Here is a 57,671-nt window from a genome sequence, read left to right as displayed (position 1 = left end):
TCATAATGATTTAATTTCAGAAAAATTACAATACATAACAAAAGAACTTCCTGAAATAGAAGTACAAATTCGAAAAGCAAAGTCTGAGATTGCTATACTTCGTAAAGAAGAAGACTCGCTAACGCTAATATTAAATAAATCTGCTTTAGTAGAAGATTTTGAAGTAACTATATTAGAATTAAATAAACAGTTTGAGAAAAAAGGTAATTTAGAAGAGCAAAAAAGATTATGGTTATATTCTCAAGAAAAATTAAGTCAAATAGATGAAGATTTAGATAAGATAAATCTTGGCATTTCATCAAAGGATAGTCAAATTCAAAATAGAGTTACGGAGTTTAATAAATATTTTTCGGTAATGTCTGACAGACTATATGGAGAGCCTTATTTATTAAGCGCACCGAAGAATGAAAAAGGATACGAACTTGTAGTAACTAATCTTGAAGGAAATCCAAGTACAGGAAAGAAAAAAGGTCAAATTGCTGCGTTTGATTTCGCTTATATCGAATTTGCAGACAAGATGGATATCGAATGCTTACATTTTATTATGCACGACCAGCTTGAAACTATTCATGATAATCAATTAAATACAATTGTCGAAGTTGCTAATAGTATTAATGGACAATATATAGTTCCAATCTTAAGAGATAAAATACCTGCAAATATAAATATAAGTGAATTTGAAGTAGTTTCTTTATCACAAGAAGACAAGCTTTTCAAAATTTAATATTTGAGATACGTGCTCCGATAGGAGTTCGAATAAGAAACTGAAAAAGAGGCTATTTCACAATTTGTGCGACAGCCTCTTTTTTATTAATATTGATAGCACTAATTATAATTATAGATGATTATGACCAAACTTTAAACTCAATCATATGGCTAAAAAAAGAATTGAAGAAGAGATTCGAAAAAAACTTGTACAAAATTTAGATTTTATTGAAGCTGGGTTAACTCTTATTGATGATGAATATCATGTAAAAAATCCAAATGGAGCTGGAGGTTTTATAGATATTTATGCAAAAGATTTAAAAGGCAATTTGGTTATAATAGAATTAAAAAGGTCGAATGCTGCTTCAAGAGAAGCTATTACTGAGCTATCAAAATATATTTCATTAATAAGAAGGATTAAAAATGTTAAAAATAGTGAAGTCAGATTAATCATAATTTCAACTGAGTGGAATGAGCTACTTGTCCCTTTTTCTGAGTATTATAATGCGACAAATTATCAACTTGAAGGTTATATTCTAGATGTTGATAACGCAAATAATCCCATAAAAATTAGTAAAGTAACGCCTTTGCCATTGATAGAAGGGCGAAATGTTTGTAGAAGACATTTTGCCAGGTATTATAAAAGTGAAGATGATCTAAAAAAAGCACAAGAAAGTATTGTTTCTCAAGCAATAAACTTAAAGATGCATGACTTCATCATTGCAAATTTTGATCTTAATTTTAAAGATAAATTTTATGGAGCTACAAAAGTTTTGTATTGGGCACAGCAATTAAAATCAAAAGAATTTTATATTGGAGAACTTAAAAAAAATATTGATATTGACTTGTTTGAGGAATTATTGGAAAATATTTCAGACTGCGAAGATGATGATCAATTAAACGAGTTAGCTGAGAAGTTAGAAGATTTAATTGATGTAAAATGCGAAACTTGTGAAATTGGCTATCCTGAAAAACTAGTACAAAAACTGGAGAATAAAACTTGGTTACTATCAAGTATTTCTAAATATGGAGTTTTTGAAGCTGATGAAAGGTTAACTGATGAGCTATTATTGATGGATCTTAAAGGTGATACCGGTTCTTCTTTGATTCATTACTTTGCATCGACAAAATCAGAAAATCGCTCAAAAATTAAAGAAATTTCGAAAAAAATGGAAGTTTGTCTTTTTCATAATGAAGAATGGAGACATAAAATTTCAGATATTTTAAATTATGCTTCAAATAAAAATGATTGCAACATTACTTTGTACATTTATAATACTGATGACTTATTAGAAACTTTGTGGCTAGCAGGTAATGATGATCCTTTACGTTGGGTACCTAGCTTCGTTATGATTCTTGATCCTGAAAGTAATGATGAAAATGCTGAGATTTTTTTGGGGAATATAAGATGTAATAAAAATGATATAGACATTGAAGAAGCAATAAGTTATTCTTTTGAAACTTTTGATAGTTATCTTTTGTCTAAAAGTTTTGGTGATTATAAAGCTGAAAATTCAATTTTAATGAATCATTTAGGGTTTGAATATCAAACAGATGTGCTAATAATTAGTGAAGAAAATGAAATTTATAAAAAGAACATATCTATAAAAGGGAAAAATATAGTAGAAAAAAAAATATCTTCAAATGAAACTATTTATGATTTTATAAATAGCAGAACAGATATTATTGAAAAAATAACTAAGTTGTTTACTGAACGACATTTTGGTAATAATTTTTTCCGGCTTTAAATTGTGATGAAGTTTAATAAAAATCTAGTAAACTAGTAGATTAGATTTTTTTTATCTTTTACTTTGCGCTTACGTTCTTATATTGAGATTTTCGCAAGGGGCTATTTTATATAAAAAAGGTTTGCAGAACCTTATAAGTATAAGTTCAATGGACAAGAGCGTCAAGACGAGTTGGGGCTTAACTGGGACAGCTTTAAATATCGTAATTATGACTACGCTATAGGTCGTTTTATGAGTATTGACCCATTAGCAGAAAAATATCAACATCAGTCACCCTATGCATTTTGTGAGAACAGTCCAATTGCGTATAGAGAGCTGGAAGGATTGGAAGGAGTATTAGCTATCTTCTACCATGGAGGGCCAACTGGAGGTGGTCAACCAACTACAGTTAAGGAAGCAGGTACTACGGGAGATTATTTTGTAAGCACTCAAACAACTGCTGGTCAAAATGGTCAAGATTTTGCAGGAACTATTATAGCACCTGGATGGACTTCATCTTCAGGTGTTCAAACAGGAATGGATTTTTTCAATGCAAATTACCAAGATGGAGACTCTGTAATAATTTATGGTTATAGTTATGGAGTTGATGTTGCAGTTGATTTAACGGAAGCACTCAAAGCTCAAAACTGTAATGTAGAGCTACTGGTTACTGTTGATGGTTCTGACGGTCCTTTGATGAATTCTACAGTTAATACGACCATTCCGAGTAACGTAGAGAAGAATGTAAATGTGTATCAAACTGAAAATTCTGGTGCCTCAAGTTCATCTCGTTCAACAGGTTCATCTTCTGGTGCTACAAGTAGCAGTAGTGGGAGTAATAGCAGTGGAAGCAGTAATAAAAGTAAAAGTGGAACAAGTAATTCTCCGGGGTCTAATGGTGGCCCTAATCGAGCGGCAAACTCTAAGAAAACAACAGTTGTTAACAAGAATGTTACCGCTCCAGGAACTAATCATGGAAACATCCAACAGAAAGCAAAAGATATAATCGAACCTGCATTAAATAGAGCAGCTGCAAATTAAAAAACTATGAAACACAGTAAATACTATTTTATCCTATTAGCATTTTTTTTAATGTCATGTTATCAAGATATCGATGATGTAAATATTACAGGTATAATAACAGACAGTATTACACAGAGACCACTCGAAGATGTAAAAGTGTCAATAATTTGTTGGAGATACGGCAATACGCCAGACGGAAGTTATACTGGGCAAGACTCAATAACCGTAAATACCGACAGAGAGGGAAAGTACAGTCATAATTTTAACAAGGGAGCTTTCATTGAAATTAAAACGGCAATTTCTGGTTATCAAAGCAGACATGAATCAACTGATGTTACAACGAAAAGTAACATTATGGATTTAAAATTAAAAAGGAACGACAAATAAATATGATACCAACAGTTGAAGATTTAAAAGAATCATGAATACTTCACAAGCGTAAACCTAAAGATTAATTATATGTAGAAGTTTAAGAGACAGCCTTAGTGCTGTCTTTTTTGGCGATAAACCTAATAATCTGAAATTATTTAATCGTTTTACGGAAAACCGTAAATAAGCGAATTGGTAAAGCATTAGATTTGTTTTGGTGCTGAATAAAGAGAGACTTTATTTCTTCATCATTAACCAATTAATACAAGTTTTATGGAAACAATTGAAGCAATTAAACCAGGTCCGAAACCAGACAAAAAAGATGGAACTCCCGATGAAAGAAGGCGAGTTACTCCTCCTAACAAGGAAAAGCATCCTGATTTAAAACCTCACAAACATAAGCCTAAAGATTAAGTTAGATGTAGTAGTTTAAGAGACAGCCTTGGTGCTGTCTTTTTTAATATTTCAATTAAAAAAATCATTGAAAATATACAGAATTAACAGAGATAATCTTGTTGATAATCCAGATGTGTAGTTGCGCCATTATTTCACAAGATAAACGTCCTATTTATGGATGTTTTTCATTTGGAGTTGCTACATTTACTGGGACATAAATTTTAAGACTGTTTAAATAAAAATAAATATCTTAGAATTATGAAAAAACGAGTTTACAGTGCTGAGTTTAAATCCTCAGCAGTACGATTAAGTTACGAGCGGGAAAACATCAAAGAATTAGCAGATGAACTAGGTATCCAGGTAGCGCGTATTTATAAATGGAGATCCTCTGAAAAAACATTTATTAATCCAAAACCAATTATTTCTAAAAAAATAGAAACAGATTCTTTAGAAGTCAAACAACTTCGAAAAGCTCTTAAGGAAAAAGAATTAGAGCTTGAGATATTAAAAAAGGCCGTTCACATCTTTTCCAAGAGCGATGGGAAATCTACCAATTCATAGTGAGCTATAAACATTTATATCCTATTGAAAAGATGTGCAGCGTTTTAAAAGTAAGCCGAAGCAGTTATTATAGATGGTTTAGCGGCGGGCCTTCTAATAGATCTATAGAAAATAGTCTGTTTACAGATTTAATAAAAGAAGTTTTTGATCTAAGCAGTCAAACTTACGGAAGTCCCAGAATAGCGGAACAGCTAAAAAGAAAAGGATATAAAATATCCAAAAGGAAAGTTGCTAAATTGATGCTTCTGAATGGCTGGAGAAGTAAACTTAAAAGACGTTTTAAAGTGACCACGGATTCTAATCATCGATATCCGGTGTGCAGTAATCATCTCAATAGAAATTTTACACCAAAATCACTTAATGAGGTCTGGGTGTCTGATATAACTTATATAAGAACAGCTGCCGGCTGGTTATATCTTACTACTATTATTGATTTATATGACAGGCAGGTTATAGGATGGTCATTAAGCACACGAATGTATACCGATCAAACGATTATTCCAGCTTGGAAGATGGCAGTATCAAAAAGAGAAATAACAGAACCTTTACTTTTTCATTCAGATAGAGGAATACAATATGCTTCGATAGAATTCAGAAAATTGATTAATAAAAATACTTTAATCATCCAAAGTATGAGTAGAAAAGCTAATTGCTGGGATAATGCTGTAGCTGAAAGTTTTTTCAAGACCCTTAAAGCAGAACTTATCTATCAGCATAAATTCACAACCATTGAAGAAGCTAAATTAGCAGTCTTTGAATATATAGAAGTATGGTATAATAGAAAACGTCTGCATTCTTCTTTAGGATATAAAACGCCTAAAGAAATGGAACTGGAATTTTATAAAATTAAAAGTGTAGCATAGGTCTTAGAAAATTTGTCCCACTTTTTGTTGCAAGTCCAAACCCTTACTTCTCCTTTTTGAGGCACAGGAATTACAGTTTCCTCCATTACTAAATCATCTAAACTTTTTGCATTCTTTTTAAGGATCCATCTTCGCATATCAATCTTATTTAAATTATTTATTTTCTACCAACATTATATTACTTAAACATATCGTTTATTAATTCCTCACAGCGCATTAAACTACTAACGGTATATTCCCAATCGGGAATAACGAGATGGTCATTTAACGGCTTATGCTCTACACAAGCTCCTATCAGTTGAATTTGATTGGCTAAATCCGGTAAAGATTTCATCCCGCCTATATAAAAATTCGAAACTCGTTCTAGTCCATCATTAAAAATTATTCCTTTTGCTTTTCTATTTTCTAATTGACTAAGCGTGGGAATTGTATCAAAAACACCGTCGTAAAATTCAATTATTGGCGCCACATTTGGGCTATAAAGACTGTGTATATAGGCCGCATAGAATTTATCTTTTATTTGAATGGAAATCACATCTTTTGCTCTATAAAATGTAATACTCTCTGGCGAAGAAGGCTTGCGTTTTAAAGGTTCTGGAGTAGAAAGAAGTAACTTTTTTATTTCATCAGATTTTCTGAAAAAATCATCACTCAATGCTACACTTTTATTCAACGAATCAATTGCTTTTAGCGCTTTATCTGTTATGGCTTTATCTGCAAAACCATATTTATGCAACAACACTGCCAACGCCAAAACTGTTTTCTGCTTGTAATTACTCGATACTTCTTTTCCTGCATTTAAAACACAATTCCAACGTACTAATAATTTTGGAAGAACATAGGACAATGGGTTAATCCCTTCATTCTTTTCTCTAATCATCGCTGTGATTGTCAATTCTGCTAAATCATCATCAATGGACGCTACCAAATGCTTGGCGGCAAGTTTATCTACTATTTGCTGGTGTGTCATATTTAATATACTTGGGATTTTTTAAGGAATCTAAGATAAAAATAATCTTGTGAATTCTTGACTCACATTTTCCAAAAAGCACAAAAGCCTTCATATCCTAAGACTGGAGGCTTTTATAACAACTATTATTAAAATTATTAAACTGTGCTTAGAGCATCTTGTAAAATAGTAAATGATTTCAGCTTGGTTTCACGATCAAATATATAGCTCGCCACCATTAATTCGTCAATACCCGTTTCCTCTATAAACTCAGAAAGATTTGTTCGTAATGTTTCTTTACTCCCCGTAAAAGTACACGACAACATTCCATTCACTGCCGATTTTACTTCGGGTATATTATATGTAGACGGTAATTCTCCTGGTGGTTGTAGTGGACTACGTGTATTTGTTATAATTCCTAGAAATAAACGAAGTAAACTAGTCAATAACAAACTCGCTTCTTGATCTGTATCGGCTGCAATAACATTAACACAAGCCATGACATAGGGTTGCTGTAACTGTTGAGAGGGCTGAAAATTTTTACGATAAATATCAATCGCTGTGCGAAATTGTGCAGGAGCAAAATGAGCCGCAAAAGCATACGGCAATCCCATTTGCGCAGCCAAGTAAGCACTATCAGTGCTTGATCCTAGTATCCATAGTGGAATATCTAGTCCTTCTCCCGGAAATGCACGAACCTTGGAATTGCAGTTATCACTACTAAAATAGGTTTGTAATTGTTTCACATCCGTTGGGAAATTATACGATGAATCCATACTATTACGTCGTAATGCCATCGCCGTAAGTTGATCGGTTCCTGGGGCTCTGCCTAAACCTAAATCAATGCGATTAGGATATAGATTTTCAAGTGTTCCAAATTGTTCTGCAATTACTAATGGACTGTGATTAGGAAGCATAATTCCTCCCGATCCTACACGGATCGTATTTGTTTTTCCAGCTACATGTCCTATTAATACTGACGTTGCAGAACTGGCTATATGTTCCATATTATGGTGTTCTGCCATCCAAATGCGTTTGTAGCCCAAAGATTCGGCATGCTGAGCAACTTCAACAGTATTTTGCATTGCGGTCGCGTGATTTCCTCCTTGAGTAACTGTCGCTAATTCTAATACAGATAAGGGTATTTTGGTCATTTTAATTATAGATTAAATCCTTTTATAAGGAAAAGGGAATAGTCATATAAAAGTAAAACAAATGGAAGTCTAATAAAAGCTATTTGGCTTTTAAAGGCAGTAACATAGAGGTTACTATCTATTGTATACTACAAAACACTTCGTCTAGTTAGGGTGCCAGAATACTCTATCATTTTAGCCAAACCTGCAATAAAATCTTTATATTCGAATGTATTTATTATCCCTACGATTTTATGACTTTTGAGAAATTTATAATTCCCAGTATAGTACTATTTTGCATCGCAATAATATACTTTGCATTTTCTTCCTATACAGTCTTTGAAAAATGATAAAATGCTGTGTATTGGGCTATTCAATATTCTGAAAAATAAATTAATTTAATCTAATGAAACAAACAGCCTACATCCTATTATTACTTTGTTGCATCTCTTGTTCTTCTACAAAAAAGCTGAACGTTGGTTTGAAAAATAAACTCGATGCCATTTCCTATAAAGATCAGACTTTACGGGCTCTTTTTAATAATCCTACAGCAGAACGAAAAGCTGCAATACTGAATGAATTTGGAATTTCTCAACAAGAATTTGAAACAAAAAGTTGGAATATTGTATCCGAACAAGACAGTATAAATATCGGTGAGATTGAGAAAATAATCCGTCAATATGGTTATCCAGGAAAAACATTAGTAGGAGAACCGGCTAATAAAAGTGCTTGGTATGTTATCCAACATTCTACAAAGATTGAAACTTATTTTCCCTTAATAAAAGCCGCCGGAGCAAAAAAGGAAATCCCAAATACTTTGGTTGCTATGATGGAAGATCGATTACTTATGTATAGAGGTGTTGAACAAATTTATGGAACTCAAGTCATGGGTAGTAATTATAAAAATCCAACTACTGGAAAAACAGAATGGATCAATTATGTATGGCCCATTAAGGATATTAATACTGTAAATGAACGTCGAAAAAAGATTGGTTTTACTGATACAGTAGAACAAAGTGCAGAAGGAATGGGTGTAACTTATAAAATCTATACTTTGGCAGAAGCAAAAGAGATGAAAAAAAATAAATAATTATTTGTCCCGATATCAATCATTCATTTGTCATTATCCTATAAACCAATAAAAAATACATCATGAAAGAATTTCTAATGCTTATTCGAGAAAATACTGACTACGGGACAATGACTCCGGAAGAAATGCAAGTTGACATTGAAAAACATATGGAATGGGTTGAGCAGCTTGTCAACAATGGAAATTTCAAAAATGGAAATCCATTAGACGCTATGGGAACTCATATTACAGGAAAAAACAAAATTGTTACCGATGGACCTTATATAGAAAGTAAGGAATGTGTGAGTGGCTATTATATTCTATTAGCTCAATCTCTACAGGAAGCCACAGCACTGGCTAAAGGATGTCCATCCTTAAACTCAGGTGGATCTGTAGAAATCCGTGAAATCATTGATCCCGAAGATGAATTCAGCGCATAACGAACATACCATTAATCAACTAGCAGCTCATCTTTTCCGTGAAAATTCGGGAAAGATGATTGCTGTATTATCCCATAAATTTGGCATTAATCAAATAGATGCGATATTAGATGTTGTTCAAGATACTTTTGAAACTGCCTTAACGCAATGGCGATTCTCCAGTATTCCGGATAATCCTTCTGCATGGTTAATGGCCGTTGCAAAGAACAAGGCAATTAATACCTTCACTCGAAATAATAAAACACAGGAATTCTCTCCTTCCTTACACAAACTCACTACTGATTATACTGCTTTAAATCAACAACCTGAAGTACTATTGTCCGATCAGGAAGTTCAAGACAGTCAGCTTCGCCTATTATTTACTTGTTGTCAACCGGATTTTTCTACAAAGAACCAGGTTATACTCACACTCCATATTCTATGTGGTTTTGGTATTCCAGAAATAGCAAATGCATTGTTCATGCAAAAGGAATCTGTAAAAAAAGCTTTAACTCGGTCCAAAGCCATACTTCGTAATCTTGCCCCTTTTTTTCAATCCCAACAGTCTGATAAAAGTATAGAACTAACGAATACCATTCTTTATTTAATGTTCAATGAAGGATATAAAACTACGCGTAATAAGGAAGGAATTAATAATGATTTATGTTATGAATCGATTCGGCTTGCTAAACTTTTAGTCCGCATAAATGAATCTGCTATCTATGAAACAAAAGCATTATTAGCACTTCAATTTTTCAATTTATCCCGATTTCCAGCCCGAATAACTGAACATGGTGAATGGCTCACGCTAGAAGAACAAGACAGAACTCTTTGGAATAAAAGTTATATTGAAGAAGGATTTTATTACTTAACGCTTGCCACACAATCCAATGTTTTAAGTCGTTATCATCTTGAAGCTATTATATCTTCTTTACATTGTATTGCTTTAAATTTTGCAGATACAAATTGGACAAAAATCATTTATCTGTACCAACAATTGGAAATACTTGAACCTGATTCTCCATTTATCATCTTAAACCGAATAATTGCTGAAAGCTACATTCGTAATCCTCTTGAATCAATTGCTAAAATTAACCTCTTAGAAGCAGAATATAAACTACAAGAAAACTTTTTAATAGTAGTAACAAAAGCTTCTTTATACCAAAAAATTGGTGAAATTGACCATGCAAAAGAGACCTATATGCTTGCATGGAATCTGACTAATTCGCCTATTGACAAAAAATTTATCGACCGAAAAATTCTGGAATGTCAACACTAATTTTTAAAGAGTAATTTACTTTAACTGAACAGATGCTGAAATTTCTCTAATAGAAAAATCATCAAAATCATAATCGGATTAATCGGTAATGACCACTTTTCAGTCCAATTGAAATAAAGTATTATTAATACATCAACGTCATGTATGAAAACAATAAATTTATTTTAATTAGTGCATCAGACGAATCAACATTCATTCGATTTTATTAACGAATACCGAAATAATTCTTTGTAAAACAAAAAGTTATACCATTTAATCTAAGATTAGTTTAACTTTACTTCACAAGAAAAAATAGAAACTGAAATGGATCAAAATGATAAAGCTATTCGCGTAATTATTACAGGCACTACTGGAATGGTAGGTGAAGGAGTATTACACGAATGTTTAAAGCATCCTCTGGTTGAAAAAGTATTAATTATCAATCGAAAACCTTTAGGCGTAACCCATCCGAAGCTAACCGAAATTATTCATACCGATTTCTATAACCTTACTGCAATCGAATCACAGCTCAGCGGTTATAATGCCTGTTTCTTTTGCTTGGGAATTACCTCCATCGGGATTAGTGCAGAAGACTATTACAAAATCACCTATACACTCACAATGAATGTAGCTACAGTACTGAGCAAACTAAATTCAGATATGACATTTTGTTATGTATCAGGAGGAGGAACAGATAGTAGTGAGAAAGGCCGAAGTCAATGGGCTAGAGTAAAAGGAAAAACAGAAAATGATTTAATGAAATTACCTTTTCGTCAGGTTTATGCCTATCGTCCAGGATTCATAAAAGCAATCAAAGGATTATCCAATACTCATAAATTCTACAATTATGTAGGCTGGTTATACCCTATTGGTCGTGCTCTTTACCCTAATGGATTCAATACCTTACAAGAAGTTGCTTTATCGATGATTAACATTGTAAATCATGGCTATGAAAAACAAATAATACACGGAAAAGACATTATCAAATTAGCGCAATTAAAATAACCTTATCTAGACCCGAAAAGATGAAACTACATTACCTTTTGCTCCCATTATTATTTGTTCTAAAAACGAATGGACAAATCATAACCATTAAAAAAGCAACCTTAACCATTAAGGATACCAATTCATATAACAACCGTAAAGAAGGATGGATTGAAATCAGTTATGAAGTAACGAATAATACCAAGGAGATATTCTATTTTATGCCGAGTCCTAACTCAGATGTTTTAGCTTCCTATCCTGTAAAAATCATCCAAAAACAAGATGACAATGGAAATTGTAAAACCAAATTTGAGGTATTGCCTACATTAGAAAATGGAACAGAATTTAGTGAACGACATCTTATTGCTATAAAACCGAATGCTACTATGCCATTTCAAATTCGAGAACAACCTGATATGTATTTATGTGCCGATCGAACACTAAAAACAACAGCACAATTAAAATACGTCTTGAATATAAAAGACATTGCTAAATTTCAAAAAGAAAACGAAGAAATAGCACAACGTATCAAAACAACAAAAGAAGCTGACCCCAATAGTGACGTCAAAAATCTTGAATACGATATTTTTTATAATAATAGGATTATAAAAGGTCTTCAAATATTCGAAAAGTTTAAAATCACTCCGTTAGAAATAAAAAGTAATACCGTTACTTTACAAGTAAAATAAGGTCTTTTTGTAAAAAAATAATTCAAAATCTTTTGTGAAAGAAATTTTATAATATCTTTGTTCCCGAAATTATCTAGAAATTATGATTGTATTAGCTGCTTTCAACTAAGAAAAGCAAAAACTTCGCTATAAACATTTATAAGGCAGTGTACTCAAAAACACTGCAAGTTTTTATATACAAATATTTTATTTATGACACAATCACAACCAAACCTAGGTGGGCTTTCTGGTATATTTTCAATTATCAAACAATCATTACGCGGCGGAGAAGTCGACTATACACAAGGAAGCATTCGCCTGAGTGTAATGTTGCTTGCGATTCCCATGATGCTAGAAATGGCTATGGAATCTATATTCGCATTAGTCGATCTTTACTTTGTAGGACATCTAGAGCATAGTAGTTATGCTATACAAACTGTAGGACTTACGGAATCTGTTCTAGCTATTATATATTCCTTAGCCATCGGGATTAGTATGGCAACCACAGCAATAGTAGCACGACGTATTGGGGAAAAAGATCCTGTTGCTGCAGCAAAAGCAGGTATGCAAGCCATACTTATTGCAATATCGATTACTGTAGTCATTAGTATCTTCGGATTCACCTATGCTACAGAAATTCTGGAAATGATGGGTGCTACGCACGATGCCGCATTACACGGAACGTCATTCATGCGTATTATGATGGGAGGAAGTACAATCATCATGTTATTATTCTTAATCAATGGTATTTTTCGAGGAGCTGGAAGTGCTGCAATAGCCATGAAAAGTTTATGGATTGCAAATATTTGCAACATTATTCTATGCCCTATTCTAATTAATGGTTTAGGCCCTATTCCAGCCTTTGGCCTTCCGGGTGCAGCTATTGCAACAACAATAGGAAGAGGGATTGGAGTGAGCTACCAATTGTATTGTTTGTTCAATGGCAAAGGTATTCTAAAGATGTCCCTTGCTTATATCACACCCGATTTCAAGCAAATAAGAGCAATTATCAAAGTCGCTTCACCGGCAGTATTACAATTCATGATTGCCTCATGCAGTTGGATTTTTCTAGCGCAATTAGTAGCTACAACTGGTGGAGACCACGGTTCTGCAGGATACCAAACCGCTTTACGATTAATGATCTTTTTCATGCTACCAGCTTGGGGATTAAGTGGAGCAGCAGCAACTTTAGTCGGTCAAAATTTAGGTGCAAAACAAGTACAACGTGCTGAAGAATCCGTTTTAAAAACAGCCAAATACAATGTATTGTACATGTTTACAGTAAGCTTAATTTCATTTTTTGGAGCCGAATTACTAGCCTCCTTTTTCACAAATGATCCAGAAGTAATGGTCGTTGCTATTCGTGCGGTACGTATTATGGCCTGTGGCTATGTATTCTACGGTATTGGAATGGTAGTAATCAATGCATTTAATGGAGCTGGAGATACCTTAACACCAACATGGGTTAACTTCTTTGGGTTTTGGTTATTCCAAATCCCACTAGCCTATCTATTAGCAAAATATTTCCAAATGGGACCAGATGGCGTTTTCTTTGCCATTCCAATCTCCGAAATTGCTATTACAATTGCTGGGGTTATTCTCTTCAAGAAAGGCCGTTGGAAAACAATCAAAGTATAAATCAATTCAGTATATCTGTTCCTATCCAATAAATAGGAACAGGTTTATCTGCCATACTATTTCAAACTAAAAATGAAAAACAAATACAAATTTCTTTCTTTATTAAAGGAAGAAAATAAGATTGATTCAGATAACCAACATGAATTGTTTTTTTAAATGTTTTCTCTTGTTCAAAAGGGTGTGGTAAAATTCTCTACCACATCCATTGATAAGCTTGACGAGAATCTTCCAGAAGGTATATATTATATTGCTCATAAACTTGTGACAAACAAAGGGAAATTACTTATCCTAAAAGGCGATATCGTTATTTCAAGAAAGGAAAACATCATCCTATTTTTAAAAGAATCTATAGCCTATGAGGACTTGAGAAATTTCTTGATATACCCTACCCACGATAATCAACAACCATTTGTTATCGACGTGAGTGAAGATGCTTTATTCAATATTTACAGGTAAAATCAAGTTATACCCGCACTAATATTCAATAACCTGTTCATCGTTTTGAACAGGTTATTTGTTTTTTAGAAGCTTATCCCGCTATTGGCTTTATCTCTTCACTATCGTTACGAGGATACCGCCGCTATCGGGGCTAAAATTAAATTCGTTTAGAAAACATAATTCCTTATTTTTACTTTTTATTAAACGCCTTTCCCATGAATGATGTATTGCCTATTTTACTTGTTTTTATTGTAGCCCTTGCTATTGGTGCTTATATTGGTAAATTAATTTTTACCGGACGTTCCGTTGCCGAAAAGAAAGTGATTGAAGAACGCCTGATTAGTGCCACTACTCAAATTGATCAACTGAAACATCAATCTTTATCAGACAAAACTATTGCCGAAAAACAATCGTTACAGATTCAAGCCGAACGGGAAGAAATTCGTCGCGAAAAAGATGCACTAGCCTTACAGCTTACCAAAAAAGAAGTCGATTTTGAAAACCTATGGGAACGCAATCTGGAGCAAAAACAAGAAGTAGAAAAACTTCAGGAGAAATTCACCAAAGAATTTGAAAATTTAGCCAACAAAATACTGGAAGAAAAATCCAATAAATTCACGGAACAAAATCGTGAAAACATGAAAAACATTCTGTTACCCTTACAGGATAAAATTCATTTGTTTGAGAAAAAAGTAGAAGATACGCATAAAGAAAGTATTGACTACCATGCTGCATTACGTCAGCAAATTCTAGGCTTACGTGAAATGAATGAGCAAATGTCTAAGGAAACTGTTAACTTAACCAAAGCCTTAAAGGGAGATTCTAAAATGCAAGGGAACTGGGGCGAATTAGTCCTAGAACGAGTATTAGAAAAATCAGGATTGGAAAAAGGCCGTGAATATGATGTACAACAAAGCCATGTTACAGAAGAAGGTAATCGTGTATTACCCGATGTAGTCATTAATTTACCCGATGGTAAAAAGATGATTATTGACTCCAAAGTATCCTTAGTTGCTTATGAGAAATATGTCAATGAAGAAGAAGAAGGTTTGAAAAATGCTTTCCTACGAGATCATATCAACTCTATTAAACGTCACGTAGAACAATTGGGTGAAAAAAACTATCAAGACTTATACAAAATGGAAAGTCCCGATTTTGTATTATTATTCATCCCCATCGAACCCGCTTTTGCATTAGCATTAAATTTTGATAGCACTTTATACAATAAGGCTTTTGAGAAAAACATTGTAATTGTTACTCCATCCACGTTATTAGCGACCTTACGTACTATTGACAGCATGTGGGCGAATCAAAAACAACAACAAAATGCCTATGAAATTGCCCGTCAGGCAGGTGCATTATATGACAAATTTGAAGGTTTTGTGATGGACTTAGTCAAAATTGGCAAGAAAATGGATGAAGCCAAAGGCGAATACAGTAATGCCATGAATAAGCTAGTCGATGGAAAAGGGAACTTAATTACTAGTGTTGAAAAATTGAAAAAAATGGGAGCTAAAGCTAAAAAAGCACTTCCAGAAAACATTCTAAAAAGAGCCGAAAACGATCTGGAAGATCTCGCTATTGAAGAAGAAAATAACAGCTGATTAAAATCTTAAATTTATGAAACGATTCCTAACCATTGCCCTATTTTCATGCGTAGCTTTTTTTATTATTTTCTACGCCATTGTTTATTATGCCACTTATAGTGAAGGAATTCGTTCCGGTGAATTAATTAAAATCAGTACCAAAGGTGTTCTTTTCAAAACTTGGGAAGGGGAACTCAGTCAAGGAATTTCTGGCGCTCAGATATTTCAATTTTCGGTGACGGATAGAGCTGTCATTGAAGACTTACAACGTTTGCAAGGAGACTATGTGAAATTGACCTATGTAGAACGTTATATGAGTTTCTTCTGGTTAGGCGACAGTCATTACTTTGTAACCAAAGTGGAACCCGAAAACTCACCACATTACAATAATTCCAAACAATAAATTAATGGATAAATCATTCAAATCAGTACGCGCATCCCGCATCACCATTTCGGAATTAATGCTTCCTTCTCATTCGAATTTCAGTGGAAAAATTCATGGTGGATATATTTTATCTTTAATGGATCAAATTGCTTTTGCTTGTGCTTCAAAATACTCCGGAACCTATTGTGTTACGGCTTCAGTGGATACTGTAGATTTTCTAAATCCTATTGAAATAGGAGAATTGGTAACATTAAAAGCATCCATCAATTATGTCGGGAATACCTCTATGGTAGTAGGAATACGAGTAGAATCGGAAAATATTCAAACAGGAAAAGTAAAGCATTGTAACTCTTCTTATTTCACTATGGTTGCCAAAGACAATGATGGAAAGAATGTTACAGTACCATTATTGGTATTGTCCAATTTTGAAGATATCCGTCGTTTTTACAATTGTATCAAACGTATTACACTCAAAAAAGAGAAAAACCACCACGAAGAAACCTTCGATCACACATCAGAAGAAGCCATCAAAGGGCTTGCTGCTTATAAGGTAAAAGTAGAATTGAAGTCTTCTCCAAAATAAAAAAACAGAACCCGTATCTCTTTTCAGATTTACGGGTTTTTTATATCCAGATCAACAGCAATAATATCATCCAATTGATCGATGTGTAATACTGTTTTTGTATTCTTCTCATTGCGTTCATACATTGGGGCAAACTTCGCTCCATATTTAATTTCTTTAAATGTATAAGAACTTCGGGCGGCTACAGTGTTACTAAACATATCGTCAAAAGTTTTCAGGAAAACCAAAATTTCACCGCGTATATTCGTGAAATCATCTGCTGTAAAATTATAAATCGGACTGTCCTCCGTAATCGGATGTACTAAGGTCCAACTCAGTGATAAGGCATTTATCTTAGCTAATTCCAAATTCAACTGATAGAAATTGTTGGTTACTTTTCCATTCTCCTCAAGACTCATTCCTAAAGTAATTTTAACCTCAGCATCGGTAAGTGTTGTATTTTTATAAGGAACAATACGGATCATCAAGGCTGTACCTTCTTTATAGGGTGCAATAACGGCATGATGTGAAAACTTCACATACGCCACTGGTCTACTAAATCGTCCATAAAATAAACCTGTTGCAATGGCAAATGACAATAACCCTGTCAATGCTTCTGCAGCGGACACAGCACTTGCCAAAAAACCTACAGGACTTATATGTCCATATCCTACAGTTGTAAAGGTTTGTGCACTAAAAAAATAAGCACCTCCAAATTTCGCCCATATCGTATTGGCTGTATTTATTCCATCCAGATATTCTATTCCTATGGCATAATAAATACACGCAAAAATGAAATTTACTAAAATATAAAAAGTAAAAATCAATCCTAAAAACTTCCATGTCGGTAATTCTAGCATAGTATGGTACCAACTGATTCGATTTAGAAATGCTCCACCTCTTTTCTCAATATTCGATTTACCATCTTTATTGACAAAACGACCTCCATAATTTGATGCATTAACTCCAAAACCAGTATCCAGTTCTTTTTTTGCTCTTAAATTTATTTTGCGTAATAATGCCATGTACAGTAGATTAGTATACTGCAAATTAAGCAAAATAATCTTTGAAAAATAAAGCCCATTTTTAAGTTGTGAAGAATAATAAATTAATATTATTCTTTTAAATTTTCTGATGATTTCAATTTTTCATTATATTTAAAGAACATACTTTTCTTTAATATCAGTATTTAAAAAAAACACAACATAGCACTAAAATTCAATTATTTATAAAAAACAACATCACCTTATCAATGAGCACATATTTTAAAGATTTCGACTTTTCAGAATTTTGGGATGACAATAGTTATGCTTTAAATGAATATCTTGAAGAAGCACCCACTGATGAAATGATTGCTTCCATCGAAAAAGAACTGGGTTATAAACTTCCAGCATCTTATATCGAATTGATGAAAATGCACAATGGCGGTATACCTGTTAGTACCTCTTTCCCTACCGAGGAATCCACTTCATGGGCAGAAGATCATATTGCCATCTGTGGAATTTCAGGAATAGGTAAAACAAAGACTTATTCATTAGGTGGTGTACATGGTAGCCGATTCTGGATTGAGCAATGGGAATATCCAGACTATGGGGTTTATATTTGTGATTGTCCTTCGGCTGGACATGATATGATATTACTTGATTATAGAAAATATGGAAAGAATGGTGAGCCACAAGTAGTTCACGTAGACCAGGAGAATGATTACAAAATTACTTTTCTTGCCGAAAATTTTGAAGCTTTCATTCGTGGTCTTATTCCAGAAGATGATTTTGATACGGCTGATGAGGATTACGAATTAGCTCAACAAATAGTGCTTTATAGTTCCTTCACACCTTTAGTAGAATCACTTTGTGAACAATACACAGAGCATCCTAAAATGGAACGCATCATCCGAAATTTATGCTCAGAAATACTGATTAAAAAAGGATATTTTGCCCTTTATTCGGATAAACGTTCTGTCTTGTTATACGATTTACATTTCTTGCTGTACACCAATATGTATCCGATCCCAAAAATTGAAGATTATTTAGAAATTCAGAATAGAATATACGATTCGGCCCCAATTGTTTCTGGGGAATTTTTTGCTCCAGAATTCAGTCAAGCTTGGTTCAATAAAAGAATCGAAAAGAAACAAATTATCCCCACTGAAAACAGTTTTGCTTTCACAGAAGAGTTTAAATTGAAGGTTCTAAAAAAAATAAAACCTTTTCAATAATTCTACAAAACAAAAAAGACTGCTATAAAGCAGTCTTTTTTTATATAAGTATTGAGATTATTTACTCAAGTACATTTTTCTTCTAGAATATAATTCGTAGAACTGATCATCTTTCAAGTCATCAATGAACAAGATACTTTCTCCAGTACTCTTCATCTCTGGTCCAAGTTTTTTATTCACATTTGGGAATTTATTGAAAGAGAAAACGGGTTGCTTGATTGCAAATCCTTTTAACTGTGGATTAAAAGTAAAGTCGGTTACTTTGTTGTGTCCTAACATTACTTTTGTCGCATAGTTCACATAAGGTTCACCGTATGCTTTTGCAATAAATGGTACCGTACGGGAAGCTCTAGGATTCGCTTCAATGATGTACACTGTATCATCTTTGATCGCAAACTGAATGTTGATTAATCCAACGGTTCTCAAAGCCAAAGCAATTTTATGCGTATGATCTTTGATTTGTTGCATTACAAATTCTCCTAAGTTAAACGGAGGTAATGTCGCATTACTATCACCAGAGTGTACTCCACAAGGCTCAATATGCTCCATGATTCCGATGATGTATACATTTTCACCATCACAGATTGCATCTGCTTCTGCTTCAATGGCCCCATCAAGGTAATGATCCAGTAATAATTTATTATTTGGAATCTTACGTAATAAATCTACTACGTGTTCTTCTAATTCTTGCTTATTGATGACAATTTTCATCCCTTGACCTCCTAATACATAGGATGGTCTTACTAATAATGGGAAATCTAATTTATCTGCTAAAGCCGAAGCTTCATCGGCAGTTTCAGCAATTCCGAATTGTGGGAAAGGAATTTTTAACTCTGTTAATAAATCCGAAAATCTTCCTCTATCTTCTGCTAAATCTAATGCATCAAAACTTGTTCCGATGATTTTTATCCCGTAACGTTCTAGTTTTTCTGCTAATTTTAAAGCTGTTTGTCCTCCTAATTGAACAATTACACCTTCTGGTTTCTCATGTTGGATAATATCGTAGATATGCTCCCAGAAAACAGGTTCAAAGTATAATTTATCAGCGGTATCAAAATCGGTAGAAACAGTTTCAGGATTACAGTTAATCATGATGGTTTCATATCCACATTCTGCTGCTGCCAATACACCGTGTACACAAGAATAATCAAACTCGATTCCTTGTCCAATTCGGTTTGGCCCAGAACCTAGTACAACGATTTTCTTTTTATCGGTTACAACACTTTCATTATCTACATAACGTTCTCCATTTGCTTTTTCAATTTCAGCTTCAAAAGTTGAGTAGTAGTATGGTGTTTTTGCTTTAAATTCGGCAGCACAAGTATCAACTAATTTATAAACACGTTTGATTTTTAATTCTTCACGTCTGTTATATACTTGGCTCTCCAAACAACCTACCATGTGTGCAATTTGTCTGTCGGCAAAACCTTTTTGTTTTGCTTCCAAAAGAATTTCACGTGGTAAAGTATCTATTTTATAAGTAGAGATTTCTTTGTCTAAAGCATATAATTCTTCGTATTGCTTTAAAAACCACATATCAATTTTTGTAATTTCATGGATACGGCTCAATGGAATTCCCATTTGAATTGCATCGTAAATCACAAATACACGATCCCAACTTGCATACGTTAGTTTTTCAATGATTTGCTCATAGTTTGAATATCCTTTTCCATCAGCTCCTAAACCATTACGTTTAATCTCTAATGATTGAGTTGCTTTGTGTAAAGCTTCTTGGAAAGAACGTCCAATTCCCATCACCTCACCTACTGATTTCATTTGTAAACCTAAAGTTCTGTCTGAACCTTCGAATTTATCAAAATTCCAACGTGGTATTTTTACAATTACATAGTCTAATGTTGGCTCAAATAAAGCTGACGTAGATTTTGTAATTTGATTTTGTAATTCATCTAAAGTATATCCTAATGCTAACTTAGAAGCAATTTTTGCAATTGGATAACCTGTTGCTTTTGACGCTAAGGCAGAAGAACGAGATACACGAGGATTGATTTCAATCGCTACGATATCTTCTTTATCATCTGGACTTACAGCAAACTGTACGTTACATCCACCGGAAAAGTTTCCGATGCTACGCATCATCAAGATTGCCATATCACGCATTTTTTGGAATGTCGTGTCGGATAGAGTCATTGCTGGTGCTACTGTAATAGAATCTCCGGTATGGATTCCCATTGGGTCCATATTTTCAATAGAACAGATAATAACTACGTTATCGTTCTTATCTCTCAGTAATTCTAATTCGTATTCTTTCCAACCTAATAGAGCTTTGTCAATTAAAACTTCATGTATTGGTGAAGCTTCAAGACCACGCGTTAATAAATCGTCGAAATCTTCTTTTTTATGAACAAATGCTGCTCCTGTACCTCCAAGGGTAAAAGAAGGACGTATTACCAACGGAAAACCGAACTCTTGTGCAATTTCTTTTCCTTTTAGAAATGAAGTTGCTGTTTTTGCCGGTGCTGCTGGAATACCAATTTTTTCAAGAAGTTGTTTAAACTGCTCTCTATCTTCGGTGATATTAATAGCATTAATATCCACTCCAATTAATCGTACATTGAAATCTGCCCAAATCCCTTTTTCATCTGCTTCCAAACATAAATTTAAAGCTGTTTGTCCTCCCATTGTAGGTAGTACAGCATCAATATTTGGATGTTGTTTTAAGATCTCAATTATAGATTTAGTGGTAAGCGGTTTTAAATAAACATGGTCAGCCATTGAAGGATCCGTCATAATCGTTGCAGGATTTGAATTGATCAAAATCACTTCAATTCCTTCTTCTCTTAGCGAGCGAGCGGATTGTGAACCTGCATAATCAAATTCACAAGCTTGTCCGATAACGATTGGTCCTGAGCCTATTATTAAAACCGATTTAATTGAATTGTCTTTTGGCATTGTTGTAGTATTGTAGTTAAATTATATTATTCTAAAAAAGATATAAAAAAAGGCGTTACTAAAATAAGTAACACCTCTTTTTATGCTTAATAAAAAACATTATTTTTTATGTCTTGGTTCACAAGATACAGTCAATTTGTGTCTTCCTTTAGCTCTTCTACGAGCAAGCACTTTTCTGCCATTAGCTGAAGCCATTCTGTCCATGAAACCGTGCTTATTTCTTCTTTTTCTCTTTGATGGTTGAAACGTTCTTTTCATTTTATTTATCTTTTATCGCTGTAACTGAATTAATTTTGCACATCATATAGGTTTCTAAAAGTGCGGTGCAAATATACAAAGACTTTTTTCTCTTACAAACGGTTTTATAAAAATATTTTTATTTGATTTTATTATCTTTGCAAATTCATATAAAAAACTAACTATGTATCATAGAAATATTAAGCTCATTTTAGCGGGATTGATTATCATTACAGGTATTTGGCAATTCACAGAAGGAAATATTGGAAATGGAATTTTCTTATTACTTTTTTCTACAGTATTCATTTTTCTTTACTTTAAAAACGAATTTATACTACTTGCGTTCTTAAAATTAAGAAAACAGGACTTTCCTGGCGCTCAAAAATGGTTAAGTTTCATCAAAAATCCTGAAACTGCTTTAGTACGTAAACAACAAGGTTATTTTAATTACCTACACGGTTTAATGATTTCTCAAACTAATTTAACGCAAGCTGAAAAATATTTCAAGAAAGCAATTGAATTAGGCTTAAATATGGATCAGGACTTAGCCTTAGCAAAATTAAACCTTGCGGGTATAGCAATGACCCGAAGAAGAAAGATGGAGGCTACAACGCTCTTAAATGAAGCGAAGAAGCTGGACAAACAAAATATGTTGAAAGAACAGATTCAACAAATGAAACAACAGATGAAAAAAATCTAAGTTGTTTTCTATTCTATAGTAAAAAAGGCTGTCTAAAATTTAGACAGCCTTTTTTGTTTATTCACTTCATACTTCTAGTATCCTTTCAATGGGATATCTAAGATATATTTCTTCTTCAATGGATTTGTTAGTTTTTTATCACGCAACCAAGGGTTATGGATTTTTAATATTTTATAATTAATCCCTTGATCTTTTGCAAAACTTGCCCAATCGGTTACTGTTGAATCAACTTCTACTTTCTTAACCGGTAAATTTTCATACAATTCGTCTGGCGTCAAATTATACCCATAAACTGTTGGGTTTTTCATGATTTCTTTTACAGCTAAAATTCTGAATACATAACGTGATGTTTCTTCTGTCAATAACAAATCGTAGTAATTATCTACTTTCTGAATATCAATTTGTTTGTTTACGCCACCCATACCACCATTGTATGATGCTGCTGCGAGAGTCCATGATCCAAATTTATTTTTGGCTGCCAATAAATATTTACAAGCCGCTTCTGTAGATTTCTCCAAGTGGTAACGTTCGTCAACCTCATCATTTACTTCCATTCCTTTTTCTTTGGCAGTATCGGGCATAAATTGCCATACTCCTTTTGCACCTGCAGAAGAAACCACATTTACAAGTCCGCTTTCAATCACTGCCAAATATTTGAAATCATCTGGCACACCGTATCTTTTCAAAATAGGTTCAATAACAGGAAAAGCTCTGTTTGCTCTTTTTAACGTTAGAATTGTATTGGAATGCCAATTTGCATTTACCAATAGTTCTCTATCAAATCGTTCTTTCACATCTGAAATTTCCAAAGGTGCTTTCTCTCCTGCAAAATCAACTGACTTTGGGAAATAATTCATTGTTGTACCTTTATTTTCATTCAGATTACCACTAGATGTCGCATGAATTAAAACTCCACTCACAACCACTACGGACAATACTACTCCTGTTTTCTTAATCCAATTCATACGTTATACTCTTAATTTTTCTTTTTTAAAGCTACAAAAAATCAAAAAACAATTACTGTTCTTCTAAAATAATTTGTGGCAAATTTTTATTTATCCACTTATACTTATTCAAAATCATAACATGTGTTCCTCCTTTTACTGTTACACAGCTCTTTATGTACTTTATTGGGAACACATCGTCAAGGTCTCCATGAATGTGAATCACTCTTTCATCTGCAACTGTTCGATCCCACAAAATTACTTGTTCTATCGCCCAATCCAAATATTTTTTATTGCGTACAGAAAGGTACAATTCATATAATTTTAACCGTTGTGTAATCTTATTATCTCCAAAAGCATATTTCCCTAACTTTTCAATATCTTGCATCAATCCTGTTGGAACTAACTTATAGGCCTTGGTTGTTTTTGCAATTTTCATTCGGCGTGGAAACTCCAAATTGGTTTTAACACTGGATATAATTATCAATTTCCTTACCAAAATTATTTTAGCAATCTCCTGCACTAGTATTCCACCAAAAGAAACACCAACCAATACAGGGTTTTCGTGTTTTATATTTTTGACCATGCGAGCAGCATATTCTGGGAGTGTTTCATGGTCCAAAGGAACGGCCCATTCTAATAAAAATATCTCGAAAGTGTCTTCGGGCAGTTGTATTCTTTCAAATATCAAAGGACTAGCGGCTAATCCTGGCATAAAGTAAACCGGTATTTTACTCATCTATTTCTTTATTAAAGCGGCTGAAAAAAAATTTCAAAATCATTATTTATGATTTTCTGTATAAAATTAGAATTATTATCCAAGTTTCATTCTTTGCTGATTTTAAATTAACGATAAATTATAATTTCCAAAATTGATTTCTCCATTGCTCTACCCTATAAAATCTCATATTATATTGAACAAGTATCATAAAATTCCCTTTACTTCATAAGATATACCCTAAAACCGTTTGATATTGACACTCAATTCAATACCTTTGTAATTAAATTACACCCTATAACCAAACCTTGGAACATATTCTAAATGGTGTTATAGTCGTTTCCAAAAAAAATTCAGCATTTTCAGAAAAAGAGTCTTTTTATTACAATGCTATCGTTATTACCACAAGCATTGATCTTTCCTTTGAAAATATCTGTTTCTAAGGTAACTCGACTTTAGCAGCGATTAGTAGTATTTCCAAATACCCAACTGATAATACCACAACAGACTATTCACAATTATGGAAATTAAAGACAATGAATTCTCAAGACAATTTGAAATTTTAGTTGAAGGCCAACTAATCACCATTGAATATTCTTTTCAGGAAAGAAAAATATTTTTAACCCGAATTAATCTTCCTGATCATTTTGAAAATGATGAAATAATCAATGAGTTTCTAAAAAACATTATGATTATCGCTGAAGAGCGCAAATTAAAGGTAGTTCCTATTCACCCGAAAATTGCACAGTTTTTCAGAAAAAACCCAGTATATAGAGATTTATTACCTCCTGGTATTCGAATCTAATAACCGTTTTGCTTTTATGTTTTAAGCAGATTAAATTTTATTAAAAACACATTTATGGAATCATTACAAGGGAAAAATGCCCTTATTACTGGTGCTGGAAAAGGTATCGGTAAGGCTGTTGCAATTGCATTAGCCCAAGAAGGTGTAAACGTGGCATTATTAGCCCGCACCACCGCAGATTTAGAGAAATTAGCGCAAGAGATTAAAGCTTTCAATGTAAAAACATTAGTTGTTACAGCGGACATCTCTGATATCGACTCTGTGAACGCAGCTGTTGCAAAAGTAGAAACTGAATTCAAAACTATTGATATCTTAATTAATAGTGCGGGAATTGCTTCTTTTGGTAAATTTCTTGAATTAGAGCCGAAGGACTGGGAACGTATTATTCAAGTAAATGTTATGGGTGTATATTATGCTACTCGTGCCGTTTTACCAAATATGATTGCTAGAGAAACAGGTGATATCATCAATATTTCTTCTACAGCAGGATTAAAAGGAAATGCTTTAACCAGTGCTTATAGTGCTAGTAAATTTGCTGTATTAGGTTTAACAGAGTCTTTAATGCAGGAAGTTCGCAAGCATAACATTCGTGTGACTGCTTTAACACCAAGCACTGTAGCTACGGATATGGCTAAGGATTTGAAATTGACGGATGGTAATCCGGATAAAGTAATGCAAGCAGAAGATGTTGCCGAACTTATTATCGCACAATTAAAACTAAACCGTAGAGTGTTTATTAAAGATAGTGGCATTTGGTCTACGAATCCTTAATTCGGAATCTATTGTATATAAAAAACGCCCTAATCTATCGATCAGGGCGTTTTTATATTATAGGTAACTGATTAGGCTGTTACAACATTAAATTCCATTCGGACTGTACCATCTTCATCAATTTTTGTTAAGTGTATATCGTGAAGTGTATTCACTAATTCTGGATTCCATGGTGTTTTTACTTTCACATAGTTCTCTGTGAACCCATGAATGTATCCTTCTTTGTTTTCACTTTCAAAAAGGACTGTTTTATTTTTCCCTATTTGGCTTTCATAAAATGCACGACGTTTTTTCACGGATAATCCACGTAACATTTTACTGCGTTTACTACGTACATTCAACGGTACTCCTCCACCCATTACAGCCGCTTCCGTATTGTCACGTTCTGAATAAGTAAAGACATGTAAATAGGAAATATCTAAATCGTTTAAGAAATGGTATGTTTCTAAAAAGTGTTCTTCAGTCTCTCCTGGAAAACCAACAATAACATCAACTCCAATACAGGCATCGGGCATTACTTCTCTAATCTTTGCCACACGTTCTATGTACAATTCACGCATGTATCGACGTTTCATTAATCGTAAAATAGCATTGCTTCCTGATTGCAATGGAATATGGAAATGTGGTACAAAAGTTCGGCTTTTTGAGACAAACTCTATCGTTTCATTTTTCAGTAGATTGGGTTCAATCGATGAAATACGTAGACGTTCAATTCCTTCTACTTTATCCAAAGCTGTTACTAGTTCATAGAAGGTATGTTCGTGCTTTTTGTTTCCAAATTCTCCCTTACCATAATCTCCTATATTAACACCAGTTAATACAATTTCTTTAATGTTTTGCTCTGATATTTCTTTTGCATTTTTCAATACATTATCCATCGTATCACTACGTGAAATTCCCCTTGCTAGTGGAATTGTACAATAAGTACATTTGTAATCACATCCATCCTGTACTTTTAGGAATGCACGGGTACGATCGCCAATAGAATAACTTCCTACATAGAAATCGGCTTCTGAAATTTCACAAGAGTGCACTTCTCCAAAATCGTTCTTCGATAAATCATTGATATAATCGGTAATCTTGAATTTCTCTGTGGCTCCCAATACTAAATCTACTCCATCTACCGAAGCTAATTCTTCTGGTTTCAACTGGGCATAGCAGCCTACAGCAGCTACAAAGGCTTTATCGTTATTCTTTAAGGCTTTCTTTACAACCTGCTTAAATTGTTTATCGGCATTCTCCGTTACGGAACAGGTATTGATTACATAAATATCGGCTACGTCTTCAAATTCTACATGGTCGAAACCTTCGTCTTTGAAATTACGTGCAATCGTTGATGTTTCTGAAAAATTCAGTTTACATCCTAAAGTATAAAAGGCAACTCTTTTTTTATTTTCCATAAAATCCATTCATTTCTTCGAGTCTAGTCCCGTTGTATTCCTGCGGTTTTACTATTCAATATAGCCATTAAATTTATCTATATTTACATTACTCAAATGAGAGTGCAAATTTACACACAAAAATTGGTTAAATGAAATCATTAATTTATTTTATATCAGCGTTTTGCATTACAACAATTTTACTTTCCTGCTCAAAAACACGAGAAGAAAACCGCGATCAATTCGTTTTTCGTTATAATGAAAGTGCAAATGTAACCTCATTGGATCCGGTTTTTGCTAAAACACAATCGAATATTTGGGTGTGTAACCAAATTTTTAACGGTTTAGTTCAATTGGATGATAGTCTTCATATTCAACCGGATCTAGCTTCTTCCTGGACTCTTTCTGAAGATGGAAAAACATATACTTTTCTTTTAAAGAAAAACATTAATTTTCAAAAACACATTGCTTTTGGTCAAGATAGTACTCGCACCGTAATAGCTAAAGATTTTGAATATAGCTTCAACCGTTTATTGGATGATCAAATTGCTTCACCTGGTCGTTGGGTATTGCAAAATGTTTCTGAATTCAAGGCCATTAATGATTCTATATTTCAAATTCAATTATCGAAACCTTTCCCTGCATTTCTAGGTTTATTGTCTATGAAATATGCTTCTGTTGTTCCAAAAGAGGTTATTGAGGATAAAAACAATGATTTTCGTTCCCACCCTATTGGTACCGGCCCTTTCCAATTCAAACTTTGGGAAGAGAATGTGAAATTGGTTTTACGTAGAAACCCAATATATTTTGAAAAAGATAAGCAAGGCATTCAACTTCCTTATCTTGAAGCAGTAGCAATTACTTTTTTACCGGATAAACAAAGTGGTTTTTTACAATTTATTCAAGGAAAATTAGACTTTGTATCTGGACTAGATCCCTCTTATAAAGATGAGATACTAACTCAAAAAGGAGAATTGGCACCAAAATACAGAAACACCGTCAATATGATTACTGGTCCCTATCTAAATACCGAATATCTAGGATTTAGAATGGATGGTAGTGATAAAGCGGTGCTTGATGTACGTATTCGTCAGGCGATGAACTATGGTTTTGACCGACAAAAGTTAATTACTTATCTTAGGAATAACATGGGAACACCTGCCACCAACGGAATAATTCCAAATGGCTTACCCAGCTTCAATAATTTGAAAGGATATGATTATGAGCCTGAAAAAGCGAAAGCTTTAATTAAAAGTTATTTGAATGATACGCACCAAGTGAAACCCAAAATCACATTAAGTACTAACGGCTCGTATGTAGATATTGCAGAGTTCTTACAACGGGAATGGCAAAAAATAGGATTGGATGTTCAAGTCGATGTAAATCCTCCTTCTACTTTGCGCCAAGCAATTGCAACTGGGAAAGTATCTTTCTTCAGAGCAAGTTGGATTGCTGATTACCCTGATGCTGAGAATTATTTATCATTGTTTTATAGTAAAAACTTCACCCCTAATGGTCCAAATTATACTCATTTTAAAAATGCACAATTTGATCAATGGTATGAACAAGCCTTTCTAGAAACCGACAATGAAAAGCGTTATGCTTTATATCAAAAAATGGATGTCTTAGTAATGAAAGAAGCACCCATTATTCCACTTTTCTATGATAAAGTAGCTCGTTTTTCCAGAAAAAACATTGAGGGTCTTAGTATTAATCCTTTGAATTTATTAAATTTAAAAAGGGTTAAAAAAACAAAATCAGAAGAGTTTTAATTCCTAAATGTTTCCAATATTGTATTGGATCTTAGCCAACATTTATAATTTTAATAGCCACTTCAAAATGAAAATATTAATCATTGAGGACGAACCTGGATTACAACAAGTGATGCAACAATCACTTGAAAAAGAAAAATATATTGTTGAAACTGCTTCAAATTACTTTACTGGTTTAGATAAAATTGTAGCCTTTGAATATGATTGCATCTTGATTGACATTATGCTTCCAGATGGAAATGGTCTAGATTTACTTCGTGAAATAAAAACAATTAAAAAGAAAGCAGCACTCATTATTATTTCCGCCAAAGACTCTGTAGATGATAAAGTAAAAGGTCTTGATCTTGGCGCAGATGACTACTTAACAAAACCTTTTCATTTAGCTGAATTACATGCTCGTATTAAATCTTCTATTCGGAGAAAAAACCATGATGGAGACACTGTAATTACATGGAATAATATTATTCTTTCTCCAGAATTAAGAACGGTTGTTGTGGATGATAAACCATTACTGCTCAATCGAAAAGAATTTGATTTATTGTATTATTTCATCATTAATCCAAATCGACTAATTAATAAAACTGCTATTGCTGAATTTGTTTGGGGAGATCATACGGATCAAGCAGATAACTTAGATTTTGTTTATTCCCAAATAAAAAATTTACGAAAAAAACTAAAAGACATCAATGCTATTATAGAAATACAGGCTGTATATGGAATTGGTTATAAAATGACATCATAATGAAATTACAATATTATACTCTTCGTTATCTGGTAATTGCATTACTCGCAGTAATTGCATTATGGGCTAGTTTATTCTATCTCGTAATATTGGATGAAGTATATGATAATATTAATGATGGTTTGAAAAATTCTAAAATCATTATTATCCGTGAAACATTTAAAAACCCTAAGCTCCTCGATACTCCAGAATACGGTGCCAACCAATACATCATTACTCCCTTACCTAAAGGAAACTATTCCTATAAAGATGAACTCATCAGCACCATGCATTTCATGGAATATGATGATGATTACCAACCGGTACGCATCCTTAAAACAGTTTTCAATGATGCCAAAGGGCAACCTCATCTTTTACAAATCCGAGCCTCAATCGTCGAAGAAGATGAATTAATGGAAGATTTATTAATTGCTTTAATTGCTTTATACGGAATGCTTGTTATTAGTATTCTTGCTGTAAATCATTGGGTTTTAAAACGAGTATGGAAATCATTTCATCTTTTACTCTTAAAATTACAGGATTTCAAATTGGGTACTGGACATCATTTTCAAGCACCTCCGTCTCCTGTCAATGAGTTTAAAGAACTTGGAGCCGCAATTGAAAAAATGTTGCAGCGTAATGAAATTATTTATTCCAGTCAAAAACAATTCATAGAAAATGCAGCACATGAATTACAAACTCCATTAGCCATTACCATTAATAAGCTTGAACTTTTTGCCGAAAATAATGCCATAACCGAAGAACAGATGGTTGAAATTGGTCAGATTAGCGAAACAATTAGCCGGTTAATTCGATTAAACAAATCTTTATTGATGTTGTCCCGAATTGAAAACCAGCAATTCACAGACGAAGAGGTTGTTAATTTCAATACACTGACACATGATTTAGTTGAAGATTTTTCCGATTTATCTGCTTATAAAAAAGTAACCATTTCTATTGCTGAAATAGGTTTGCTAAATTTCAAAATGAATAAAGGGCTTGCTTCTACCCTAATTAGCAATTTATTAAAAAATGCATTAAATCATAATTATCCTGAAGGATTCATTGAAATTACTATTTCGAATACTAGTTTTAAAATAAAAAATAGTAGTCCAAATATGCCCCTAAATCCAGAATATATCTATAATCGTTTTTATCGCCATACTACTCATGCTCAATCTACAGGATTAGGCTTAGCTATTGTTCGTTCCATTATTGTTAGCTATAGCTTAGTTATACTATACAACTATAATAATGGGCATGAATTTGAGATTACATTTCCAATCTAATAATTTTTCAAAAAAAAACGAGATCTAATATGTAGACCTCGTTTTAAAATTTAATTATTCAAATTACATATTAGGTGTACCGGGTACAATTCCTAATTTTTGTAAATTTTGTCTAATCCCATCTCTTATTTTCATCATTTCTGGGTCATTATAGAAAAGAAGTATTTTTTTACTCTTCCCATCTACATCTTCCGGTTTATCATTTAATAACACAAAATGGGTAAATGTCTCCGCTCCATCTTCATCCATTGAAGAACAAGCATAAGCACTTACAAACTCTCCTGGTAAAGCATTAAAAATCTTACTGGGATTCATAGACATCAATATCTCATTGGGTAGTTCTGAAACTTTTTTCCAAGAAATAACTGTCATTTGTTTAATAAATGAACCCTCTTTATATATTCCTCCATAGCTATCGTTTTGAGGAAAATAATTCAAATACTCCTGTGTTTTATTTTTTGTTATATAATGTCCAAATTCATGAATCATAGCATAGGTTGTCATATCGTAACCTAATGTATTGTGCTTATAATCTGGCGCTGAAAAGGAAGGGATTTGTGTTTTACCTCTCTCTACATCATAGGCAAGTCCTAAAGAAAATTGACTTAAAGAACTCTTTTTTCGGGCACCAATATAAGCATATACATTGGATCCTTCTTCTGGATAGAAAACAGTAAGTTGTGTTATTTCCTTTCGATATTCTGCAGGAATAATGTCTGTAAATAATTTAAATCTTTTCTTATGTTCTTTAATTGCTTTTTGTTCTTTCTCCCAGATTTCTTTTTTCATATACTCTGGTGCATTACTTGGCATTGGAAAAGTTTTATTCAGATAAACATCATCGTTGAATATGTTATACGCTATAATAGTATTGCGAACTTCCTTATCATCATTGTCATCTGGAAAAATAATTTCTTTTTGATTATGAACAGTCTCTTTGGTACAAGACTCGAAAAATGATACAGTAGATATTGTTATTATTAAAAATAATCCCAATTTCAGTAAATTGTTTTGATTGGACATAGTGTATGAATTTTATTAATAAAATAATACTTCGCAAAACAAACATCATGCCAACAAAAACATAATTCACTATGTATAAAGGCAATACAATATTACTCTTACTTAGAAAGCAGAGATTTCATTAATTAAGCAAACAAATATTTTCATTCCTAATTGTTTCCTAAATCAGGTTTTAGCTTTGTCAAGAAATTAATAATCAATACCTCAAAAAACAATTGAAGAACATAAAAAAGAAGTCAATTAATCTTAACTTAAAAGGAGTTTAAGCTGGAATTTTAGCCTATTTTCCTTATCTTAATTGACTCAAATCTTATTAAACATTTTTTTTAACCTTAAATATAATTACTATGAAAACATCATTTATTAGCCGAGTAGCAACTGCATTATTAGTACTTGCTAGTTTTACAATGTCTGCTCAAGATGATCAACCTATTCAAAATTCTGAACTTCCTAAAGCTGCCACTGAATTTTTAAAACTTCATTTCAAGGACAACGCCATTCATCATGCAACAAAAGATGTAGATACATTTAAAACATCTTATGAGGTCATGTTAGCGGATGGTACAAAAGTAGAATTCACTAAAAAAGGGGAATGGAAAGAAGTGGATGGTAAACATAAAGCAATTCCAACTGCTTTTATTCCTAAAGCAATATTGACTTACGTAAAAACAAATTATCCTACGGAGACTATCACAAAAATAGACCGAGGATTCCGTGATATCGATGTAGATTTAAGCAACGGAATAGATTTAGAATTTGATTTAAAAGGAAATTTTATTAAGATTGACCGATAATCCATCTTGTAAATAGAAAACCCCCGACTATTGAGTACAGTCGGGGGTTTATATTTTTATTTTAAAAAGCTACGCAATACATATTGTAGAATACCTCCATTTTGATAATATTCAATTTCAATCTCAGCATCTAGTCGAGCTTTTGCAAAAAACTTGATTGCTCCTCCCGAAGCTTTTTGTGCTACTACTTCCATCATTTTAAATGGAGTAAGATGATCTGCAATTCCAGTAATAGAATAAGTTTCTTCACCTGTTAAGCCTAATGATTCTGCTGTTTGCCCTACTGGAAATTCCAAAGGTAAAATTCCCATCTGAACTAAATTACTACGGTGAATACGTTCAAAGCTTTCTGCAATTACTGCTTTGACCCCTAATAGGTTTGTTCCTTTTGCGGCCCAGTCCCTAGAAGATCCACTTCCATATTCTTTTCCAGCCAAAACAATTAGCGGTGTTTTATCTTCTGCATATTTCATTGCCGTTTCATATACAGTTAAGGTTTCATTGGTTGGTAAATAACGAGAGAAACCACCTACTTTATCCGTAATTTTATTTTTAATTCGCACATTTGCAAAGGTTCCGCGCATCATGACTTCATGATTTCCACGACGAGAGCCGTATGAGTTAAAATCTTTTTTCTCTACACCGTGATGGATTAAGTAATCTCCCGCAGCCGTTGCTTCTCCAAAAGAACCCGCCGGCGAAATATGATCGGTAGTTACAGAATCTCCTAAGAATAGCAATACTCGTGCATTATTAATATCACCATTTTTCTGTGGCACTAAATCCAATCCTTGAAAGAATGGCGCTTCCTGAATATAAGTAGAATGATTATCCCATGCATATTGCGTTCCTGTAGGTGCTACAAGCCCTTTCCAAGCATCATCGCCATCAAAAATGACACTGTATACATTTTCAAAATCTTCTCGCTTTACGCATTCTTTAATAACATCATTGATTTCTTCTTGTGTAGGCCAAATATCTTTTAAATATACGGGTTCTCCATTTGGATCATAATCCAGAGGATCGTGCATCAAATCAATATCTACTCGACCTACTAATGCGAATGCTACGACTAACATTGGTGACATTAAGAAATTCATTTTTACCTGAGGATGAACTCGGGCTTCAAAATTTCTATTTCCAGAAAGTACTGAAGCAACAACCATTTCGCTTTTATCAATGGCTTCTGCAATATGCGGTGGCAATGGCCCACTATTCCCAATACAAGAAGTACAGCCGTATCCTACGGTATGGAATCGCAATGCTTCTAAGTCTTCTGATAATCCCGAACGTTCTAAATAATTGGTTACGACCTTTGATCCTGGTGCTAAACTGGTTTTAACCCATGATTTTGTACGTAATCCTCTTTCAATTGCTTTACGAGCCACTAAACCTGCTCCCACCATAACAGCAGGATTCGAAGTATTGGTACAACTGGTAATCGCTGCAATAGCAATACTACCATCGCTCAATATGTATTCTTTATTTTTTATTTTTATGCGTACTGATTTCAGATTGTTTTGTCTCTCAACGATTGTCTCAGTAGGTCCTTCATTTGTACGGTATAAAAATTCCGTCCCAGAACCACCTTCACTTAGCCAAGCATGTTCCTGACGGTTATTGAAAGTAACATAATCTCTTAAAAATTCTTTTTTCAGTACTTCTGTAAACTTTGGACTTAAATCTTTCAATAGAATTTTGTCTTGTGGGCGTTTCGGCCCTGAAACAGTAGGTTCCAAAGTATTTAAGTCTAATTCTAAAATATGAGAGTATTCTATTTCTTCATGCCCAGTACGCCACAATAAATTTTCCTGACAATAGCTTTTCACTAAATCAATCTGTTTTTGTGAACGTGCAGTTTGTTTCATATAACTCAATGTCTGGTCATCGATTGGGAAATAGGTTACCGTGCATCCAAACTCTGGAGACATATTTGAAATTGTAGCTCGGTCAGTTACCGTCAAATGATCTAAACCATTCCCAAAAACCTCTACAAATTTACCGACCACTCCATAGTCTCTCAATAGTTTCGTAATAGTCAAAACCATATCTGTTGCCGTACATCCTTGCGGAATCTTCCCTGTTAACTTTAGCCCTACTACTTGTGGACAAGAAAAATATATTGGCTGTCCAAGCATTGCTGCTTCAGCCTCTATACCTCCAACACCCCATCCTAATACTCCAATACCATTGACCATTGGTGTATGGGAATCCGTACCTACTAAACTATCTGGAAAAACCCATCCATCACGTTCAACAACACCTTTTGCCAAATATTCTAAATTCACCTGATGGCAAATTCCCATTCCCGGTGGTACTACAGTAAAGTTATCTAATTCTTTTTGTGCCCATTTTAAAAGCTTATACCGCTCTGCATTACGTTCGTATTCTAAATCAACATTATTCTTATATGAATAATCTGTTCCAAAATAATCTACTTGAACCGAGTGGTCTATCACTAAATCTACTGGAATAGCAGGATTAATTTTTGATCCATCACCTCCTTTTCGAATCATTTCTGAACGAAGGGAAGCAATATCTACTACAGCTGGTACGCCTGTAAAATCTTGCATTAATACACGGGCTGGTTTAAATGGGATTTCATCATCAGAACCAGCAGCATTCCAATCTGTTAATGTTTCTAAATGTTTGTCTGTAATTGCAAAACCATCATGATTACGAAGTACATTTTCTAATAAAATTCGAATTGAAAAAGGAAGTCGATGAATGTTTTTACCAGATTCTTGAAGTTTTTCTAGAGAAGCTATTTTATTGCTCATAACATAAAAAGTTTAAATTTTTAATGTTCGTTGAATTTACGCAATATCTAAGACTTTTTTCTTAAATATAAACTAAATTACTGATGCTCTAGCCCTTGTATTTACTAGGAAAGGCTTATTTATAATCATTAAAAATACGAAGGGCGCAATTTTATATTTAAAATTGCACCCTTCAAACAAATTGTTATGAATTTATTCTTTTCTCCATTTTTTAGATTCCTCAAAAACATGCTCTAAAATTGCTGCATCTTGTTCGGTGAAATCAATATTTCTACGGCTCATTACTATTTTTGCCGTCTCAAAAGCTTTCTTTGTTAGATAGGTTGTAAACCCAGATGCTCCACCCCAAGAAAAACTTGGCACAAAATTTCTCGGCAATCCACTTCCAAAAATGTTAGTACTTACTCCAATTACTGTTCCTGTATTAAACATAGTATTAATTCCACATTTACTATGATCTCCCATCATTAATCCACAAAACTGCAATCCAGTTTTAGCAAAATTTTCTGTCTCATAGCTCCATAATTTTACTTCTTCGTAATTGTTCTTAAGATTGGAATTGTTTGTATCTGCTCCTAGATTGCACCATTCTCCTAATACAGAATTTCCTAAAAATCCATCGTGCCCTTTATTTGAATAAGAGAACATTACAGAATTACTTACTTCTCCACCTACTCTACATTGTGGTCCTACCGTAGTAGCTCCATATATTTTCGCACCCATTTTCACTACAGCTCCATCACATAATGCAAAGGGTCCACGGATAATACTTCCTTCCATGATTTCTGTGTCTTTACCAATGTAAATAGGACCTGTAGAAGCATTTAGTGTTACAAATTCTAATTTTGCACCTTCTTCAATAAAAATATTTTCTGCTCCTATAACATTAATACTTTTAGGTATCGGTTGTGATTTACGGTCTTCTGTAATTAATTCAAAGTCTTCTCGCAAAGCAGCATCATTTTTGGCAAAAATATCCCAAGTATGTTCAATTCTGATACAGTCTTCAGTATATTCAATTACTTCATAGGTATCAAAATCCACTTCTTCCTGAGTATCTTGTGTATAAAAAGCAATTACTTCTTCTTTATAGAATATCGCTTGGTTTGGTTCTAATCCACTTACTAATTCTGACAATACATTGTTTGGTAAAAAAGAGGCATTAATCATAATATTCTCTTCCATTTCTACCATTGGAAATTTATCCATTAGATATTCTTCCGTTAAAGTAGTGGTGGTGGTACCTAAATGTTTTTCCCATTTTTCACGAATTGTCAAAATTCCTACTCGAATATCAGCAACTGGTCGGGTAAATGTAAAAGGTAACAATGCATTACGCACTGTTCCATCAAAAAGTATATAATTCATGATTTATGATTCAAAAGGTTCACTGCTTAAATGTACTTAAAAAATAATACACCCCAACATTAGAACAAAGATACAAAGTTTACTTAACGTTGAGAAATGCCCATAAAAAAAAGCCTCCCAAATGGAAGGCTTTTTATATATAATAACACTAAATTATTTTGTGAATTTAGAGTATTTGTTTTTGAATTTATCAATACGTCCTGCAGTATCGATTAATTTAGATTTACCAGTGTAAAAAGGGTGAGATGTTCTAGAAATCTCCATTTTGATTACTGGGTACTCAACACCGTCAACAACGATAGTTTCTTTAGTGTCTGCTGTAGATTTAGTAATGAATACATCTTCATTTGACATATCTTTGAATGCTACTAATCTGTAATTCTCTGGGTGAATTCCTTTTTTCATCTGTACTTTTTTTATTTGTCCATTACAATTTGCTTTGAAGCTTTTTCTTTAATGAAAAAGGTGTAAACACATTATAACTTCTTAGTTTATTTTTAATATTAATTTTCAGTTTGCAAATGTACAATTATTTTTGAATAAACAAATCAAACTATATATTTTTTTGAATCACATCAAAAAATGATTTTTATCGTACGATATATAGGGATTTCTTATCTTTGTTGATTAATTAACCAATAATAAAGTATGAAAGAAACTATCTCCCCGTCAAAATCCGCCTTGCAGTTAGGCATCTTATTTGGTGTCATCATGGTACTAGAGTTTGTAATTTCTTATGTATTACATTTAACTCCTACTGATAATCCTTCAGCAGGAATGATAATGAGCATCCTAAACTACTTTGTATTACCAGTCGTATTTATTACTATAGGTTGTATCAATTACAAGAAAAATTTCAACGGTGGATTTATCTCTTTTGGACAATGTTTAAAAATTGGTGTTTCCATTACTGTATTGGCTGCCTTAATTTATTCTATTTTCTATATTATTTTCATTCAAATCTTTCCTGATTTCTTAGATTCTTCTATGGCAGATGTTAAGACTGTGATGTTGAAAAATAATCCAGAAATGACAAAGGATCAGATTGAAACGGCTATATCGGTAACTCGAAAATTCATGAGTCCATGGATTCTTGCTCCATCAACGATGGCTATTTACGCTTTTATTGGGTTAATCTTTTCTCTAATCGTAGGTGCATTTGTTAAAAATGACAAACCTACTGGCTATTAATACATGAATCTATCAATCATCATACCTCTTCTTAACGAAGAAGAATCGCTTAAAGAATTACATCAATGGATTGCAAAGGTTATGCAAGACCATAATTTCAGTTATGAAATACTTTTTATTGATGATGGTAGTACAGACAGCTCTTGGTCGATTATTGAGCATCTTGCGGAACAACATCCTGAGGTAAAAGGAATTCGTTTTTTAAAAAATTACGGCAAATCACAAGCATTACACGCCGGTTTTGCAAAAGCAGAGGCTGATGTTATTATTACAATGGATGCCGATTTACAGGATAATCCAGAGGAAATACCTGAATTGTACAATATGATTATAAATCAAGGGTATGATTTGGTTTCTGGATGGAAGAAGAAACGTTATGATTCTGTTCTTTCTAAAAATTTACCATCCAAATTATTCAACTATGCTGCTCGTAAAACATCGGGTGTGCAATTGAATGATTTTAATTGCGGATTAAAGGCTTACAAAAATACTGTTGTAAAAAACATTGAAGTATCTGGTGAAATGCATCGTTATATTCCTGTTTTAGCAAAAAATGCTGGCTTTGGAAAAATTGGCGAAAAGGTTGTAAAACATCAGGCCAGAAAATATGGTTCTACTAAATTTGGTATGGATCGTTTTGTAAATGGTTTTCTAGATTTAATCACCATCTGGTTTTTATCTCGTTTTGGTAAAAGACCGATGCATCTATTTGGAGCACTTGGCTCTGTTATGTTTGTAATCGGATTTTTAGCCGCTGGTTACATTGGTATTAATAAACTTTACAGATTATATCATGGATTGCGTACTGTACTAGTAACAGAGAATCCTTGGTTTTATATTTCATTGACAACCATGATTATTGGTACCCAACTATTTTTAGCTGGATTCTTAGGTGAAATTATTCTACGAACAAAAAATAATAATGATCGTTACAAAGTATCAAATACGATAGAGTAATTTAATGATCCTTGTTACACTTTTAAATTTTTGAAAAAGAAATGAAAATTGAACAAAATATATTAGACAAAGTAAATGAATGGTTAACGCCTACATTTGACAATACAACGCAAGAGGCTATTAAAAAAATGATGACTTCTTCTCCTGCTGAACTAAATGAAAGTTTTTACAAAAATCTTGAATTTGGAACAGGTGGAATGCGTGGTATTATGGGACCGGGAACTAATCGTATCAATAAATATACCTTAGGTAAAAACACTCAAGGCCTTTCTGATTATTTACATCAGTCTTTTCCTGGAGAAAAAATAAAAGTAGCCATTGCATATGATTGCCGCCATAACAGTGATACCTTGGCAAAAACGGTTGCTGATGTTTTCTCTGCTAATGGTATTGAAGTTTACTTATTCTCTGAAATGAGACCTACTCCAGAATTATCTTTTGCAGTAAAGTACTTGAACTGTCATGCAGGTATTGTACTTACAGCCTCTCATAATCCACCAGAATATAATGGATATAAAGCATATTGGCAAGATGGAGGACAATTAGTTCCACCTCAGGATGCTGAGATTATCCAAGTGATTGAGCAATTAAATTACGATCAAATCAAATTTGAAGCAAATAGTAAATTGATTCATTTTGTCGATAAAAAAATAGATGAAGCTTTTATAAAATCTTCAATCAAAAATGCAAGTTTTAATACGCCTGCGAAAGCGAAGGAAGATTTAAAAATTGTTTTTACTTCTTTACATGGAACTTCAATTAAATTAATTCCTGATACATTAGAACAAGCTGGATATAGTGATTTACATATTGTACCTGAACAGGCTATCCCGAATGGAGATTTCCCAACAGTAAAGTCCCCCAATCCTGAAGAACCAGAAGCTTTGACAATGGCTCTAGCTTTAGCTAATAAAATTAATGCTGATATTGTTGTTGGTACAGATCCAGACTCTGATCGTTTGGGTGTTGCCGTACGCAATACCGCTCATGAAATGATTTTGTTAAATGGTAACCAAACTATGGTTCTAATGACGCATTTCTTATTAGAACAATGGAAAAAGGAAAACAAAATAAAAGGTAAAGAATTTATTGGTTCAACAATAGTTTCTACTCCAATGATGATGGAATTGGCTACAGCCTACAATGTAGAATGTAAAATCGGTTTAACAGGATTCAAATGGATTGCTAAAATGATCCATGATTTTCCTGAATTAAAATTCATTGGTGGCGGAGAAGAAAGTTTTGGCTTCATGGTTGGTGATGCCGTTCGTGATAAAGATGCCGTTGCTGCTACTTTATTAGTTTGTGAAATTGCTGCTCAGGCAAAAGCAAAAGGAAGTTCTTTATACCAAGAATTATTAAAACTATATGTAGAATTTGGTTTTTACAAAGAATATCTAGTGGCTTTAGTTCGTAAAGGTATTGAAGGAGCGAATGAGATTAAACAGACTATGATTGACCTCCGTGAAAATCCATTAACAACAATTAGCGGTTTACGTGTTGTTATGGTGGAAGATTACCAATCTTCTATTGCTAAAAATATGTTTACCAATGAGGAAGAAACGTTACACATCCCAAAATCGAATGTTTTAATCTACTATCTTGAAGATGGAACTAAAATTGCTGCCCGCCCTAGCGGAACAGAACCAAAGATTAAATTCTATGTTAGTGTCAATGATCGTTTAGATCGTATTGAAGATGCTGAAGCGGTAGAGAAAAAATTAGACCAAAAAATACAAAATATCATTGCTGATCTCAAAATAAACTAATGAGTAATTTTAAAAAAATATTTCCTTTTATAATACCTTATAAAAGATATGCTTACCTAAACATTTTCTTTAATGTTCTGTATGCTTTATTCAGTACACTTTCTTTCATTGCATTGATTCCGATGATTCAAGTTTTATTTGATCAAACGAAAAGAAATACGGTTAAGCCAGTGTATGAAGGAATAACGCATATTAAAGAATATGCTGAAAATTACCTTAGTTATTACATTACTCAGACAACGGATAGTCACAGTCATAGCTATACCTTATCCATAATGGTTGCCGTAATTATTTCAATATTCTTATTGAAAAATTTAGCCGATTATTTTGCTATGTTCTTTATTACATTTTTGAGAAATGGAGTTTTAAGAGACATGCGAAATGCAATGTATAAAAAGACACTTGAATTGCCTTTATCCTTTTTCTCTGAAAAAAGAAAAGGAGATGTTATTGCTCGTATTTCGGGAGATGTGAATGAGGTGCAGAATTCTTTTCTAGCAATTTTGGAACTTATTGTTAAAGAGCCTTTAACGATCGTTTTCACCATTACTACCATGTTTATTATTAGTGTAAAACTAACGCTCTTTGTATTTATTTTCATCCCTATTTCTGGATACATTATCTCTTTAATAGGAAAGCAATTGAAAAAACAATCTACAAAAGCTCAAGAAGAACAAGGAATATTCCTCTCGACTATAGAAGAAACGTTAGGTGGATTGAAAGTCGTAAAAGGGTATAATTCTGAAAATTATTTCAATACTGTTTTCCAGAATTCTACAAAACGCTTTTTCTCATTGTCAAACAGTATTGGTAACCGACAAAATTTAGCTTCTCCAGCAAGTGAATTTATGGGTATCATGGTCATTGCTATACTTTTATGGTATGGAGGACAAATGGTATTGGATGGACATACATTGACTGGTGCAGCTTTTATTGCCTACATGGGATTGGCTTACAACATCCTTACTCCTGCAAAAGCAATATCAAAAGCATCTTATGGTGTAAAAAGAGGTAACGCAGCTGCAGAAAGAGTACTAGAAATTCTAGATCAGGAAAATACAATTACCAATAAAATTGATGCAATTTATAAAGATCAATTTGAAGATAAAATCACGATAGAAAACATCAATTTCCGTTATGAAGACGAAAATGTCTTAAAAGATTTCTCTTTAGAAGTTAAAAAAGGACAAACGGTTGCCTTAGTAGGACAATCTGGAAGTGGAAAAAGTACCATTGCAAATTTACTAACGCGTTTTTATGATGTTCAAGAAGGTAATATTTGCATTGATGGGATTAATATCAAAGATTTAGATATTCACTCATTACGAAGCTTAATGGGCTTAGTAACACAGGACTCTATCTTATTTAATGATACTATTCGAAATAATATTTCTTTAGGAAAAGAAAATGCAACAGAAGCGGAAATTATGGAAGCTTTAAAAATTGCAAATGCTTATGAGTTCGTAAAAGACTTACCTTTAGGAATCGATACGAACATTGGTGATAGTGGTAATAAATTATCTGGTGGACAAAAACAACGTTTGAGTATTGCTCGTGCTGTACTAAAGAATCCACCAATCATGATTTTAGATGAGGCTACTTCTGCATTGGATACGGAAAGTGAAAGATTAGTACAGATTGCTTTAGAGAATATGATGCAAAACAGAACGTCTATCGTGATTGCACACCGTCTTTCTACAATTCAGAAAGCAGATGTAATTGTAGTAATGCAAAAAGGAAAAATTGTAGAACAAGGCAGTCACGCTGAACTTATCAATAAGCAAGGTGTTTACAGTAAACTAATATCAATGCAATCATTTGAGTAATGTATGTAACCAATAAACAAATCAATATTCCAGAGGATCCAAATACAATCGTTTGGAAATATCTTGATTTGTCTAAATTTTTGGATTTACTATTACACAAAAAACTATTCATGTCTCGATCGGATAAATTTGAAGATCAGTATGAAGGTACATTTAGCGAGCCAACATTTGAAGAGATTAAAAAAATATCAGAGAACAATCCTGATTTCCTCGATTTTTATAAAATGCAACGCAAGAATGTTGTCATCAGTAGTTGGCACATTAATGAGTATGAATCTTTTGCCATGTGGCAAATATTCACTCAAAATAACGAAGGGCTCGCTATACAATCTACTTTAGGTCGTATACAAAAGGCTTTACATTTAGAGCGACAATACGAACAACACATTGGAGAGGTAAACTATATTGACTACAAAAAAGAGCTCATTCCATTTGAAAATGCCTTTTTCCCGTTTTTATTCAAACGTAAAAGCTTTCAATACGAAAGAGAAATGAGAATCATCACCGATGTCACTTCACAAGGTATAACAATTAATGAGGGCTTGAAAATTCAAGTAGACATTAATCAATTAATTGAGAAAATATACATTCATCCAAAATCAGAGAATTGGTATAAGATTTTGGTTATTGAATTAATGAAGCGACTCGACTTAAACTTCACTATTGAAAAGTCCGATTTGGAAAGCGATATACTAATTTAAACTACGCTTGTGTTAAAGTTTTCCTATGGAATGAAAAAACACCACCAATCAAATAAAAATAATGAATTATTATTATAATTTTGATTCGTGAATGGAATTATTCGCACTCGTTTTTCCAAAAAACAAAAACAATCAACTTGTAGCCCAATAAAAACTGATTTTAACCTTGAAAAAAATTACCCAAAAGATGTTTAAAAAACAGAATTACAAGTATTTAGTTTTACTACTACTTCTTTTAGTTACTAGTACTGCTCTAATTTATAGTTTCAATGAAGACTATAACCTTACATTTTATGTAGATAACGTAAAAGTGATTTACAACATTGGTTTGAAAAGCGTCCTTTTTAAAGGAATTAATTTCTAAAATTAGCTTTACAAATCTCAAAATAATAAAGCTCTAATAGGCTTTACTCAACTTAGCAACTTTAATAAACAGTATAAAAAAAAGCATTATCAAATTGATAATGCTTTTTTTTATATTTTATATCTACAAGAAGAATTACTCTACATTCTCCAATGGATCGTATTTTTCAATCTTCCATTGTTTATCTCCTAAATCTACATAGTGATAATGAACTAAATCATTCTTATCAAATTCACCATTTTTATTCGTATCCTCAATTGTACGGAAATACAATCTATTGGTTGCTTCAATAACGTTCCAGTCAATTAACTCATGGTATTCTGGTGACAGTTTAGTGAATTTCAATCCGCTAATATCACTAATATAAAGTGACTTCACATCGTTTGCATTCAATTTACCGTCGCGATTAGTATCTTTATCAACAATAGAATATACTAATATCTGACGTTTACTTTTATCAGAGATTGTATTTAAGAATGTCGCAGTCTGAATTAAGATTGGCAATTCATTTGAAAGTGATCTGATTTTAGTAGAATCAACATGCTGAAACTTTAAATCATGTAAAAATCCAGTAAGTTCAAAACGATTGTAATTTGAAATAGAAAAACTCACAGGTGCATTATAATCTGATGAGGATCCGAATACTTTTTTTGATCTCCCTTCATACAACCTTACATCTCCAATAGGATAAATCAAATATTTCGTCCCTTCCATATTAATTGGAAGATCCGCTATCTTAATTTGAGAAGAATCAATTTTCACATTATTTACAGCCGTAATAGTCTTAGTACTATCTTCATAAATCACTTTTGGCTTTTCCTGATCTTTCTTACAGCTCGTAAGTGACAGAACCGAAATAGCAATACAGAGTATATTTATTTTTTTCATTTCTAACAATGTTGTTTCTTTTTTAAACTAAATAGCAATTCAAATATATGAAAATTTGAGTTAGCCCTTTTGATAGCGCTCAATATTTGCAAAAGTTTATCTTTTTGAACCTTGTATAAGTTTACTATTATAGCTTTGCAATCAATTTTACACTTAGAACTCTTGTCGTTAAATAATTCGGTATTCCGTATTGATTTTTGGTATATACATCACGTACCCAAGTATTCGTAATTGCGTTTTGATTATTAAAAAGATTGAAAATTTCAATTCCTAATGACAAATCTTTAAATGGTTTTAGCCAGTGTCCTTGTTCAAATTTCTTCTTACCATCTGTAAACACATAGGAAAGACCCAAATCTGCACGACGGTAGTCACGCAAACGACTTTGATACACATATGGATCAGCATAGGATGGTGAACCACCTGGCAATCCTGAATTATAAACTAAATTAAGGTACATTTTTAAACTTGGAATATTAGGTACATAATCCTGGAATAAGATTCCTACTTTCACACGCTGATCTGTTGGCCTTGCAATAAAACCTTGATGTTTAATATTCTCTTCGGTTTTCATGATTCCCAAACTGAACCAAGATTCTGTACCAGGAACAAACTCTCCGTTTAATCTCATATCAAATCCTGCCGCATAGGCCGTTGCATCGTTTGTTGCTCTATATCGAATTCTAACGTTTTCTAAGGTATAGGGATTCACATCGCTCATGTTTTTATAATAGGCCTCTGTAACCAGTTTAAATGGTCGTCCCCACATCTTAAAACTATAGTCATTACTCAACACCACATGAATAGATCGTTGTGCTTTAACATCCGGACGAACCATTCCTAATGAATCTCTCAATTCACGATAAGAAGGTGGCTGATAATAAAAACCTCCAGAAAGCCTAAACACCATATCTTCATCCCAATCTGGTTTGATTGCAAACTGCGCTCTTGGACTTACTGTAACTTGGCTTTTTCCATCAATATTATCACCGTCAACCTGCCATTGATGTACACGTACTCCAGCATTATACCATACTTCATGATTCCCCCAATTGCTTCTCTTGTTCCATTGAGCATATCCTGACAACCTATTGATTGTGGTAAAATTTTTAGCTCTAACATTCTGATAAGGAACTAATGGCCCCATATAAGGATTGTAAGGTTGATCATGTGGAATATCAATAATTGGCGGAGTAATTGAAAATCCTGACGAATCTATCACTTCCCACTCTACTACTCTATCACGAATGTCTTCTCTTGTATATTTTGCGCCCCATTCAATTTGATTTCCATCAAATTTGTGGAATCCTTTTACTTCAGCATTTACAATTAATGCATCTAGATTGTTACGGGCATGATTAAGCTGTGACCCAATTCCTCTAGAATAGGTAACATCACCAAAGGTTTCAGATCCAATATTACTATCTACTTCTCCTAAACGATATTGTGCTAGTATATCAAAATATTCTTGTTCTGTAGCATGGTAAGCCGATCCGATAAATTTCAAGGTGAAATTATCGTTTACCTCATAAGAAGATTTAATTGCTCCAAAAAAAGTATCATATTGATCTTTCTCTTGTCCTTCATAAAAAACCTGTAAAGCTATAGGCTCATCGATTGTTCCAAAATTAGTCTGACGTGTTAATGGTTGGAATTTATATCGGTTTGCAGAAATATTCCCTAAGAAACTCCATTGCCATTTCGAAGAAGCATTATAGGTAATATAGGTTTGAATATCTGCAAATGTAGGTCTGAAATTTGATTGTGTTTCCTGACTGTTTACTAGCAAACTATTGTCACGGTATCTTGCTCCAACTATAGCAGTCCATTTCTGATCTTTAGAAACACCTTCTACAGAAAGGCTTCCTCCAAGAAAGCTTGCTTCTAGTGATGCTCCAAATTTTGTTGGACGTCTATAAGTAATATCTAAAACAGAGGAAAGTTTATCCCCATATTTTGCCTGGAATCCTCCTGCAGAAAAATCTACATTTTGTACTAAATCTGTATTTGTAAAACTTAATCCTTCTTGTTGTCCTGAACGAATTAAAAAAGGCCTGTATATTTCTATTTCGTTTACATATACTAAGTTTTCATCATAGTTTCCTCCGCGTACTGCATACTGTGTACTCAACTCATTATTAGAATAAACTCCAGGTAATGTTTTAAGAATATTCTCTACTCCAGCATTAGCTCCTGGAATTAATCGAATCGTTTGTGGTTCTATCGACACTACACCTTCTACCCTTTTTCTATTATTTGCTGTAACTAAGATTTCTCCTATTTGCTCAACATTCTGATTTAATACAATATTAAACTCATAATCTTCATTGGTTTTCAATTCCAATGTAACCGATGATTTTTTATGGGCAACATGCGAAAAGATCAATGTTACTTTTTCATTCGCTGGAATGGTTAACGAGTAGAATCCATTCTCATTTGTTGTTGTTCCTAGTTTTTTATAGCTAACGCTCACACCTTCTACGGCTTGATTGTTCTCATTTAAAATAATTCCTTTAATCCTTGCTGTTTGTGCAAAAGCAGACAAACTCATTAAAAAAATTATAACCGTAAATAAATTGTATTTAGTCTTCAAATGCTTAATTATTATTGGGTTGGTGCTGTTCTAAAAAAATGCGTTTCAAAGGTAGTAGAATTCCCCACATTATCTGTTACGATAACTTTTAATTCATTTTTACCATCGGTAACTATATTATCTGCAAAATCATGAACTATTCTTTTTGTTTTATAATCATATTCGAACAATATCCATTTACCGTTTAAATATCCATTATAATCTCCTATTCCAGTCAATGAATCGCTAATTTCTAAAATTATATTCTTCTGATTACTCAGCCATTTTCCTTCACTAAAATTCACTGCTGATATTTTTGGAGCAATCGTATCTTTTGCTAATTTGAAATCTCCTAAATTTCTTGTTCTAGTAGACAACATATTCCCTTTTCTTGAAGTTGAATTATACCCTATTTTTTTCCCTTGTACCGAAGCAATAAACGTTTTTAAACGTTCCGATTCTGGCAAACTTGGTTCATCAAAAGATATAGTCAACATACTATGAACTGCTGTATTAGTATCCTGAAGATGCAAAACACCATCATTAACATCAAAATCCAAGTATAAATCTTCATAAAATGTATTAGCGGGTAAGAATACGGAAACGTTATCTTTTTTATAATTATGATCGTTTTTAGCCTTTACAAAATAAGGAGTTGTCTTTTGCTCTTTTCTTGCAGCTACCTCTTGTTGTTCATATTGAATCGGTACATTAACTATGGTTTTATTTCCATTAAAATCAGAAACCTCGATTCGGTAATTCATCGTTAAATTTGGTTCAACGTTAATAATTCCATTTTCTGCTTTAGTTTTTATCGCACTAAAATTATAAGGCGTTTTCATAAAAAGCTTTTGAAATCTTTGATCCATCTTTTTATAACGAGGGTAATCTATTAGAGCATTTATATATCGACCTTCGTCAAAAGCAAACTTTTCAAATTGGTATTCAAAATAAGAATTTCCATTTAGAAAGGTTTCTACTTTATAAACACCATTCTTATTGAAACTTCCATTGGACATATCGTATGCATTAATCCCAAAACCAATTTTACCCATGGCCACAACTTTTGAGGCTAAATAAGATCCATCTTTTTGCAATGACAAACTTACCATGGAAGGGTTTGATAATTGATTCACCACAGCACTATCTCCAACTGGATAAGCTATCAATCCTGTTATTGTAGGTTTTTTAGTGTCGGCAATCTCCGCATCGAAGCCAAAAAACAATGGATTAATTATTTTTTCTGTTTTAGTATCTCTAAATTCAAAATGTAGATGAGGAGCACCTGAACCACCTGAATTACCACTAAAAGCAATAATATCTCCTTTTTTAATTACGAATTCTTTTGCAGTAGGAAACATTTCTACTTCAAAAGACTTTTGAGCATATTGTTTTTTCTTGATGTATTCTTCAATTGCAGGTGAAGCTTTTTGCAAATGACCATATACCGTTGTATAACCATTTGGGTGGGTTATATAAATCGCTTTACCGTATCCCCAAGTTGATATTTTAATTCTTGAAACGTAACCATCTGCCGCCGCATATACGTTTAATCCCTCACGTTGTTGTGTTTTAAAATCTAATCCGGAATGAAAGTGATTACTTCTAAGCTCCCCAAAGGAACCCGAAACTTGTAACGGAATATCGAGAGGAGAACGAAAATAGTCTCTAGGATATTGATTTTGAGAGAAAAGAGCTGTGGAAAACAGTAGTAAAAAGGTAAACAACTTCATAATTAAGATTTGTGCTAATTTAAAAAAAATTAAATTAAATGGTAATAAATCTGCTAATCTTATAACTTGCTATTAAACAAAATATTACAATATCGCACAATATAAAGCATAAAATTTAATGAAAAGTATTGCAATAGTTAAATAGTAATATTAACTTTGTAAAGTTAAGTAATGAATGTTGAAAACAATGAGTGAAATAACAGATATAGTTGATTCTCTTGAAAATAAAATTCAAAAACTTTTCCAGAAAATGGAAGGTTTGGAAAAAAGTAATCAAGAATTACAATCAGAATTGACAAAATCTCTTACTGTCATACGCAATCAGTCGGAACAGATTGAGCAAATGAAACAGCAGTATGACACTCTAAAAATAGCCAACTCATTACTCGGTAGTGACGACAACAAACGAGATACAAAACTCAAGATAAATTCATTAATTCGTGAAATTGATTACTGTATAGCACAACTTTCTGATTAGAAAGAATTATGGATGATAAGCTTAAAATAAAAATATCGATTGCAGACAGAGTTTACCCACTAAACGTGGATTTTTCTCAGGAAGAAGGGCTACGTAGCGCTTCAAAGAAAATAGATATTATGATTAAGCAATTTGAAGAAAATTATGCTGTACGTGACAAGCAGGATGTATTGGCAATGTGTGCCTTACAGTTCGCCTCACAATTAGAACAGAAACAGATTGATAATTCGACCATTAGTCAAGAAACGACTGATCGGCTTAAAAAAATTAATGATCTATTAGTTCAATATCTCAATAAATAAAACGTTCTTTACATAGACTAAAACACTGCCTACATTAGTTCATTTTTGGTAAACTCAACACTAACAAATTAAAGTGAGTGAATCTTCGCTTCTAAAGCATGCTGCCTCGAGCAGAAACTTGATAAAGTGAGTTAGCTCAAAACTTGTCTTTACGAGTTTATACAATATCTCTAATGTAGGCTTTTTTATATATAAACTCAAACAAACATGGACAGTACATTAATAATAATTATTGCTAGTATCGCGGGGATACTCATCGGTTTTATAATTGCAAAAATCATTGAAAAAAGCAATGTTTCTAATTTAATAAAAAACGCTAAAAAAGAAGCCGCATCAATTTTAAAAGACGCAAAATCAGAAGCTGAAACAGCAAAAAAAGATAAAATACTACAAGCTAAAGAAAAGTTCATTGAATTAAAATCTGAACACGAACAAGTAATACTTTCAAGAGATAAAAAAATTGCTGAAGCAGAAAAAAGAACACGTGATAAAGAATCACAAATTTCGAGTGAATTAGCAAAAGCTAAAAAGATAAATGACGAAGTTGAAACTAAAATCACGGACTATAATACACGTTTAGAAGTATTAGAGAAAAAAACCGTTGAAATTGAAAAGCTACATAAAAGTCAAGTAGAGCAATTAGAAGTTATCTCTGGTTTATCTGCAGATGAAGCAAAAAATCAATTAGTGGATAGCCTTAAAGCTGAAGCGAAGAGTAATGCTATGTCTTATATTCAAGATACTCTTGAAGAGGCTAAGTTAACAGCGCAACAAGAAGCTAAAAAAATCATCATTAACACAATCCAACGTGTTGGTACGGAAGAAGCTGTTGAAAACTGTGTATCAGTATTCAATATTGAATCTGACGATGTAAAAGGAAGAATCATTGGTAGAGAAGGTAGAAACATTAGAGCTATTGAAGCTGCAACAGGAGTTGAAATCATTGTTGATGATACCCCAGAAGCTATTATCTTATCTTGTTTTGACCCTGTAAGAAGAGAAATTGCAAGACTTGCATTACACAAATTAGTTACTGATGGTCGTATTCACCCTGCAAGAATTGAAGAAGTTGTAGCAAAAACAGCTAAACAAATTGATGATGAAATCATTGAAGTTGGTAAACGTACAGTAATCGACTTAGGTATTCACGGTTTACACCCAGAATTAATCAAAGTTGTAGGTAGAATGAAATACCGTTCATCTTACGGACAAAACTTATTACAACACTCTAGAGAGGTTGCTAAGCTTTGTGGTATTATGGCTGCTGAATTAGGACTAAACGTTAAATTAGCGAAAAGAGCTGGTTTATTACATGATATTGGTAAAGTACCAGATACTGAAAGTGATCTACCACACGCTATCCTAGGAATGCAATGGGCAGAAAAATATGGTGAGAAAGAAGAAGTTTGTAATGCTATTGGAGCACACCACGATGAAATTGAAATGAAATCATTACTTTCTCCTATTGTTCAAGTATGTGATGCTATTTCTGGAGCAAGACCAGGAGCAAGAAGGCAAGTATTGGATTCTTATATCCAACGTTTGAAAGACCTTGAAGAAATCGCATTTGGATTCACAGGTGTTAAAAATGCTTATGCTATTCAAGCAGGTAGAGAATTACGTGTAATTGTAGAAAGCGAAAAAGTAAGTGATGAATTAGCAGCAAGCTTATCATTTGACATCTCTCAAAAGATTCAAACTGAAATGACTTACCCAGGACAAGTAAAAGTAACTGTAATCAGAGAAACAAGAGCTGTAAATATTGCCAAATAATATACAGCGAAACATATCATATACAAAAAAAGCTTCCATTTTCATGGAAGCTTTTTTTTATTTTAGTTCAAAAAGATTTTAGATAAATCTTCAAGAGAAACTGGCTTTAGAAAATAATCTTTCACCTCATCTGGAAACTCTTTTGCTTTATTCATATCTAATACATTATTAGAAGAACTCACAAGATATATTATTGTTTCCTTATGTAATGCCTTTTTAATTTTCTGAAACTCGGTCAAAAATTGCCACCCATTCATAATAGGCATATTTATGTCTAGCAAAATCAAATCTGGCAAGCTTTGATTTTGATTACTTTCTTTTAATTTCTCCAAAGCATCTAGTCCATTTTCGAAAAAATAAGAATTAACTTCTATATTATTCTTATGCAATAACTTTTTCAAAATGTAATGATAAATTTTATCATCATCAACCACAAAGACATCATTAAACTTCTTCATCAAAATAAATTTTAAAGGTAGTTCCTTCCCCTACTTTACTTAATACTTCTACTCGTCCACCCATGGACTCAATTTGATTTTTTGTAATAAACAATCCAATTCCTCTAGAGTTTGGATGCTTATGAAACGTCTTATACATACCAAAAATTGTTTCGCTATGTTTTTCTAGGTCAATACCTAAACCATTATCAATAATTTCTAAACAAAATGTTTCTTTATTGAATCGATAAATAATTTTTGGGATTCTGTCCGGGTGAGAATATTTAATTGCATTTGTAGTGAAATTCAACAAAATACTTTCCAAATAAGCAGGATTATAATTTATAATCGTGTTCTCTGGTATTTCATTTGAAATCAAAACACCATGTTTATTTAATTCCTCCCCTAAGATATTCAGTACCTTATGCAGGTATTGATGTAAATTTAATTTCTCTTTTACTGATTTTAAATCCGAATGAATACTAACCAGTTCTTTCAAGTGCTCTATCGTTTCAGATAATTCATTTGAAATTGTTCTTAAATGCACAAGGGTTTCTTCTTTTTCCTGATTACTTTCTGCAGTTTCTATCAAGTCGAGTAGCATTCTAAAATTACCCGCATGAGATCGTAAATTATGGGATACTATATGGGCAAAATTCAATAATCTACTATTCTGCTCACTCACAATATTCAAGGTTATCATCATTTCATCTTCTTTCTCCTTCTGAGCCGTAATATCCTGATGCGTACCAATTACACGACTTGGGTTTCCCTCTTCATCGTATTCCATAACTTTGCCTTTACTCAAAATCCATTTGTATTGACCATTCTTGTTCAATACTCTCTGAACATTTTGATAAAAAGGTGTTTTATTATCCAAGTGTTGTTGTATATCTCTAAGATATCCTAACTTATCATCTGGATGTATTAAATCGTCCCATTTTTCCAATGTATCAATAACATCATCATATTCAAAATCAAGGATTTTCATGGATTGAGCAGAATAAAAAACGGTTTTTGCTTTTATATCCCAATCCCAAATCCCCTCCGATGTTGCATCTAATGCAAACTGAAATCGTTCTTCAGATAATTTGAGTTTTAATTCCTGTTCCTTCATCTCGGTAACATCTGTAATTCTTCCGTAAAAGATTACTGAGCCATCCGATTTTTTTTCTGGCTTCGCGTTACCTTTAAACCAACGTAATCCTTTAGTAGGCAATAAAGCTCTAAATTCATTTGTCCAAGGCTTTAACTCTACCTTAGATTTTAATATAGAAACGATAAATGCACTATAATCTTCTTTTAGTATTCTTTGTTCTAAAACTAACGATGCATCTTTATGCACTTCATCCACATCAAATTCATATACCTCTTTAATAGACTGGCTAATAAAAAGAAAAGAAAATGAGCCGTCCTCAGCAATTTTTAATTGAAAAATAAAATCTGGGACTTCATTTAACAACTTTTCATAAAAATGATTCAATTCTTCATTATTTGATAAATTCGAATTACTCCCTTCAAGCATTGTGGTTATTATTAATTTAAAGGCAAAGGTAATCCACACAAATGCAAAAGCTTTGAAATAGATCGAGATTTCGATTAACGGTTATTTTCTTGGATGAAATGCGTCTATCACCTTAGATAGGTGCGTTCTATCGACATGCATATAGATTTCTGTAGTGGTAATTGATTCATGTCCCAGCATTAATTGAATGGATCTTAGGTCTGCTCCATTTTCTAATAAGTGGGTAGCAAACGAATGCCTGAAGGTATGTGGACTGATCGTCTTATTCAAATTAATTTTAACTGCTAGATTTTTCACTAAAGTAAAAATCATAGCTCGGGTAAGCTGCTTTCCTCTTCTATTTAGAAATAAGGTGTCTTCAAATCCTTTTTGGATCACTTGATGCACTCGAACTTCATTTCGATATATATTAATATATCGTTGCGTAGTTTCCCCAATAGGAACAAATCGTTGTTTATTTCCTTTTCCTGTAACTTTTACAAAACCTTCTTCAAAAAATAGATCTGAAATTTTTAATTCAATCAATTCTGAAACTCGAACACCACAACCATATAAGGTTTCTAGCATTGCTCTATTTCGTTCCCCTTCTGCTAAACTCAAATCAATTGCATCAATAAGCTGATCTATTTCTACAATAGAAAGCGTATCGGGTAATTTCCTGCCTATTCTTGGGATTTCAACTAATTCAAGTGGATTATCTTTTCGATAATCTTCAAATATCATATAATTAAAAAAGCTTTTCAAACCTGAAATAATACGGGCTTGGGAACGTGCATTCATATCTTTTGCGATATGATATACAAATTGTAGTACTATGTCATCTTTTATTAAAACCGGACTTATGTCAATAATATTCTCTTCTAAGAACTGACACAGCTTTTCCACATCATAAATATAATTATCTACAGAATTCTGTGATAATCCTCTTTCTATCTTTAAATAAGACTGATAGCTTTTTATATAGCTTTTCCAACCACCCATTTTATGTTAAAATTTTCTAAAAAGCAATAAAAGTAGTACAAATTGGCACGCTTTGTGTCCATGTATAGCAAATAAACAAAAAAACATTTTAATTATGAAACTATTAAAAATTTTCACCGTAAGTGCATTATTACTTTCAGCTGTAACAGTATCTCACGCTCAAGAAACACCAAAGAGTAAAGTAGGTATTTTCAACTCTACAAGTTTTGGGGTTAAGGCTGGAGCGAATTTCTCTACTGTAACTGGAGGAAGTTTTAATGAAAGTCCTGATTACAAAACAGGTTTCCATGCAGGTCTTGTAGCTGAAATTCCAATTGCAGATAATATTTTCTCTATTCAACCAGAGGTATTATATTCTACACAGGGTTTCAAATCTAACGATGCACTATTAGGTAAATCTGAATACAAATTAGACTATATTACTGTACCAGTATTAGCTAAATTGTATGTCGTAAAAGGTTTAAGTTTTGAGGTAGGACCTCAAATGGGTTTCAAAGTGAACGAGAAAATCGATCTTAAAGGAGCTGATGCACAAGTTGAAACAAACAGTGCAAAAGATTTCGAAGTTGGTGTTGCAGGTGGTTTAACCTTCAAAACTGATATGGGTCTATTTGCTACAGGTCGTTATACTTATGGTTTAACTGACACGTTCAAAAATGACAGTGCTAAAAACTCAGTATTCCAAGTTGGTTTAGGATTTATGTTCTAATCAATAACAGAATCTATTTATTAAAAAAGACCCGCCATTGGCGGGTCTTTTTATTTTATATAAAACCGTATTGATTATTTACTCAATAGTAAATTTCATACTTCTTATTTGATTCGATGTATCTCTATAAGTCAGCAAGTAAATTCCTTTAGCATATCTAGATATATCCAAGACCAACTCTTCCCCATCCTTCTCTTTCTGATTTGTATTCAAATCATTTGACACTAACTTCCCTTGAAAATCAATAATCGAAATTATTTCACAATTATTCAGTATAACATGCAAACTCTCTTTAGCAGGAACAGGATATAAAATAGGCTTATCTCCTACTTTTAACCCATCTTGTTTAAACAAAATATTATCTACATTCTTTATTCTTCCTGTATTAGAAATTCTATTATTTCTATACGTATTACTTGTACAAAATGTAGTTAGTTCTTCTGTTGTTACAGGTAAAAATTTATTACCTGGTGTTGCAGGGTTGAAACCTACTTGAGCAGCATAATTTTGTGCATCGGCTATATAGTCTGACCCACTCATATTATATCCAGCTGGAGCTGGTTTTAAATCTACTGGATACGTTACAACATACAGTATGTTCTGCGCATTAGGATTGTCAGTTCTCTTTAAATTCAAAACTAATTTTAACTTAAATCCTTTTACTCTTGGCGCTAAAAATTCTGGTAATGGTGTCAATAAAGATGGGAATTTAGACCCTAGTGATTTACTTGAAAAATGATTCTTTTTTAAAAAATAAACATCCTGATAAACTGGCTGTGATTGCTCGTATGCAAAAGGGATCACATAACCACTAGGAGTCCAACTACACCTATTCATACAACTAAATTGTGGCCCCATATAATGGGCATTGGGATCATACTTTAATTCTTTCTCCTCGTTAAAATAGCTTCCTTCTATGTAATATAAATATGAAAAAGAATAATCATTTTTATAATTATTTGACCCAATAGGCTTATATACATTTTGAAATCTATTATTTTGTATATCAACTGCTGGCCCCATATCTGTACCTATAATAGGTAGTCCATTATCTACATTAGTATCAATAATTATGGTTGCTGGCACTGGAAGATCCTTCGCATATTGCAAACCAGGCTTCTCATATTCAACTACTAACATAACTTCTGCATCTTCTAAGACTAATCCACTAGCTGGATTAATTGCATACTTCAAAGTCTCACCCGATAATTTATAATTTCTATTAACAAAATTAAATTTATTCTTATATTCATAATATTTACTTACATCAAATAAACGTGTTACTTCTTCTCTATTAATAAATTCTTTTAGCACTACTGTTTCCGTATAATACATTACTGGTGTATTAATTAATGAAAAGACCCCTAAGGCTTCATTATATAAAGGTTGACCTCCATTAACCCCAATTAATATGTTTTGTTTCTGGGAGCCTGGCAATCCAATCGTTTGATTATGCATTGGGTCTTGAGTTGCAATTGTTCCTTTTAAACTTACATCAAGATTAACACTCAATGGGGCAAGTTCTATCGGACCTGTTCCGCTTGCTCCTCCACCAAGTAAACTACTCAAAAACTTCACTCCTGTACTTACATATGGTACTGCTTTTAATCCTGCTTTCAAAAATTGGTTATTTTTCATAAAATTACCAATGGAATTTATTGCATTAATAGTAACCCCACCATCAGAAAGATTTTTATATATTTTCTCATAATCTTTAGTAAAAGATTGAATTCCGCCATGCACTTTCATCATTTTATTATTCACATTGTTCGCTGTCTTCCAAAAGTTCCCTTCTGATGAAGCAGTACCTTGACCTTGAGAAACTGATGTAATCATTCCTGTCATCTTACCGGTAAGCTCTATTGACGAATTACTGATTAACTCTGTATATAGGGCTAACCTTGAAGGTTCATTAAAACTACAAGTACAGGGATCATAATTCAATTTAAAATCAGCATAAGACCATGAATTGTTATCATTATAAAATTTTAACGTCGTACTAAATGATGGATTTTGCACATGCAATACATCCAAAGCCTTTTCATTATGTGCCATATCTAAAAGATTAGTTTGAAAACCAGGCGCAAACTTTAAGGTTAACATAGCTCCATTGTAATTTGTATTTCTACACCATTTTACTAAAACTCTTAAAATTCCTGTATGCTTATTATACAACATTAAATAAGTATGCTCTGGTCTACTTTGTAAAGCATTATTATCATTATCATATCCTAAATTATATGCAACTGCTTCCCATCCATCCTCAGGTTTCATATCCTTATTTAGAGATAGAAATAATAATT

The 57,671-nt window shown here is 33.0% G+C and carries 53 protein-coding genes and 1 pseudogene (2 of these 54 cut by a window edge); 34 read left to right on the top strand and 20 right to left on the bottom strand.

What is annotated here, in order from left to right; all coding sequences use genetic code 11:
- The 7 genes and pseudogenes from P6733_RS15935 to P6733_RS15905 form a co-directional block, all read left to right on the top strand.
- Positions 1 to 724, top strand: the final stretch of a protein-coding gene (locus P6733_RS15935; protein ID WP_306353932.1) for a DUF2326 domain-containing protein. The gene continues 977 nt to the left of window position 1, outside the view; only the last 724 of its 1,701 coding nucleotides appear in the window; its start codon lies off the left edge, out of view; the stop codon is at positions 722 to 724.
- A gap of 148 nt (positions 725 to 872) precedes the next feature.
- Entirely contained in the window at positions 873 to 2,453 is a 1,581-nt protein-coding gene (locus P6733_RS15930) for an endonuclease NucS domain-containing protein (RefSeq protein ID WP_306353931.1), read from the top strand.
- Positions 2,454 to 2,597: 144 nt separating this feature from the next.
- A pseudogene (locus P6733_RS15925) lies at positions 2,598 to 3,473 on the top strand (RHS repeat-associated core domain-containing protein); the annotation flags it as partial.
- Between the two features lie 6 nt (positions 3,474 to 3,479).
- Positions 3,480 to 3,842, top strand: a complete 363-nt coding sequence (locus tag P6733_RS15920; RefSeq protein ID WP_306353930.1) for a hypothetical protein — start codon at positions 3,480 to 3,482, stop codon at positions 3,840 to 3,842.
- 255 nt (positions 3,843 to 4,097) lie between these two features.
- Positions 4,098 to 4,238, top strand: coding sequence for a hypothetical protein (locus tag P6733_RS15915; RefSeq protein WP_306353929.1), 141 nt, complete (start codon positions 4,098 to 4,100; stop codon positions 4,236 to 4,238).
- Positions 4,239 to 4,478: 240 nt separating this feature from the next.
- Complete coding sequence (locus P6733_RS15910) at positions 4,479 to 4,781, top strand: transposase (protein WP_306353927.1); 303 nt, start codon at positions 4,479 to 4,481, stop codon at positions 4,779 to 4,781.
- Positions 4,781 to 5,644: an IS3 family transposase gene (locus tag P6733_RS15905; RefSeq protein WP_306353926.1), complete on the top strand. Its 864-nt coding sequence runs from the start codon at positions 4,781 to 4,783 to the stop codon at positions 5,642 to 5,644. Before P6733_RS15910 ends, P6733_RS15905 begins: the two co-directional genes overlap by 1 nt.
- On the opposite strand, the gene P6733_RS15900 is transcribed toward P6733_RS15905, so the two are convergent.
- From P6733_RS15900 to P6733_RS15890, 3 genes are all read right to left on the bottom strand, one after another.
- The gene (locus P6733_RS15900) at positions 5,620 to 5,781 is read right to left on the bottom strand and encodes a hypothetical protein (protein ID WP_306353925.1); all 162 of its coding nucleotides are present in this window, start codon (positions 5,779 to 5,781) and stop codon (positions 5,620 to 5,622) included. The genes P6733_RS15905 and P6733_RS15900 overlap by 25 nt on opposite strands.
- A gap of 41 nt (positions 5,782 to 5,822) precedes the next feature.
- Positions 5,823 to 6,614, bottom strand: coding sequence for a hypothetical protein (locus tag P6733_RS15895; RefSeq protein ID WP_306353924.1), 792 nt, complete (start codon positions 6,612 to 6,614; stop codon positions 5,823 to 5,825).
- Between the two features lie 137 nt (positions 6,615 to 6,751).
- Entirely contained in the window at positions 6,752 to 7,747 is a 996-nt protein-coding gene (locus tag P6733_RS15890; protein WP_306353923.1) for an LLM class flavin-dependent oxidoreductase, read from the bottom strand.
- 385 nt (positions 7,748 to 8,132) lie between these two features.
- Here P6733_RS15890 and P6733_RS15885 point away from each other — a divergent pair, with 385 nt between their 5' ends.
- The 10 genes from P6733_RS15885 (at position 8,133) to P6733_RS15840 (ending at position 16,754) form a co-directional block, all read left to right on the top strand.
- On the top strand, positions 8,133 to 8,816 hold the full coding sequence (locus P6733_RS15885) for a DUF6624 domain-containing protein (RefSeq protein WP_306353922.1): 684 nt from the start codon (positions 8,133 to 8,135) through the stop codon (positions 8,814 to 8,816).
- 62 nt (positions 8,817 to 8,878) lie between these two features.
- Positions 8,879 to 9,235 carry a YciI family protein gene (locus tag P6733_RS15880; protein ID WP_306353921.1) on the top strand — a complete coding sequence of 119 codons (357 nt, stop codon included), beginning with the start codon at positions 8,879 to 8,881 and terminating at the stop codon, positions 9,233 to 9,235.
- Positions 9,219 to 10,493: an RNA polymerase sigma factor gene (locus tag P6733_RS15875; protein WP_306353920.1), complete on the top strand. Its 1,275-nt coding sequence runs from the start codon at positions 9,219 to 9,221 to the stop codon at positions 10,491 to 10,493. The genes P6733_RS15880 and P6733_RS15875 overlap by 17 nt, the downstream gene beginning before the upstream one ends.
- Positions 10,494 to 10,796: 303 nt before the next feature.
- The gene (locus tag P6733_RS15870; protein ID WP_306353919.1) at positions 10,797 to 11,477 is read left to right on the top strand and encodes an NAD-dependent epimerase/dehydratase family protein; all 681 of its coding nucleotides are present in this window, start codon (positions 10,797 to 10,799) and stop codon (positions 11,475 to 11,477) included.
- A 20-nt stretch (positions 11,478 to 11,497) separates the two neighbouring features.
- Complete coding sequence (locus P6733_RS15865) at positions 11,498 to 12,145, top strand: hypothetical protein (RefSeq protein ID WP_306353918.1); 648 nt, start codon at positions 11,498 to 11,500, stop codon at positions 12,143 to 12,145.
- Between the two features lie 192 nt (positions 12,146 to 12,337).
- Positions 12,338 to 13,762: an MATE family efflux transporter gene (locus P6733_RS15860; protein WP_306353917.1), complete on the top strand. Its 1,425-nt coding sequence runs from the start codon at positions 12,338 to 12,340 to the stop codon at positions 13,760 to 13,762.
- A gap of 156 nt (positions 13,763 to 13,918) precedes the next feature.
- A complete protein-coding gene (locus tag P6733_RS15855) occupies positions 13,919 to 14,218 on the top strand; it encodes a hypothetical protein (RefSeq protein WP_306353916.1) in 300 nt (99 codons plus the stop codon).
- A gap of 197 nt (positions 14,219 to 14,415) precedes the next feature.
- A complete protein-coding gene (locus tag P6733_RS15850) occupies positions 14,416 to 15,804 on the top strand; it encodes a DNA recombination protein RmuC (protein ID WP_306353914.1) in 1,389 nt (462 codons plus the stop codon).
- 16 nt (positions 15,805 to 15,820) lie between these two features.
- Positions 15,821 to 16,189: an aldo-keto reductase family protein gene (locus tag P6733_RS15845; RefSeq protein ID WP_306353913.1), complete on the top strand. Its 369-nt coding sequence runs from the start codon at positions 15,821 to 15,823 to the stop codon at positions 16,187 to 16,189.
- Between the two features lie 4 nt (positions 16,190 to 16,193).
- The gene (locus tag P6733_RS15840) at positions 16,194 to 16,754 is read left to right on the top strand and encodes an acyl-CoA thioesterase (RefSeq protein WP_306353912.1); all 561 of its coding nucleotides are present in this window, start codon (positions 16,194 to 16,196) and stop codon (positions 16,752 to 16,754) included.
- A gap of 29 nt (positions 16,755 to 16,783) precedes the next feature.
- On the opposite strand, the gene P6733_RS15835 is transcribed toward P6733_RS15840, so the two are convergent.
- The gene (locus P6733_RS15835) at positions 16,784 to 17,758 is read right to left on the bottom strand and encodes an ion channel (RefSeq protein ID WP_306353910.1); all 975 of its coding nucleotides are present in this window, start codon (positions 17,756 to 17,758) and stop codon (positions 16,784 to 16,786) included.
- 227 nt (positions 17,759 to 17,985) lie between these two features.
- Between P6733_RS15835 and P6733_RS15830 the strand changes: the two genes are divergently transcribed.
- Positions 17,986 to 18,951 (top strand): SMI1/KNR4 family protein, encoded by a 966-nt coding sequence (locus P6733_RS15830; protein ID WP_306353909.1) that lies wholly within the window; start codon positions 17,986 to 17,988, stop codon positions 18,949 to 18,951.
- 57 nt (positions 18,952 to 19,008) lie between these two features.
- Here P6733_RS15830 and carB read toward each other — a convergent pair whose 3' ends face one another.
- Positions 19,009 to 21,861 (bottom strand): carbamoyl-phosphate synthase large subunit, encoded by a 2,853-nt coding sequence (gene carB / locus P6733_RS15825; RefSeq protein ID WP_306353908.1) that lies wholly within the window; start codon positions 21,859 to 21,861, stop codon positions 19,009 to 19,011.
- Between the two features lie 99 nt (positions 21,862 to 21,960).
- Positions 21,961 to 22,119: a 50S ribosomal protein L34 gene (gene rpmH / locus P6733_RS15820; RefSeq protein WP_306353907.1), complete on the bottom strand. Its 159-nt coding sequence runs from the start codon at positions 22,117 to 22,119 to the stop codon at positions 21,961 to 21,963.
- A gap of 163 nt (positions 22,120 to 22,282) precedes the next feature.
- On the opposite strand from rpmH, the gene P6733_RS15815 reads away from it, so the two are divergent.
- Positions 22,283 to 22,798, top strand: coding sequence for a DUF2892 domain-containing protein (locus P6733_RS15815; protein WP_306353906.1), 516 nt, complete (start codon positions 22,283 to 22,285; stop codon positions 22,796 to 22,798).
- A gap of 74 nt (positions 22,799 to 22,872) precedes the next feature.
- Here P6733_RS15815 and P6733_RS15810 read toward each other — a convergent pair whose 3' ends face one another.
- Together P6733_RS15810 and P6733_RS15805 are read right to left on the bottom strand one after the other, a co-directional pair.
- On the bottom strand, positions 22,873 to 23,763 hold the full coding sequence (locus P6733_RS15810; protein ID WP_306353904.1) for a lytic transglycosylase domain-containing protein: 891 nt from the start codon (positions 23,761 to 23,763) through the stop codon (positions 22,873 to 22,875).
- Positions 23,764 to 23,815: 52 nt separating this feature from the next.
- Positions 23,816 to 24,481 carry an alpha/beta hydrolase gene (locus tag P6733_RS15805; RefSeq protein ID WP_306353903.1) on the bottom strand — a complete coding sequence of 222 codons (666 nt, stop codon included), beginning with the start codon at positions 24,479 to 24,481 and terminating at the stop codon, positions 23,816 to 23,818.
- A 499-nt stretch (positions 24,482 to 24,980) separates the two neighbouring features.
- Between P6733_RS15805 and P6733_RS15800 the strand changes: the two genes are divergently transcribed.
- Positions 24,981 to 25,265, top strand: a complete 285-nt coding sequence (locus tag P6733_RS15800; protein ID WP_306353902.1) for a GNAT family N-acetyltransferase — start codon at positions 24,981 to 24,983, stop codon at positions 25,263 to 25,265.
- Between the two features lie 54 nt (positions 25,266 to 25,319).
- Complete coding sequence (locus P6733_RS15795; RefSeq protein WP_306353901.1) at positions 25,320 to 26,036, top strand: 3-ketoacyl-ACP reductase; 717 nt, start codon at positions 25,320 to 25,322, stop codon at positions 26,034 to 26,036.
- A 71-nt stretch (positions 26,037 to 26,107) separates the two neighbouring features.
- Here P6733_RS15795 and mtaB read toward each other — a convergent pair whose 3' ends face one another.
- Positions 26,108 to 27,436 (bottom strand): tRNA (N(6)-L-threonylcarbamoyladenosine(37)-C(2))-methylthiotransferase MtaB, encoded by a 1,329-nt coding sequence (mtaB, locus tag P6733_RS15790; RefSeq protein ID WP_306353900.1) that lies wholly within the window; start codon positions 27,434 to 27,436, stop codon positions 26,108 to 26,110.
- Between the two features lie 131 nt (positions 27,437 to 27,567).
- On the opposite strand from mtaB, the gene P6733_RS15785 reads away from it, so the two are divergent.
- The 3 genes from P6733_RS15785 (at position 27,568) to P6733_RS15775 (ending at position 31,197) form a co-directional block, all read left to right on the top strand.
- Positions 27,568 to 29,187 (top strand): ABC transporter substrate-binding protein, encoded by a 1,620-nt coding sequence (locus P6733_RS15785; RefSeq protein WP_306353899.1) that lies wholly within the window; start codon positions 27,568 to 27,570, stop codon positions 29,185 to 29,187.
- A gap of 67 nt (positions 29,188 to 29,254) precedes the next feature.
- Entirely contained in the window at positions 29,255 to 29,929 is a 675-nt protein-coding gene (locus P6733_RS15780; protein WP_306353898.1) for a response regulator transcription factor, read from the top strand.
- Positions 29,929 to 31,197, top strand: a complete 1,269-nt coding sequence (locus tag P6733_RS15775; protein WP_306353897.1) for a sensor histidine kinase — start codon at positions 29,929 to 29,931, stop codon at positions 31,195 to 31,197. The genes P6733_RS15780 and P6733_RS15775 overlap by 1 nt, the downstream gene beginning before the upstream one ends.
- A gap of 63 nt (positions 31,198 to 31,260) precedes the next feature.
- On the opposite strand, the gene P6733_RS15770 is transcribed toward P6733_RS15775, so the two are convergent.
- Positions 31,261 to 32,220 (bottom strand): hypothetical protein, encoded by a 960-nt coding sequence (locus P6733_RS15770; protein ID WP_306353896.1) that lies wholly within the window; start codon positions 32,218 to 32,220, stop codon positions 31,261 to 31,263.
- Positions 32,221 to 32,567: 347 nt separating this feature from the next.
- Here P6733_RS15770 and P6733_RS15765 point away from each other — a divergent pair, with 347 nt between their 5' ends.
- Positions 32,568 to 33,014, top strand: a complete 447-nt coding sequence (locus P6733_RS15765) for a PepSY-like domain-containing protein (protein WP_306353895.1) — start codon at positions 32,568 to 32,570, stop codon at positions 33,012 to 33,014.
- Positions 33,015 to 33,070: 56 nt separating this feature from the next.
- On the opposite strand, the gene acnA is transcribed toward P6733_RS15765, so the two are convergent.
- The 3 genes from acnA to P6733_RS15750 form a co-directional block, all read right to left on the bottom strand.
- Complete coding sequence (gene acnA / locus P6733_RS15760; protein WP_306353894.1) at positions 33,071 to 35,794, bottom strand: aconitate hydratase AcnA; 2,724 nt, start codon at positions 35,792 to 35,794, stop codon at positions 33,071 to 33,073.
- Positions 35,795 to 35,986: 192 nt separating this feature from the next.
- The gene (locus P6733_RS15755; protein ID WP_306353893.1) at positions 35,987 to 37,162 is read right to left on the bottom strand and encodes a GlmU family protein; all 1,176 of its coding nucleotides are present in this window, start codon (positions 37,160 to 37,162) and stop codon (positions 35,987 to 35,989) included.
- A gap of 153 nt (positions 37,163 to 37,315) precedes the next feature.
- A complete protein-coding gene (locus tag P6733_RS15750) occupies positions 37,316 to 37,567 on the bottom strand; it encodes a type B 50S ribosomal protein L31 (RefSeq protein ID WP_306353892.1) in 252 nt (83 codons plus the stop codon).
- A 243-nt stretch (positions 37,568 to 37,810) separates the two neighbouring features.
- On the opposite strand from P6733_RS15750, the gene P6733_RS15745 reads away from it, so the two are divergent.
- Genes P6733_RS15745 through P6733_RS15725 form a run of 5 tightly spaced genes read left to right on the top strand, consistent with a single transcriptional unit; the run spans position 37,811 to position 43,606 of the window.
- Positions 37,811 to 38,353: a DUF4199 domain-containing protein gene (locus tag P6733_RS15745; protein WP_306353891.1), complete on the top strand. Its 543-nt coding sequence runs from the start codon at positions 37,811 to 37,813 to the stop codon at positions 38,351 to 38,353.
- 3 nt (positions 38,354 to 38,356) lie between these two features.
- On the top strand, positions 38,357 to 39,310 hold the full coding sequence (locus P6733_RS15740) for a glycosyltransferase family 2 protein (protein ID WP_306353890.1): 954 nt from the start codon (positions 38,357 to 38,359) through the stop codon (positions 39,308 to 39,310).
- Between the two features lie 41 nt (positions 39,311 to 39,351).
- A complete protein-coding gene (locus P6733_RS15735) occupies positions 39,352 to 41,079 on the top strand; it encodes a phospho-sugar mutase (protein WP_306353889.1) in 1,728 nt (575 codons plus the stop codon).
- The gene (locus P6733_RS15730) at positions 41,079 to 42,905 is read left to right on the top strand and encodes an ABC transporter ATP-binding protein (RefSeq protein ID WP_306353888.1); all 1,827 of its coding nucleotides are present in this window, start codon (positions 41,079 to 41,081) and stop codon (positions 42,903 to 42,905) included. The genes P6733_RS15735 and P6733_RS15730 overlap by 1 nt, the downstream gene beginning before the upstream one ends.
- On the top strand, positions 42,905 to 43,606 hold the full coding sequence (locus P6733_RS15725) for a hypothetical protein (RefSeq protein ID WP_306353887.1): 702 nt from the start codon (positions 42,905 to 42,907) through the stop codon (positions 43,604 to 43,606). Before P6733_RS15730 ends, P6733_RS15725 begins: the two co-directional genes overlap by 1 nt.
- 499 nt (positions 43,607 to 44,105) lie before the next feature.
- Here P6733_RS15725 and P6733_RS15720 read toward each other — a convergent pair whose 3' ends face one another.
- From P6733_RS15720 to P6733_RS15710, 3 genes are all read right to left on the bottom strand, one after another.
- The gene (locus tag P6733_RS15720) at positions 44,106 to 44,858 is read right to left on the bottom strand and encodes a hypothetical protein (protein WP_306353886.1); all 753 of its coding nucleotides are present in this window, start codon (positions 44,856 to 44,858) and stop codon (positions 44,106 to 44,108) included.
- 127 nt (positions 44,859 to 44,985) lie between these two features.
- Positions 44,986 to 47,409 (bottom strand): TonB-dependent receptor, encoded by a 2,424-nt coding sequence (locus P6733_RS15715; RefSeq protein ID WP_306353885.1) that lies wholly within the window; start codon positions 47,407 to 47,409, stop codon positions 44,986 to 44,988.
- 53 nt (positions 47,410 to 47,462) lie between these two features.
- Positions 47,463 to 49,163 carry a M23 family metallopeptidase gene (locus P6733_RS15710; protein WP_306353884.1) on the bottom strand — a complete coding sequence of 567 codons (1,701 nt, stop codon included), beginning with the start codon at positions 49,161 to 49,163 and terminating at the stop codon, positions 47,463 to 47,465.
- A 187-nt stretch (positions 49,164 to 49,350) separates the two neighbouring features.
- Here P6733_RS15710 and P6733_RS15705 point away from each other — a divergent pair, with 187 nt between their 5' ends.
- The 3 genes from P6733_RS15705 (at position 49,351) to rny (ending at position 51,716) form a co-directional block, all read left to right on the top strand.
- Positions 49,351 to 49,641, top strand: a complete 291-nt coding sequence (locus P6733_RS15705; protein ID WP_306353883.1) for a hypothetical protein — start codon at positions 49,351 to 49,353, stop codon at positions 49,639 to 49,641.
- Positions 49,642 to 49,649: 8 nt separating this feature from the next.
- Positions 49,650 to 49,943, top strand: coding sequence for a cell division protein ZapA (locus P6733_RS15700; RefSeq protein ID WP_306353882.1), 294 nt, complete (start codon positions 49,650 to 49,652; stop codon positions 49,941 to 49,943).
- Between the two features lie 207 nt (positions 49,944 to 50,150).
- The gene (gene rny, locus P6733_RS15695) at positions 50,151 to 51,716 is read left to right on the top strand and encodes a ribonuclease Y (protein ID WP_306353881.1); all 1,566 of its coding nucleotides are present in this window, start codon (positions 50,151 to 50,153) and stop codon (positions 51,714 to 51,716) included.
- A 62-nt stretch (positions 51,717 to 51,778) separates the two neighbouring features.
- Here rny and P6733_RS15690 read toward each other — a convergent pair whose 3' ends face one another.
- The 3 genes from P6733_RS15690 to xerD all read right to left on the bottom strand — a co-directional run bounded on the left by P6733_RS15690 (position 51,779) and on the right by xerD (position 54,659).
- Positions 51,779 to 52,174 carry a response regulator gene (locus P6733_RS15690; protein WP_306353880.1) on the bottom strand — a complete coding sequence of 132 codons (396 nt, stop codon included), beginning with the start codon at positions 52,172 to 52,174 and terminating at the stop codon, positions 51,779 to 51,781.
- The gene (locus tag P6733_RS15685) at positions 52,161 to 53,678 is read right to left on the bottom strand and encodes a PAS domain-containing protein (RefSeq protein WP_306353879.1); all 1,518 of its coding nucleotides are present in this window, start codon (positions 53,676 to 53,678) and stop codon (positions 52,161 to 52,163) included. Before P6733_RS15685 ends, P6733_RS15690 begins: the two co-directional genes overlap by 14 nt.
- An 81-nt stretch (positions 53,679 to 53,759) precedes the next feature.
- Entirely contained in the window at positions 53,760 to 54,659 is a 900-nt protein-coding gene (gene xerD / locus P6733_RS15680; protein WP_306353878.1) for a site-specific tyrosine recombinase XerD, read from the bottom strand.
- Positions 54,660 to 54,753: 94 nt separating this feature from the next.
- On the opposite strand from xerD, the gene P6733_RS15675 reads away from it, so the two are divergent.
- Positions 54,754 to 55,368 carry a porin family protein gene (locus tag P6733_RS15675; protein ID WP_306353877.1) on the top strand — a complete coding sequence of 205 codons (615 nt, stop codon included), beginning with the start codon at positions 54,754 to 54,756 and terminating at the stop codon, positions 55,366 to 55,368.
- A gap of 78 nt (positions 55,369 to 55,446) precedes the next feature.
- Here P6733_RS15675 and P6733_RS15670 read toward each other — a convergent pair whose 3' ends face one another.
- Positions 55,447 to 57,671 carry the 3' portion of a T9SS type A sorting domain-containing protein gene (locus P6733_RS15670; protein WP_306353876.1) on the bottom strand. It continues 229 nt past the right edge of the window, so only the last 2,225 of its 2,454 coding nucleotides appear in the window; its start codon lies beyond the right edge, outside the window; the stop codon is at positions 55,447 to 55,449.

This window comes from Flavobacterium aerium, from assembly GCF_030766725.1.
GTDB lineage: Bacteria > Bacteroidota > Bacteroidia > Flavobacteriales > Flavobacteriaceae > Flavobacterium > Flavobacterium aerium.
The sequence above is the reverse complement of the archived record's forward strand: the minus strand, read 5'-3'. Positions and strand labels throughout refer to the sequence as shown.

Bases quoted from the DNA above. Each gene is read 5' to 3' on its own strand.
- P6733_RS15930 (WP_306353931.1), top strand. From the start codon at position 873: ATGGCTAAAAAAAGAATTGAAGAAGAGATTCGAAAAAAACTTGTACAA.
- P6733_RS15920 (WP_306353930.1), top strand. From the start codon at position 3,480: ATGAAACACAGTAAATACTATTTTATCCTATTAGCATTTTTTTTAATG.
- P6733_RS15915 (WP_306353929.1), top strand. From the start codon at position 4,098: ATGGAAACAATTGAAGCAATTAAACCAGGTCCGAAACCAGACAAAAAA.
- P6733_RS15910 (WP_306353927.1), top strand. From the start codon at position 4,479: ATGAAAAAACGAGTTTACAGTGCTGAGTTTAAATCCTCAGCAGTACGA.
- P6733_RS15900 (WP_306353925.1), bottom strand. From the start codon at position 5,781: ATGCGAAGATGGATCCTTAAAAAGAATGCAAAAAGTTTAGATGATTTA.
- P6733_RS15895 (WP_306353924.1), bottom strand. From the start codon at position 6,614: ATGACACACCAGCAAATAGTAGATAAACTTGCCGCCAAGCATTTGGTA.
- P6733_RS15890 (WP_306353923.1), bottom strand. From the start codon at position 7,747: ATGACCAAAATACCCTTATCTGTATTAGAATTAGCGACAGTTACTCAA.
- P6733_RS15885 (WP_306353922.1), top strand. From the start codon at position 8,133: ATGAAACAAACAGCCTACATCCTATTATTACTTTGTTGCATCTCTTGT.
- P6733_RS15880 (WP_306353921.1), top strand. From the start codon at position 8,879: ATGAAAGAATTTCTAATGCTTATTCGAGAAAATACTGACTACGGGACA.
- P6733_RS15875 (WP_306353920.1), top strand. From the start codon at position 9,219: ATGAATTCAGCGCATAACGAACATACCATTAATCAACTAGCAGCTCAT.
- P6733_RS15870 (WP_306353919.1), top strand. From the start codon at position 10,797: ATGGATCAAAATGATAAAGCTATTCGCGTAATTATTACAGGCACTACT.
- P6733_RS15865 (WP_306353918.1), top strand. From the start codon at position 11,498: ATGAAACTACATTACCTTTTGCTCCCATTATTATTTGTTCTAAAAACG.
- P6733_RS15860 (WP_306353917.1), top strand. From the start codon at position 12,338: ATGACACAATCACAACCAAACCTAGGTGGGCTTTCTGGTATATTTTCA.
- P6733_RS15855 (WP_306353916.1), top strand. From the start codon at position 13,919: ATGTTTTCTCTTGTTCAAAAGGGTGTGGTAAAATTCTCTACCACATCC.
- P6733_RS15850 (WP_306353914.1), top strand. From the start codon at position 14,416: ATGAATGATGTATTGCCTATTTTACTTGTTTTTATTGTAGCCCTTGCT.
- P6733_RS15845 (WP_306353913.1), top strand. From the start codon at position 15,821: ATGAAACGATTCCTAACCATTGCCCTATTTTCATGCGTAGCTTTTTTT.
- P6733_RS15840 (WP_306353912.1), top strand. From the start codon at position 16,194: ATGGATAAATCATTCAAATCAGTACGCGCATCCCGCATCACCATTTCG.
- P6733_RS15835 (WP_306353910.1), bottom strand. From the start codon at position 17,758: ATGGCATTATTACGCAAAATAAATTTAAGAGCAAAAAAAGAACTGGAT.
- P6733_RS15830 (WP_306353909.1), top strand. From the start codon at position 17,986: ATGAGCACATATTTTAAAGATTTCGACTTTTCAGAATTTTGGGATGAC.
- carB (WP_306353908.1), bottom strand. From the start codon at position 21,861: ATGCCAAAAGACAATTCAATTAAATCGGTTTTAATAATAGGCTCAGGA.
- rpmH (WP_306353907.1), bottom strand. From the start codon at position 22,119: ATGAAAAGAACGTTTCAACCATCAAAGAGAAAAAGAAGAAATAAGCAC.
- P6733_RS15815 (WP_306353906.1), top strand. From the start codon at position 22,283: ATGTATCATAGAAATATTAAGCTCATTTTAGCGGGATTGATTATCATT.
- P6733_RS15810 (WP_306353904.1), bottom strand. From the start codon at position 23,763: ATGAATTGGATTAAGAAAACAGGAGTAGTATTGTCCGTAGTGGTTGTG.
- P6733_RS15805 (WP_306353903.1), bottom strand. From the start codon at position 24,481: ATGAGTAAAATACCGGTTTACTTTATGCCAGGATTAGCCGCTAGTCCT.
- P6733_RS15800 (WP_306353902.1), top strand. From the start codon at position 24,981: ATGGAAATTAAAGACAATGAATTCTCAAGACAATTTGAAATTTTAGTT.
- P6733_RS15795 (WP_306353901.1), top strand. From the start codon at position 25,320: ATGGAATCATTACAAGGGAAAAATGCCCTTATTACTGGTGCTGGAAAA.
- mtaB (WP_306353900.1), bottom strand. From the start codon at position 27,436: ATGGAAAATAAAAAAAGAGTTGCCTTTTATACTTTAGGATGTAAACTG.
- P6733_RS15785 (WP_306353899.1), top strand. From the start codon at position 27,568: ATGAAATCATTAATTTATTTTATATCAGCGTTTTGCATTACAACAATT.
- P6733_RS15780 (WP_306353898.1), top strand. From the start codon at position 29,255: ATGAAAATATTAATCATTGAGGACGAACCTGGATTACAACAAGTGATG.
- P6733_RS15775 (WP_306353897.1), top strand. From the start codon at position 29,929: ATGAAATTACAATATTATACTCTTCGTTATCTGGTAATTGCATTACTC.
- P6733_RS15770 (WP_306353896.1), bottom strand. From the start codon at position 32,220: ATGTCCAATCAAAACAATTTACTGAAATTGGGATTATTTTTAATAATA.
- P6733_RS15765 (WP_306353895.1), top strand. From the start codon at position 32,568: ATGAAAACATCATTTATTAGCCGAGTAGCAACTGCATTATTAGTACTT.
- acnA (WP_306353894.1), bottom strand. From the start codon at position 35,794: ATGAGCAATAAAATAGCTTCTCTAGAAAAACTTCAAGAATCTGGTAAA.
- P6733_RS15755 (WP_306353893.1), bottom strand. From the start codon at position 37,162: ATGAATTATATACTTTTTGATGGAACAGTGCGTAATGCATTGTTACCT.
- P6733_RS15750 (WP_306353892.1), bottom strand. From the start codon at position 37,567: ATGAAAAAAGGAATTCACCCAGAGAATTACAGATTAGTAGCATTCAAA.
- P6733_RS15745 (WP_306353891.1), top strand. From the start codon at position 37,811: ATGAAAGAAACTATCTCCCCGTCAAAATCCGCCTTGCAGTTAGGCATC.
- P6733_RS15740 (WP_306353890.1), top strand. From the start codon at position 38,357: ATGAATCTATCAATCATCATACCTCTTCTTAACGAAGAAGAATCGCTT.
- P6733_RS15735 (WP_306353889.1), top strand. From the start codon at position 39,352: ATGAAAATTGAACAAAATATATTAGACAAAGTAAATGAATGGTTAACG.
- P6733_RS15730 (WP_306353888.1), top strand. From the start codon at position 41,079: ATGAGTAATTTTAAAAAAATATTTCCTTTTATAATACCTTATAAAAGA.
- P6733_RS15725 (WP_306353887.1), top strand. From the start codon at position 42,905: ATGTATGTAACCAATAAACAAATCAATATTCCAGAGGATCCAAATACA.
- P6733_RS15720 (WP_306353886.1), bottom strand. From the start codon at position 44,858: ATGAAAAAAATAAATATACTCTGTATTGCTATTTCGGTTCTGTCACTT.
- P6733_RS15715 (WP_306353885.1), bottom strand. From the start codon at position 47,409: ATGAGTTTGTCTGCTTTTGCACAAACAGCAAGGATTAAAGGAATTATT.
- P6733_RS15710 (WP_306353884.1), bottom strand. From the start codon at position 49,163: ATGAAGTTGTTTACCTTTTTACTACTGTTTTCCACAGCTCTTTTCTCT.
- P6733_RS15705 (WP_306353883.1), top strand. From the start codon at position 49,351: ATGAGTGAAATAACAGATATAGTTGATTCTCTTGAAAATAAAATTCAA.
- P6733_RS15700 (WP_306353882.1), top strand. From the start codon at position 49,650: ATGGATGATAAGCTTAAAATAAAAATATCGATTGCAGACAGAGTTTAC.
- rny (WP_306353881.1), top strand. From the start codon at position 50,151: ATGGACAGTACATTAATAATAATTATTGCTAGTATCGCGGGGATACTC.
- P6733_RS15690 (WP_306353880.1), bottom strand. From the start codon at position 52,174: ATGAAGAAGTTTAATGATGTCTTTGTGGTTGATGATGATAAAATTTAT.
- P6733_RS15685 (WP_306353879.1), bottom strand. From the start codon at position 53,678: ATGCTTGAAGGGAGTAATTCGAATTTATCAAATAATGAAGAATTGAAT.
- xerD (WP_306353878.1), bottom strand. From the start codon at position 54,659: ATGGGTGGTTGGAAAAGCTATATAAAAAGCTATCAGTCTTATTTAAAG.
- P6733_RS15675 (WP_306353877.1), top strand. From the start codon at position 54,754: ATGAAACTATTAAAAATTTTCACCGTAAGTGCATTATTACTTTCAGCT.